This window comes from Parasutterella secunda (assembly GCF_016901835.1).
GTDB lineage: Bacteria > Pseudomonadota > Gammaproteobacteria > Burkholderiales > Burkholderiaceae_F > Aphodousia > Aphodousia faecavium.
The window spans coordinates 1-57,671 of record NZ_JACJKX010000006.1 but is presented as its reverse complement, the minus strand read 5'-3'; the positions used below and the strand labels follow the sequence as shown (position 1 = coordinate 57,671).

53 protein-coding genes, 1 tRNA gene and 1 pseudogene (1 of these 55 running past the window's edge) are annotated in these 57,671 nt (G+C 45.3%); 20 read left to right on the top strand and 35 right to left on the bottom strand.

Annotated elements, in window-relative coordinates; all coding sequences use genetic code 11:
• A protein-coding gene (locus H5985_RS04435) for an AAA family ATPase (RefSeq protein WP_205050113.1) crosses the window boundary here: on the top strand, positions 1-804 show its 3' portion. It extends 273 nt beyond the left edge of the window; 804 of the gene's 1,077 nt are visible here — the last part of the coding sequence; the start codon falls outside the window, past its left edge; the stop codon is at positions 802-804.
• Positions 805-1,063: 259 nt separating this feature from the next.
• On the opposite strand, the gene H5985_RS04430 is transcribed toward H5985_RS04435, so the two are convergent.
• Both H5985_RS04430 and H5985_RS04425 read right to left on the bottom strand, forming a co-directional pair.
• Positions 1,064-1,429, bottom strand: a complete 366-nt coding sequence (locus tag H5985_RS04430) for an HNH endonuclease signature motif containing protein (protein WP_205050112.1) — start codon at positions 1,427-1,429, stop codon at positions 1,064-1,066.
• 85 nt (positions 1,430-1,514) lie between these two features.
• Positions 1,515-1,718, bottom strand: coding sequence for a hypothetical protein (locus tag H5985_RS04425; RefSeq protein ID WP_205050111.1), 204 nt, complete (start codon positions 1,716-1,718; stop codon positions 1,515-1,517).
• Positions 1,719-2,148: 430 nt separating this feature from the next.
• On the opposite strand from H5985_RS04425, the gene H5985_RS04420 reads away from it, so the two are divergent.
• Positions 2,149-3,207: an isoaspartyl peptidase/L-asparaginase family protein gene (locus tag H5985_RS04420; protein ID WP_205050110.1), complete on the top strand. Its 1,059-nt coding sequence runs from the start codon at positions 2,149-2,151 to the stop codon at positions 3,205-3,207.
• Positions 3,208-3,466: 259 nt separating this feature from the next.
• Positions 3,467-3,967: a hypothetical protein gene (locus tag H5985_RS04415; protein ID WP_205050109.1), complete on the top strand. Its 501-nt coding sequence runs from the start codon at positions 3,467-3,469 to the stop codon at positions 3,965-3,967.
• Positions 3,968-4,072: 105 nt separating this feature from the next.
• Here the strand turns inward: H5985_RS04415 and H5985_RS04410 are convergent, their stop codons facing one another.
• Together H5985_RS04410 and H5985_RS04405 are read right to left on the bottom strand one after the other, a co-directional pair.
• Positions 4,073-4,657 carry a hypothetical protein gene (locus H5985_RS04410; protein ID WP_205050108.1) on the bottom strand — a complete coding sequence of 195 codons (585 nt, stop codon included), beginning with the start codon at positions 4,655-4,657 and terminating at the stop codon, positions 4,073-4,075.
• A gap of 36 nt (positions 4,658-4,693) precedes the next feature.
• On the bottom strand, positions 4,694-5,278 hold the full coding sequence (locus H5985_RS04405) for a hypothetical protein (RefSeq protein ID WP_205050107.1): 585 nt from the start codon (positions 5,276-5,278) through the stop codon (positions 4,694-4,696).
• Positions 5,279-5,642: 364 nt separating this feature from the next.
• On the opposite strand from H5985_RS04405, the gene H5985_RS04400 reads away from it, so the two are divergent.
• Together H5985_RS04400 and H5985_RS04395 are read left to right on the top strand one after the other, a co-directional pair.
• Complete coding sequence (locus H5985_RS04400) at positions 5,643-11,078, top strand: DUF4011 domain-containing protein (protein ID WP_205050106.1); 5,436 nt, start codon at positions 5,643-5,645, stop codon at positions 11,076-11,078.
• A gap of 97 nt (positions 11,079-11,175) precedes the next feature.
• On the top strand, positions 11,176-11,385 hold the full coding sequence (locus tag H5985_RS04395) for a hypothetical protein (protein WP_205050105.1): 210 nt from the start codon (positions 11,176-11,178) through the stop codon (positions 11,383-11,385).
• On the opposite strand, the gene H5985_RS04390 is transcribed toward H5985_RS04395, so the two are convergent.
• The 3 genes from H5985_RS04390 to H5985_RS04380 all read right to left on the bottom strand — a co-directional run bounded on the left by H5985_RS04390 (position 11,372) and on the right by H5985_RS04380 (position 13,383).
• Positions 11,372-11,755, bottom strand: a complete 384-nt coding sequence (locus tag H5985_RS04390) for a helix-turn-helix domain-containing protein (RefSeq protein ID WP_205050104.1) — start codon at positions 11,753-11,755, stop codon at positions 11,372-11,374. The two genes, H5985_RS04395 and H5985_RS04390, sit on opposite strands and share 14 nt — an antisense overlap.
• 288 nt (positions 11,756-12,043) lie before the next feature.
• Entirely contained in the window at positions 12,044-12,517 is a 474-nt protein-coding gene (locus H5985_RS04385) for a hypothetical protein (RefSeq protein WP_205050103.1), read from the bottom strand.
• A 110-nt stretch (positions 12,518-12,627) separates the two neighbouring features.
• The gene (locus H5985_RS04380; RefSeq protein ID WP_205050102.1) at positions 12,628-13,383 is read right to left on the bottom strand and encodes a competence protein CoiA family protein; all 756 of its coding nucleotides are present in this window, start codon (positions 13,381-13,383) and stop codon (positions 12,628-12,630) included.
• 462 nt (positions 13,384-13,845) lie between these two features.
• Here H5985_RS04380 and H5985_RS04375 point away from each other — a divergent pair, with 462 nt between their 5' ends.
• The 7 genes and pseudogenes from H5985_RS04375 (at position 13,846) to H5985_RS04345 (ending at position 19,957) form a co-directional block, all read left to right on the top strand.
• The gene (locus H5985_RS04375) at positions 13,846-14,151 is read left to right on the top strand and encodes a hypothetical protein (protein ID WP_205050101.1); all 306 of its coding nucleotides are present in this window, start codon (positions 13,846-13,848) and stop codon (positions 14,149-14,151) included.
• A 431-nt stretch (positions 14,152-14,582) separates the two neighbouring features.
• Positions 14,583-14,939: pseudogene (locus H5985_RS09430) on the top strand (ABC transporter permease subunit); the annotation flags it as partial.
• Positions 14,940-15,165: 226 nt separating this feature from the next.
• Complete coding sequence (locus H5985_RS04365; RefSeq protein ID WP_205050099.1) at positions 15,166-15,495, top strand: DMT family transporter; 330 nt, start codon at positions 15,166-15,168, stop codon at positions 15,493-15,495.
• A gap of 651 nt (positions 15,496-16,146) precedes the next feature.
• On the top strand, positions 16,147-16,593 hold the full coding sequence (locus H5985_RS04360; RefSeq protein ID WP_205050098.1) for a GNAT family N-acetyltransferase: 447 nt from the start codon (positions 16,147-16,149) through the stop codon (positions 16,591-16,593).
• A gap of 125 nt (positions 16,594-16,718) precedes the next feature.
• On the top strand, positions 16,719-18,404 hold the full coding sequence (locus H5985_RS04355) for a putative transporter (RefSeq protein ID WP_205050097.1): 1,686 nt from the start codon (positions 16,719-16,721) through the stop codon (positions 18,402-18,404).
• 7 nt (positions 18,405-18,411) lie between these two features.
• Positions 18,412-19,092, top strand: a complete 681-nt coding sequence (locus tag H5985_RS04350; protein WP_205050096.1) for a CpXC domain-containing protein — start codon at positions 18,412-18,414, stop codon at positions 19,090-19,092.
• A 109-nt stretch (positions 19,093-19,201) separates the two neighbouring features.
• Positions 19,202-19,957 (top strand): 4Fe-4S binding protein, encoded by a 756-nt coding sequence (locus tag H5985_RS04345; RefSeq protein WP_205050095.1) that lies wholly within the window; start codon positions 19,202-19,204, stop codon positions 19,955-19,957.
• Positions 19,958-19,971: 14 nt separating this feature from the next.
• Here H5985_RS04345 and phnX read toward each other — a convergent pair whose 3' ends face one another.
• The 17 genes from phnX to hemA form a co-directional block, all read right to left on the bottom strand.
• Positions 19,972-20,766 carry a phosphonoacetaldehyde hydrolase gene (gene phnX, locus H5985_RS04340; protein WP_205050094.1) on the bottom strand — a complete coding sequence of 265 codons (795 nt, stop codon included), beginning with the start codon at positions 20,764-20,766 and terminating at the stop codon, positions 19,972-19,974.
• Positions 20,759-21,877 (bottom strand): 2-aminoethylphosphonate--pyruvate transaminase, encoded by a 1,119-nt coding sequence (gene phnW / locus H5985_RS04335; protein WP_205050093.1) that lies wholly within the window; start codon positions 21,875-21,877, stop codon positions 20,759-20,761. Before phnW ends, phnX begins: the two co-directional genes overlap by 8 nt.
• 72 nt (positions 21,878-21,949) lie before the next feature.
• Entirely contained in the window at positions 21,950-22,969 is a 1,020-nt protein-coding gene (locus H5985_RS04330) for an extracellular solute-binding protein (protein ID WP_205050092.1), read from the bottom strand.
• Positions 22,970-22,987: 18 nt separating this feature from the next.
• Positions 22,988-24,703, bottom strand: a complete 1,716-nt coding sequence (locus H5985_RS04325; RefSeq protein ID WP_205050091.1) for an ABC transporter permease subunit — start codon at positions 24,701-24,703, stop codon at positions 22,988-22,990.
• A 13-nt stretch (positions 24,704-24,716) separates the two neighbouring features.
• Positions 24,717-25,538 (bottom strand): ABC transporter ATP-binding protein, encoded by an 822-nt coding sequence (locus H5985_RS04320; RefSeq protein WP_205050090.1) that lies wholly within the window; start codon positions 25,536-25,538, stop codon positions 24,717-24,719.
• Between the two features lie 276 nt (positions 25,539-25,814).
• Entirely contained in the window at positions 25,815-26,198 is a 384-nt protein-coding gene (locus H5985_RS04315; RefSeq protein ID WP_205050089.1) for a RidA family protein, read from the bottom strand.
• Between the two features lie 56 nt (positions 26,199-26,254).
• Complete coding sequence (locus H5985_RS04310; protein ID WP_205050088.1) at positions 26,255-27,451, bottom strand: M20 metallopeptidase family protein; 1,197 nt, start codon at positions 27,449-27,451, stop codon at positions 26,255-26,257.
• Positions 27,452-27,518: 67 nt separating this feature from the next.
• Complete coding sequence (locus tag H5985_RS04305; protein ID WP_205050087.1) at positions 27,519-28,277, bottom strand: basic amino acid ABC transporter substrate-binding protein; 759 nt, start codon at positions 28,275-28,277, stop codon at positions 27,519-27,521.
• 465 nt (positions 28,278-28,742) lie between these two features.
• Complete coding sequence (gene serB / locus H5985_RS04300; RefSeq protein WP_205050086.1) at positions 28,743-29,597, bottom strand: phosphoserine phosphatase SerB; 855 nt, start codon at positions 29,595-29,597, stop codon at positions 28,743-28,745.
• A 6-nt stretch (positions 29,598-29,603) separates the two neighbouring features.
• Positions 29,604-31,139: an alkaline phosphatase family protein gene (locus H5985_RS04295; RefSeq protein ID WP_205050085.1), complete on the bottom strand. Its 1,536-nt coding sequence runs from the start codon at positions 31,137-31,139 to the stop codon at positions 29,604-29,606.
• Between the two features lie 4 nt (positions 31,140-31,143).
• Entirely contained in the window at positions 31,144-31,983 is an 840-nt protein-coding gene (locus tag H5985_RS04290; RefSeq protein ID WP_205050084.1) for an ABC transporter permease, read from the bottom strand.
• Positions 31,984-31,998: 15 nt separating this feature from the next.
• Positions 31,999-32,922: an ABC transporter permease gene (locus H5985_RS04285; protein WP_205050083.1), complete on the bottom strand. Its 924-nt coding sequence runs from the start codon at positions 32,920-32,922 to the stop codon at positions 31,999-32,001.
• A complete protein-coding gene (locus tag H5985_RS04280; protein WP_205050082.1) occupies positions 32,922-34,991 on the bottom strand; it encodes a dipeptide ABC transporter ATP-binding protein in 2,070 nt (689 codons plus the stop codon). The genes H5985_RS04285 and H5985_RS04280 overlap by 1 nt, the downstream gene beginning before the upstream one ends.
• 68 nt (positions 34,992-35,059) lie before the next feature.
• On the bottom strand, positions 35,060-36,613 hold the full coding sequence (locus H5985_RS04275; RefSeq protein ID WP_205050081.1) for an ABC transporter substrate-binding protein: 1,554 nt from the start codon (positions 36,611-36,613) through the stop codon (positions 35,060-35,062).
• 149 nt (positions 36,614-36,762) lie between these two features.
• Positions 36,763-37,581: a peptide chain release factor N(5)-glutamine methyltransferase gene (prmC, locus tag H5985_RS04270; protein WP_205050080.1), complete on the bottom strand. Its 819-nt coding sequence runs from the start codon at positions 37,579-37,581 to the stop codon at positions 36,763-36,765.
• 3 nt (positions 37,582-37,584) lie between these two features.
• Positions 37,585-38,661, bottom strand: a complete 1,077-nt coding sequence (gene prfA, locus H5985_RS04265) for a peptide chain release factor 1 (RefSeq protein WP_205050079.1) — start codon at positions 38,659-38,661, stop codon at positions 37,585-37,587.
• A gap of 92 nt (positions 38,662-38,753) precedes the next feature.
• Positions 38,754-40,043, bottom strand: coding sequence for a glutamyl-tRNA reductase (hemA, locus tag H5985_RS04260; protein ID WP_205050078.1), 1,290 nt, complete (start codon positions 40,041-40,043; stop codon positions 38,754-38,756).
• Between the two features lie 77 nt (positions 40,044-40,120).
• Here hemA and H5985_RS04255 point away from each other — a divergent pair, with 77 nt between their 5' ends.
• From H5985_RS04255 to panF, 5 genes are all read left to right on the top strand, one after another.
• A complete protein-coding gene (locus H5985_RS04255) occupies positions 40,121-40,636 on the top strand; it encodes a hypothetical protein (protein WP_205050077.1) in 516 nt (171 codons plus the stop codon).
• Positions 40,637-40,784: 148 nt separating this feature from the next.
• Positions 40,785-42,050 carry a M20/M25/M40 family metallo-hydrolase gene (locus tag H5985_RS04250; RefSeq protein ID WP_205050076.1) on the top strand — a complete coding sequence of 422 codons (1,266 nt, stop codon included), beginning with the start codon at positions 40,785-40,787 and terminating at the stop codon, positions 42,048-42,050.
• A 94-nt stretch (positions 42,051-42,144) separates the two neighbouring features.
• Positions 42,145-42,864: a gamma-glutamyl-gamma-aminobutyrate hydrolase family protein gene (locus tag H5985_RS04245; RefSeq protein ID WP_205050075.1), complete on the top strand. Its 720-nt coding sequence runs from the start codon at positions 42,145-42,147 to the stop codon at positions 42,862-42,864.
• A 2-nt stretch (positions 42,865-42,866) separates the two neighbouring features.
• Entirely contained in the window at positions 42,867-43,139 is a 273-nt protein-coding gene (locus H5985_RS04240) for a DUF997 family protein (RefSeq protein ID WP_205050074.1), read from the top strand.
• The gene (gene panF / locus H5985_RS04235; RefSeq protein WP_205050073.1) at positions 43,136-44,605 is read left to right on the top strand and encodes a sodium/pantothenate symporter; all 1,470 of its coding nucleotides are present in this window, start codon (positions 43,136-43,138) and stop codon (positions 44,603-44,605) included. Before H5985_RS04240 ends, panF begins: the two co-directional genes overlap by 4 nt.
• Positions 44,606-44,659: 54 nt before the next feature.
• Here panF and H5985_RS04230 read toward each other — a convergent pair whose 3' ends face one another.
• The 3 genes from H5985_RS04230 to H5985_RS04220 all read right to left on the bottom strand — a co-directional run bounded on the left by H5985_RS04230 (position 44,660) and on the right by H5985_RS04220 (position 48,398).
• The gene (locus H5985_RS04230; RefSeq protein ID WP_205050072.1) at positions 44,660-46,084 is read right to left on the bottom strand and encodes an aldehyde dehydrogenase family protein; all 1,425 of its coding nucleotides are present in this window, start codon (positions 46,082-46,084) and stop codon (positions 44,660-44,662) included.
• Positions 46,085-46,205: 121 nt separating this feature from the next.
• Entirely contained in the window at positions 46,206-48,092 is a 1,887-nt protein-coding gene (locus H5985_RS04225; protein ID WP_205050071.1) for a heavy metal translocating P-type ATPase, read from the bottom strand.
• A gap of 87 nt (positions 48,093-48,179) precedes the next feature.
• Positions 48,180-48,398: a cation transporter gene (locus tag H5985_RS04220; RefSeq protein ID WP_205050070.1), complete on the bottom strand. Its 219-nt coding sequence runs from the start codon at positions 48,396-48,398 to the stop codon at positions 48,180-48,182.
• Positions 48,399-48,496: 98 nt separating this feature from the next.
• Between H5985_RS04220 and H5985_RS04215 the strand changes: the two genes are divergently transcribed.
• Complete coding sequence (locus H5985_RS04215; RefSeq protein WP_205050069.1) at positions 48,497-48,865, top strand: ArsR/SmtB family transcription factor; 369 nt, start codon at positions 48,497-48,499, stop codon at positions 48,863-48,865.
• Between the two features lie 38 nt (positions 48,866-48,903).
• On the opposite strand, the gene H5985_RS04210 is transcribed toward H5985_RS04215, so the two are convergent.
• The 5 genes from H5985_RS04210 to rpe all read right to left on the bottom strand — a co-directional run bounded on the left by H5985_RS04210 (position 48,904) and on the right by rpe (position 51,681).
• Positions 48,904-48,979 (bottom strand) — tRNA-Phe (locus H5985_RS04210).
• Positions 48,980-49,086: 107 nt separating this feature from the next.
• Positions 49,087-49,815 (bottom strand): uracil-DNA glycosylase, encoded by a 729-nt coding sequence (locus H5985_RS04205; protein WP_205050068.1) that lies wholly within the window; start codon positions 49,813-49,815, stop codon positions 49,087-49,089.
• A 10-nt stretch (positions 49,816-49,825) separates the two neighbouring features.
• A complete protein-coding gene (locus tag H5985_RS04200) occupies positions 49,826-50,230 on the bottom strand; it encodes a lysozyme inhibitor LprI family protein (RefSeq protein ID WP_205050067.1) in 405 nt (134 codons plus the stop codon).
• A gap of 1 nt (position 50,231) precedes the next feature.
• Positions 50,232-50,924, bottom strand: coding sequence for an HAD-IIIA family hydrolase (locus H5985_RS04195; protein ID WP_205050066.1), 693 nt, complete (start codon positions 50,922-50,924; stop codon positions 50,232-50,234).
• Positions 50,917-51,681: a ribulose-phosphate 3-epimerase gene (gene rpe, locus H5985_RS04190; protein ID WP_205050065.1), complete on the bottom strand. Its 765-nt coding sequence runs from the start codon at positions 51,679-51,681 to the stop codon at positions 50,917-50,919. The genes H5985_RS04195 and rpe overlap by 8 nt, the downstream gene beginning before the upstream one ends.
• Before the next feature lie 102 nt (positions 51,682-51,783).
• Here rpe and mltA point away from each other — a divergent pair, with 102 nt between their 5' ends.
• Positions 51,784-52,956, top strand: coding sequence for a murein transglycosylase A (gene mltA, locus H5985_RS04185; RefSeq protein WP_205050064.1), 1,173 nt, complete (start codon positions 51,784-51,786; stop codon positions 52,954-52,956).
• Here mltA and H5985_RS04180 read toward each other — a convergent pair.
• Both H5985_RS04180 and H5985_RS04175 read right to left on the bottom strand, forming a co-directional pair.
• Complete coding sequence (locus H5985_RS04180) at positions 52,953-53,747, bottom strand: sulfite exporter TauE/SafE family protein (RefSeq protein ID WP_205050063.1); 795 nt, start codon at positions 53,745-53,747, stop codon at positions 52,953-52,955. The genes mltA and H5985_RS04180 overlap by 4 nt on opposite strands.
• Positions 53,748-53,940: 193 nt before the next feature.
• Positions 53,941-54,732 carry a sulfite exporter TauE/SafE family protein gene (locus H5985_RS04175; protein ID WP_239481608.1) on the bottom strand — a complete coding sequence of 264 codons (792 nt, stop codon included), beginning with the start codon at positions 54,730-54,732 and terminating at the stop codon, positions 53,941-53,943.
• 539 nt (positions 54,733-55,271) lie between these two features.
• Between H5985_RS04175 and H5985_RS04170 the strand changes: the two genes are divergently transcribed.
• Positions 55,272-56,519: a sodium/glutamate symporter gene (locus H5985_RS04170; RefSeq protein WP_205050062.1), complete on the top strand. Its 1,248-nt coding sequence runs from the start codon at positions 55,272-55,274 to the stop codon at positions 56,517-56,519.
• 88 nt (positions 56,520-56,607) lie between these two features.
• Here H5985_RS04170 and H5985_RS04165 read toward each other — a convergent pair whose 3' ends face one another.
• Positions 56,608-57,303 (bottom strand): DsbC family protein, encoded by a 696-nt coding sequence (locus tag H5985_RS04165; protein WP_205050061.1) that lies wholly within the window; start codon positions 57,301-57,303, stop codon positions 56,608-56,610.
• Positions 57,304-57,671: the final 368 nt, after the last annotated feature.

Sequence of the window (57,671 nt, the reverse complement as noted above, 5' to 3'; positions counted from 1 at the left end):
CGAATCAAATCTTTTTTGAAGCACTTTCGAATTATTCCAACTATTTCAATCAACCCCATTACCAATGGGATAGACGTTACTTTTAATCCCGGGGTGGATTCAAACATCTTGCTTGAAGATGCCTTGGGTTTATTGGAGATGGTCAGTACGAAAAAAGAACGATTAATTGCCGTCTTTGATGAGTTTCAAGAGATTTTGACGCTCGAAAAGGGGATCGACAAAAAGCTGCGCGCCATCATGCAGGAACAAAGTTTGGTGAATTACGTTTTCTTGGGAAGCCAAGAAAGCATGATGACGAGCATTTTTGAGAAAGTGAAATCGCCTTTCTACCATTTCGGACAATTGATGCACCTGAAGAAAATCCCATTTGAAGATTTTCATCAGTATGTCCAAGAAGGACTGAGCGCGGTAACAACGGAATCAAACGATTTGGCCAAACGTATTTTGAACATTACCGGCTGCCATCCGGACTATATTCAGCAACTCGCCGCCAGCGTGTGGGATCTTTTGAACTATAAAAAGCTTGACAGGGAAGCGGATGCGGTTGACACCGCCATGACGCAACTAATCGCCGTTCACGACTTGGACTTTGAACGGTTATGGACTGGGTTTACTAAAAATGAACGTCGAATCTTGCGTGATCTCGCCACTCTCGGAAAATTGTCCAGCAAAGACGGCTATGCCACAAGCACAACCTACTCAACCGCATCGCGAATGCTGAAGGCCGGCTACCTCATTAAAACCGAAACGTATGAAATCGAAGATCCGTTTTTTAAAAATTGGTTGTTAACGCGATTGTCGTAGAAAATCGGGGCAGCCTCAAAAGAAGCGCCTCGGACTCGCATCTAACATTCCTTCAATTGATAATCTCACTTACCAAAGGTGATCTACCAAAGATTTGCCAGCTAAACTCCAAGTAATTGCTCTTGTTTATAGAATAGCTCCCGATGAACATTCATGTAATGTTTTTGCTCATCATTGAGATGAAGCTGAATTGGATTGTCAATTCCTAAAAAAGACAGCTGTTTTTCCGTTAACGTTTTCGAAGCTAGAAGGTTCCCGTTTACATCAAAGGTAATGAGATGACGATCGAATAAAGCGTCGATGTAGCACTCAACAATAGACCGTTATTAAGATCGTACTTTTCAACATCCGTACATTCTGCATAGGCTTTGATGTGACTGGCGCGCAGGAGCGGTTCGATATCAATACCCGTGACCATACATTTCCCAGCCCATTGCTTGATCAATTTCTTACGGAACTCACCTTGTTGTAACCTTGCTTCCACAGTTATTTCTTTATCTGTTGGTCGTCCAATCAAACTTGAGTCCAATGGTTCGGTTGATTGAGAAGAGGGACAAGCTGCTCCGAAAACAAGATTAAGAATTTCCTGTCCGTGTTTTCGTATTTCATCATCTGATGGAGGCATTTGAGTGCTTTTTCTATGACACTTATCCTTGATACTAATACCGTTAAGAATAACATCTTCTTGTTTGTAGGCAACAAGAGCATTGTTAGGACTTTTTTTGTCCTTTTATTCCGTATCTAACTTGTCCGCCTAAAACTACGTATCCTAATAAGAGCTCAACATCGGAAATGATTATGATTCTTTCTTTTTTCTCTAAATCTTTATTCCAATAAACATGGTATGTATCGTCAATTGTGTTGAGAACCCAAGTTTCTCCTTTACGAATAATAGATAAATCAATACGTTCCATTTTTTACTTCTCCTGAAAAATTCGTTTTTGATTTCGTTTTGATTTTTACTTACCGAGTTACATAAAGCCGTATTTTCTGGACTCTAGCTAGAATATCAGGTTCATTAAAGCCAATTGAAAAAGTGGACGGAACCCAAATATCACAGGACAGTCTCTATAACTTAAAATCGTTATAGAGGTTTTTTATCATTCTGTCCTAAAACCGCGTCACCTTAACAAAGGTTTTGCCGATAAGCACTTAAAGATTGAAGAGGGTATTGCTTACTTGCCGCTTTATGAGACGAGTTTGCTTTGATGGTGCATATTCCCATTGTTTTTCGTCATTCATTGACATGAACTAACGGCACAAAGCGACATTAACAAAGTGTTCAATGGCTGATTAGATATACTCAAAGTTCGTTTTAACGCATCTTTCAAAAAGGATACAACAATGCGCAAAACACTTGTTGCACTATCTCTTGGACTTGCGCTTAGCGGCACGGCTTTGGCTGCCGATGATTTCCGCTTAGTCATTCACGGCGGCGCCGGCAATATCGTCGAGGGCCGTTTTTCGCCTGAAGAAGAAAAGGCCTATCACGAAGGTCTGCAGGCGGCTTTGAAAGCAGGCTATGAAGTGCTCAATCGCGGTGGCACTTCCGTCGAAGCGGTAAAGGCTGCTATCAACCAAATGGAACTCAATCCCATTTTCAACGCCGGTCGCGGTGCCGTTTTCACCAATGAAGGGAAAAACGAGTTGGATGCCTCCATCATGGACGGCAAGACGTTGACAGCAGGCGCTGTTGCCGGCGTGACCAACGTCAAGCATCCAGTGAATTGCGCTGACTTGGTTCGCACCAAATCGCCCCATGTCATGATGGCTTCAAAAGGCGCAGAAAAATTCTGTGCGGCCAATGGTGCCGAAATCGTCGATCCCAAGTGGTTCTTCACCCAACATCGCTATGATCAGTTGAAAAAAGCTCAAGAAAAAGAACAAATCCTGTTGGATCACGACGGCGCCAAGAAAACTTCCAATGCCGAGCTCTACATCGATCCTTTGATGTACGACTACAAATTCGGAACGGTCGGCGCAGTTGCGCTGGATAAACACGGCAACCTCGCTGCTGCCACCTCCACAGGCGGCATGACCAACAAGCGTTTCGGTCGTATCGGCGATAGCCCCATCATCGGTGCCGGCACCTATGCCAACAACGACACGGTGGCTGTTTCCGCAACCGGTTCCGGTGAAATGTTTATCCGTACTTCTGCCGCTTACAACGTTTCCGTACACTACAAGTACGAGGGTCCTGATGTGCAAAAAGCCGGCGAAGCGGCCATTAAGGATGTCGGCGCCATCGGCGGCACCGGTGGCTTGATTATCTTGGATCGCAAGGGTCACTACGCCTTCCCGATGAATTCCGCCGGTATGCACCGCGGCACCATCGGTCCGGACGGGAAACCCATGACCGCGATGTACGGCAAGGAAAAATTGCGTGAGTACAAAGCAAAATAAGGCGCTCTAGACTCCTTTGAACCGCTCGAAACCCGAGCGGTTTTTTTCTGTCATTAGAAAACCCCCAGCTAAGTCATCAATAGACTTGCAGTTCAACAGCACGCTTTCAGACGGTGGCATTATTGCTTTTTGTTTCAAACTTTTAATGCGAAAGTTTTGCCGGCAAAACTTTTATCTCTTAAATTAAACCCATACTCGTAAAGTTCAAGAGTTTGGATCGTAAAATAGAGGAAGGTTATAGTTTGAAATCGGTTGCACTATGAATCGTTCGATTTTCATTCCATTACTCTGTGTTTTGAGTTTTCTCTCTTTTAGTGCGTTCAGCACGCAGACGCTCATCACAAAAGATGAAGCCCTAGATATTGCTATAAACAATGCTGGTGTCCCGATGCGGGATGTTTTTAACATCAAAGTTCAGTCAGATAGTGAGGGTCAAATTTCAGTATTCCAAGTTGAGTTTGAAACAAATTATGGTGACTTTGATTATTCAGTAACCAAAAACACAGGTCTGATAATTGATGCAGACTGTGAAGTGGACGAGAAGTGGATAGGTAAACAAACTTCCGTCTCTGACTCAATGAATGGGTTAATAAAAGAAATTAGTCGCCGGGTTCCAGGCTTCGAAGTAAAAGCGCTTCGTTTGCGCTCTGAGGGATCCCGTTGGGAAGGGGAATTTTGGGTTAATAGCATGAAGTATGAATTTGAAGCTGATAAACGGACAGGAATTATTTCTGATTGGAATGCAGAACAAAGACAATAATTCTCAAAAGATCGATACAAACCAAAAAAGAAAAAGGGGAGGGGAGTGAAGTCTCCTTTTTTACGATGTGAAAGTTTTGCCGGCAAAACTTTTTTCGCGGACTATTTAAGAACTGGAGTGCGAATTAATTTTTGCTCCGTCATCCACAATAATTCTTTCCGGTTCCATATTCCAATCTTCTTCAAATACGCGATCGCCGTACCAACCCCAGCCGCCCTGCTTCCCGAAGTCACAATAAGTTTTCATTAAGAGTGAAATAAAAGCATCCCGGTCAACTACAAGGTCGTAGTGATAATCCAGCTGATCTCTTGTGGCCTCAATTTGAAGTTGTAAAAGCTTACAAGAGAGCGTCCATACTTTAAAAACTGTTATTCGGCCCTCTTCGTTAACTTCCCAGATTTTGACGTTATCATCGCCACCGTTCGTTAACAGTGCACGGGAAAACCAATGTAATTCTGGTATCGGATCAAAGGCCTCGCTGCAATGCAGTTGGAATTGGAATTGACGTCTTGAGCGCTGTTTCTTTCTCCATGGAACAACTTTATGGTTTTCGTAAAGTTCTTCATTGATAGATATGAGCCACTTCCACCAGCCGGCCTCGATTTTTTGTGTTGATATTTCTAATGAAGCGGGCATTAAAGGGATATAGGGGGGCTCTTCTCTTTTTGCAAAGTTAAAACTATCGCACATAACTTGCTTCCTCATCTAACTTTCTAATCTTTTGGATTATTGATTGACTTTATTCCTGCTATCCAAAATGATTTTAGATGGGTCAACCTCGCCATCTTGTTCAAAAATGGAATTGCAATGCCATCCCCAACCACCTTGTGTCCCAAAGTCACCGAAGGTTTTCATAAAAAGCTCGATAAAAGATTGCCTGTCAACGAGAAGATCATATCGATAGAAAATCTCCTCACGTCCGTGTTCACTTTTGGCTTCAATTTCAAGTTGTAAAACCCTATAAGAAAGGGTCCAGACTTTAAATGTTGTTATTCGACCTTCTTCGTTCACTCGCCAAACCTCGGGGGACTCGTCAGTACAGTTGTCTATGAGCCTCCTTATAAAACAGTGCAGCTCTGGAATTGGATCGTAGACTTCGCTGCAATAGAGTTTAATGTTGAAATGCCGACGTATGCTTTCATCGTTCTTCCATGCGGCAATTCCGTTGTTTTCAAAGATTTCTTCATTAATACGAATATTCCAATCCCACCAGCCGGCGTCAATTTCTCTAGTTTCTATTTCGAGTGAAGCGGGCATCACAGGAACATGGGGAGGATCTTCTCTTTTGGGAGGATCGTAGCAGTTACACATAGCAAATTTCCTCCATTGACTCTTTTAATCATTAGATCAAAGTCTGCTTCAGAATGAGATGTATGAAGTTATTCATTCTTTGTACCTCACAAATTGATGGAAGATCTAGTATTTTGGAAAAAAGTTCTGAACAAATTAAAAAGTTAGAGTTTGATCGGTAAAACGGATTTTTATTTCTTTCTGAAGATCTTTATGTCTGACCAAGAAAACAGTAATCTTTGCTTGAAACCCTCTGATGTCTTAATAAATAAGCTGAAAGGGTTCGACGAGAGTCATCGTCAACTCAATGCTCAAACTGTTACAATTCTTACCATTGTTACATTCAGAACAAATCATCAGTTCATAAGATCCCATCAGGTGTGCCATGAATGAAGATGTAATTGATCTAAAGAAGTATTTGGAAGGAATTCGTGGAAGGCTCTTAGATCTTGGGCTTAGAAACCGGCTTCTTAATTTCAAACCTAGTAAAGGCAAGGTTATTTCTTTAACTACTGCACATCCTGACGAGCTTTATAAAGAATTGAGTGTTGGGAACAAAATCGTATTTAGGTCCTTATTTTTTCCTAGAAAATCAGATCTAATTCAAAATAAACTATTACCGCAAGAACTTTTGGAGCAAATAGAAGAACTTGAGCCAATTGATTACAGAAAACATATTGATCTAAAAAAGTGGGCGGAAGTTTGTGGGTTAAATACAGAAGAAGATATTCCAGACGGAATGCGATCGGCTCTTCAAGGGCATTCTTTAACAACAACGTTTATTCCAGAAGACTATGAGCTGTACTTCAACAAACTTTACTTGAATCGACAAAGCATTATTCAAGAAATTGGTACAAATGCACTTTACTTGGTTTTAGGTTTTTTGGAATGGTTCGATCAGACATGGGAAGAGCAAAAGAGAACAAAGAAAAAGTGTTTAGCTCCACTGCTAGTTGCACCATTACGTTTAGATCGCTCAGCGGGTTCTCATGGGAATAGGTATGAATTTAGCATTGTTGCAGAGGATGAATTTGTTCTTAACGAAACACTTAGAAAGAAGTTATTGAATGATTTCGCGATTGAGTTGCCGGAATTCAACGGAAATTACAATCCAAGCGAATATTTCAAGTTAGTTTCTGAGGAATTGGCTGATGCAGGTTATTACTGGCGTGTAAGAAATAGAGCCTGCATAAGTATTCTGGATTTTACGAAACTAGCAATGTATGAGGATTTAGATCCAAGTAAATGGAGCGAAAACTCATTATTGGAAAATCCAAATATAAAGACATTGATTTTAGGTTCAGATAGAGAACAATCATCAATTCAAGCTTCCAATATTGATGAAATTCAAGATTTTGAAAGATCTGTTCCTTTGGTTCTCGATGCTGATAATTCCCAATCAACTGCCATCTATGAAGCTCTCTTTGGACGGAATTTAGTTATCGAAGGCCCTCCTGGTACTGGTAAATCACAGACGATTACGAATTTAATAGCTGCTCTTCTATATCAGGGAAAAAGCGTTTTATTCGCATCGGAAAAACTTGCGGCTTTAAAGGTAGTTAAGAATAAATTAGACGGGCTGGGTCTTGGTAATTTTTGTTTGGAGCTGCATAGCGATCAAATAAACAAACAGAGCCTGCGCGAAAGCTTAAAAAAACGCATAGAAATGAGGCCAGAGCGTCTAGATGAAGTAAACAGAGAAAACTTATACAACGAGCATGAACATTACAAGGAAAAATTGAATGACTATATAAGGGCTGTAAGTTCAAATTTTGAGGATTCTAATGTCAAAAAGGGGCAGATTTTATTGTCTGCAGCTCGTTACAAGCGATATTTCCCCAATCCTGAAAGAATTCGACCGGATGCATTTGACCTAGGAAATTGCTCTCAACTTTTGTCCTTTTCTCGCTTAACGGCGGTTAAGGACTTAACATCTGTCGCGCAAGAACTTTTATCGAATGCACATATTAAGAAGATAAATGAACATCCCTGGTATGGTGTGGGGTTAGCTGGGATAATAGTACCAAGTGAAGCACCAGTATTAGAGGCCCTTAGTAAATGGAATACTGATTTATTGAAATCAAAAGAGATTACAGAGGACTTGTGTAATAAGTTTCAATTAAATCAAAGATCTCAATTGGACTGGGATGATCTGATTAAAACATTTTCAGAATTGCCTACTTTGTCGGACAATTCGGTAAGTGCAGATTTGTCATTGCTCCTTACGGTCGGTTCGCATGACATAAAGAAATGTGTAACCCAATTTGAAAAAATTTATAAGGAATTTAATGCGATCAAGAGAAAAGTTCCGTACAGCAACATTGATAGAGAGAATTTACGTCAATTAAAGTTGAAACTTAATTGCTTAGGGGAATATTTAAAACACGCAACTACTATTTCCGAATTGGTTTCAATTTTGGAAGACAATCAGAAGTTTGGTAGCCAATTGACGGAAATTGAGACTAATGTTCGTCATTTACTTAAGAAATTATCATTGAATCGTCTCGAGGATAACCTTGGTAATAAGGCTTTCCTAAGATTTCTTGCTAACTTAGTTGATCAAGCTCCAGAAATGGAAAAGCTGGTCAATAAATTAAATATAAGAAATACATGTAAGGAACTTGCTAATTTTGATTTCGAAGAATTTAAGACGGAATTGTTAAATTTAAAAGACCAGAGAAGTAAGTTAAATGATATTTTTAATCTATCAGATGTCCCTCAGCGTGACGAATTAGAAAAGTGTTTTAATTTACTTAAGGATAGTTCTATATTTTCGTGGCTTAAATCAGATTGGCGTAAGGCACGTACAAAAGTAAAAAGTGTACTTAAGCAAGATAAAAGTCTAGATATTGGAATAAAAAGTCTGCCTCTATGGATTGAGTACTTAGATGGCGAAGGTAAATTTATAAATAACCCCATATATAGAGAATTATTTGATAAGTTAATTAATGGGGTTGATACTAACCTTGACCAAATCCAAAGGGTGATAAATTGGTGCCAAACAATAACAGACTATCAAAGAGAAGTTCTTTCTTTAGAAGAAAGAATAAACATCCAACATGTAATGTCTTTAAGTGACACAGAATTGGAGATATTTAGCAATCTTGGTCAACTAAGTTTTGGGGATCAAATAAGAAGTACTTTAGAACAGGCTGATGACGTTTCGAAGTTTTTAAAAGATAAATGCAAACGAGAAATTTCGAAAGATCTTTTTAAACTACCAAAAGTACTGTCTGAAGTGACTGAAAGTTTTAAACAGTGTGAAGAGCTCTTCAAATGTTTACCAGATGCATCAATCAGTGAATTTGTTGACTGGATTGATACTATGGAACGTTACTATCAAAAATATCAGGATTGGAATTATTCGGAACTATCTAAAAAATTGCCTCGAGATCATTGGGGACTCTCATTGGATCAAGTTCAAGAGATAGTCGATAAGAAGCTTCAGGATATAAAAGAATTAGTCCAAACAAGTTCTTTGATAAAACAACCGAAATTGTCAGATGTAGAGTCTTTTTTGGTTCACAACCCTGAAGACTATTCAAAGCTATTGCAAGCTATTCAATTGTGTGAAGCTCCTCTCAAATTGTCCTATGGAGAAGGTATCAATTTTTACAATGAGAGTAAGACCAATAATAAAATTTGGGAGGGTCAGCTAAAGATTGATGAATTGATTTTGCGAAATAATAAAGCCTTAGAAAGAAAAGAAACACTTTACGAGTGGTTAAATTTTGCTTCTGAATTTTTAGATGCCAAAAAACTAAGATTGGGCAAAGTTGTTACTAAGATCCAAGATGGTGAAATTGACCTAGATAATTTTGAAAATGCCTATAAAGCAATGGCTTATGATTTTTCAGCAGAAAAAATTCTTACAGAGGAGCCGGCTATTAGCAAGATTCGCAATATTAAACACGATCAGTTGCAGAATAAATTTGCTAAATTAGACCGAGAGTTACAGGAACAGCATATTAAAGAAATTAGGGCGGTTTTAACTAATAAAAATGTGCCGGTTGGATGCGCTGGCGTTCGAGTTAGCGAATATACCGACCTAAGACTGATTGAACACGAAATTCAGAAAAAGAAAAAACTCATTTCTAATAGAGAATTAATCTCGAGAGCTTCCGGTGCAATAACAGCGCTGAAGCCCTGCTTCATGATGAGTCCTTTAACTGCAGCTCAATATCTTCAACCAAAAGGAGCTCTGTTTGATGTTGTGGTAATGGATGAAGCCTCTCAAATTAAACCAGAAGATGCAATCGGTTTAATAGCCCGAGGGAAACAGATAATTGTTGTTGGCGACCCTCAGCAATTACCTCCTACAAACTTCTTCCAAAATGCTATCAATAACGATGATGACGACGAACGTACCATTATTGACGAATCAGAAAGTATTCTTGATACGGCGTGGAATCGTTTTGATAGATGTACTTTAAATTGGCATTATCGCTCTCGTCATCAGAGTTTAATAGAATTTTCTAATCAGTATTTCTATAACGGGAAACTGACAGTCTTCCCATCGCCATATACTGAAAACGATGAGTTTGGTATACAGCTTCATTATGTTCAAGGAACTTTTGATGGTCACAGTACTAATAAAAAGGAAGCAAAGGAAATTGCAAAGGCAGTTATTATTCAGTTATTAAAGAACCCAGAAGAGTCCGTTGGTGTTGTGGCTATGAACGCACCACAGAGTGAGTGTATAAGAAATGAAATAGAGGTACTCGCTGCTAATAATGTGAAAATACAGAGGGCGTTAGATGAAAACGCACAAACCGAGATGCCTTGGTTTGTTAAAAATCTAGAGAATGTTCAAGGTGATGAAAGAGATGTTATTTTCATTTCATTAACCTATGGTCCAGCAAGCATTGGTGGTAAAGTTCCGCAAAGGTTTGGTCCTATTACCCAGGAAAAGGGTGGTAGACGTTTAAATGTTTTGTTCAGTCGTGCAAAGAAAAGAATGGAAGTTTTCACCTCCATGCACGCAAGTGATGTGTTGGCAACTGAGGGGCGAGGAACAAAGATTCTTCATGATTTCTTGGAATACTGTAATACAAAACAGATTCCTGAATCTGTTATTTACAACACAAATAGAGCACCAGATAGTGATTTCGAAATAGCCGTTGCTGAAGCAATGAGAGCTCAAGGGTTTGAATGTGTTCCGCAAGTTGGCGTTAGAGGATATTTTATTGATATCGGGGTTGTTGATCCTAGAGATAAAAATAAATTTATTGTTGGCATTGAGTGTGACGGTGCCGCCTATCACTCAAGCGCATCGGCTCGAGAGCGAGATCGATTAAGGCAAGAAATTCTCGAAAAACTAGGTTGGAAAATCTTACGAGTTTGGTCTACAGATTGGTATCAAAACTCTAACGCTATTATTCGATACTTAGTTGAAGAGATTAATCACATTTGCCAAACGGAAGTTAGTTGTTCTGACCAAGATGAATCGATGAATGAGACAGATAACTATCATCAATCTGTTGAAAAAGAAATCATCAAATATTTTGCTGAAAAAAGTTCAACTGAAACAGAACAGGATGAAGAAAAAGTTGAAAAATCATATCAAGAATTGTTCCGATTTGATGATATAGAAAGTTCGCTAAAGCATATTGCTCAAGAAATAGCCAAGAAATATCCAGATACAGATCCGGATAAGAGACTGTTGCGTCCAAATATGATGAACTATTTCTTAGTTAATAGGCCTATCAATACTGAGGAATTCTTGAGCACATGTCCACAAAGTCTTCGTTCCGGTACTTCAGTTGATGAGGCAAAAGATTATTTAAGTACAGTATTCCAGACCTTAGCAAAATGGAATTAATCAATTTAAAGTAAAAACCTTTATTGAAATTTGAACGGAGTTTTGCCGGCAAAACTTAGAGCATTCTTTCAGTCAAAGGTAAAGAGGTACGGTTGCATTGTTTGTACTTGAACAAAACCATTACGAAGACTTTTATCGCGGAACCAAAGAAGAGTGTTGGCAAGAAGCTAAAAGAAATCCCCCTTATGACGCCATTTTAGAATTCGCCATTTACCAGGGGCGAACAAATTTAAAAACGATCTACTATCTTAATGACAACTATGACATTGCTCTGGTTGAAAGAGCAGAAGAAGTCACAATCCTTTGAGATTGTTAAACGATATATCCTTTTTAAGCCAATTATTTAGGGTGGCAACTGAAATGCCATTTGATATGCAAAAGGCTTTCTTGGAAAGCGTCGTTATGGCGTAATCATTCAATATTTTTATTCTTTCTTCGACTGGGATGTGTTTTGAGGCTTTTTTAGTGCCATCAAAGAAAGCTAGCTGTTCATGACGGTACTGCAAATACCAATATTTAATCTTGGATGGTGGCATCTTTAATTTAGCAGCGACTTTTTTATATCCCAGTCCTTCCCTAAACATCATCAATGCTTCTTGCCGAAGCTTGAATTCATCATCGTCAAATGAAGCCCAGGAGTTGTCATGCTTAAAATAAAGGGCACGCCAATTTTTCACTGTTTGGGAAGCCTAATTTTGTTGAGACTGCGGTGGCGCTTAACCCTGCTCGAAAACAGGCTAAGACAATTTGCTTTTCTTGCTTGGTGTAAATACTTTTAGTGCCCATTCACGTCTCGATTATTCAACACAAGCGAATTAACTTGCTTGATTTATCTGAGAATCAAGCCTTCATTTTTATTTTAGGTCGGCTTTGTTATTTAGTCGACAATTGAATTTAAGAGGTCTACTTAGATATGACTAGTGAATAATTGGGTAATGTCAAAATCCTAATTAGAACTAGGCGACTTAATGTTTATATTGTTTTGCCCACTGTTGAAGTTTTCTGATTTCGGCGTCGTAAGCGTTGCGTTCGAAGTGAAATTCAAGACCACCGTAAGTGTATGACATATGCTCATGCTCAAAGTCGTGCCAGACTACTTCATGTTCGCTCTTACGTACTTTTACTCTTATGCCCCAGCATCCTTCTTCGCCGCAACCGGCACAGCAACAGACCGAAGCGCCATATGAATCAGCATAATCTGATTCCAGTTGGTCGACTATGTAAACTCCATTGTGACCGTACTCGTTTGCTGGATTTGTAGGAGTGAGGACTCCTTTTTCTTTATCTTCTAGTTCGACTAAAAGAGCATTAAGTTCATTATCGTTAACAAAGATTTTGACTGAATGCCAGTTGCGTTTATCAAACTCTACAGCCCAAGTTTCTTTTGCTTCATAGGGATCGAAGATCTCAAAGCGAAGTGTATCGTAATGTTTTTCCATAGAGTCGAATAGATCGAATAGTCGGTAATGGTTATTTATTTAATTTGTACATAATGTGTTTTGAACACTTAAAGTGTACCCTATTCAGCCTTTTTTACTGGAAGTCTCTTTTAAAGGTTGAAAAGTCTCTTTTCGAAAAATGCCTTTAATTTCCAGATCTGTTCTTTAGTTTTTCCTTTCCTGCGCATTAATTTAGCAATGACTTCCTCCTTCTCATAACGCAGTAAGACTCGATAGCCGTTTACTTTGAGGGGGAAAAGACACCAAACATAGTCCACAATATAGGTATATTTGCCGCCCGTTGTTATTTTTGAAGTGGAATAGTCCAAAAGCATTGGAAATCTTGCAACAAGCCACTCTTTGCGAAAAATTTTCTCTGCATCTTTTGCTTTGACTATATATGGTCGAAAGGTTTCATTTTTTGAGGCAGCTACTAGTTTTACGATGGTTCGTTTACGAAAAGCTTGAATTAATCTGCTACTGTCGTGTTTATGTCGACCCGCATTCACAATCCAAACAAGAGTCTGGAAAAACTTTTCCTGTTCTTCGATAATTTTTGGGGTTAACCTTTGTCGAATCTGAACAATCGTATTGTTTTTCGTTTTAATGCTGGCAAAGTGTGTTTCTTGTCCTCGTGTGATGACTGGCTCCTGCAGCTCAACTTCGAATTTCTCTTGCCATGAAAGACTCCAGTCACTGTGCGGTTCCCACCAATTATCACACTGAGACTTATTTTTGTGAGCCCAGTGATGCGCCACTTTCTTTCCACACCTCGGAATAACTTCCGTCTTACAGCAAGGACAAGTAGCACCAATAAAGCCAGGAGATGCTGCGATTCGTTTACCGCGATATTCAGCGAATTTCATTTTGAGCAACCTAGTCCAATAACTAATAAAACCAGTGTACTATCGCTGAAAACTCACTCCCCGGAGTTTGACGAGGATTTTTCGGTGCAAAAAATTATCTCTATTATTCAAATAGATAAAGACGACAAAATCCCAAAATGTGTATGTTAGATCTCGAGATTGGTGTAAAAACTTTGGCTATTTGGATAAATATCAGGTGTGGGTTGCCAGGTCTGAAGATGCTTTCTAATTAGGTATGCAGAGACAAATAGTCAGTCTGTGGTCAGGAGAAACGTTATCTTGTTTAATGCTTAAACAAATAAGTTTAACACCTCTTAATATTCACTCTCTGGCATTTGTCTAGAAATTTTCTCCCTAGATTTTTGATATTTTTTTGCACCAAAAAATCCTCGTCAAATGAGGTCGGGGTCATTTTTGACTCATGTATGGTTGTTTCATAGAAATTCTTTTGAAGGAGATCTCATGAACCGACCACAAAGCAAAGCGAATGCGAAAAAGTCACCAGTAAAGCGTAAGAAAAATCTGCTGGCGGAGGAAATTCACGAGCGTATTGATCAGGCTCACGTTCCAGAAGATTGGTACAAAAACTTTTATCATCTGGATAAATATCAGGTGTGTAAGATCTGTGGGTTACGAAATCCGAAGACGCTTTCTAATTGGGTGATGCAGGGGAAGTTACCCAAGCCTGTTATTGCAGTTGGTAAAAGAAGATGGCAAAGTTTGAGTTTGTTTGAAGCTCTGCAGTCTACAGAAGGCTCTTCAATATAATTGGGCTACCTGTTCGAGTCCGAAAAACGAATTCGAATAGGGACAAAATGGTTGGTTAGCAGCAATCTTGTTTCAAATTGCAACATCAAGCCAAACTACACAGAACTACACAATTTAGACAAAAATTGCGCTAACCATATGATTTTTATTGAGAAGTTCATCGGTCAACGGGCACCATCAACGCAAAAAGCACACAAATTATGTTGTGTGCTTTTTTCGTCTCTGTGCCCGAAATTAAAGACTTTCAGGCGATCCCCGCCAAAATTGAACGTACGTCAAAATCTACATATTGTGTCTCAATTTTTTCCACCTGATGACCAAACTTCACGACGGGTGATGACCTAGCGCTTAATAGAACCCCTTGGCACCATGACGCTTGCGTGGCATTGTTGTGTCATGTGATGACCAAGTGGTGTGTCTGGTGATGGTAAGGCAGAAATGGTCTGATCGGATCGGCGACACAAACTTTAAGCATGGGCAAATTGGTTTTTGCCTACGGCATGATTGGACTTTTCTTGGGTTACCTTTACTTCTCTATTCCCCGCGTGGTGACTACGGTGATGGCGGCCACTAAGAAAATGGATCCGATGTATGAAGAAGCAGCCCGAACATTGGGTGCTTCGTCATTTCGGATTCTTAAAGACGTCACCATTCCTGCCTTGACGCCGGGCTATGCGATGCATACCTTCTTGGAAGATGGTTGGGTGACTCATTTCGGTCAACTGCCTTTCCAGCGTGACTTCAGCGGCCCCTGGCCGTTTGTCAACACCATTAATCCAGACGAGTAATCGGATTAAAGTGCAATTTATTAAGGCGAAATAAAAATAATTAACAAACTACCACTTAAGAATAAAACAGAAGTGATGATCAAGCGGTCAAACTTCAAGCAGAGATTTGTTAAAATGAGCACGCCTGATGGGAGTTCGTAACCGTCTCGCTTCTGCCTGCATCTGTGGGTTTCCATGCAGACAGAAGGGATATTTCATCATGAGCCCAAAATAAAGGAAATTCAAGATGCTTTCAACTTGGGCTCTGTTGATGGTCGCTGTTGTGACTGAAATCGCTTGGGGATGCAGCCTCAAAGCATTATCCTACTTTTCACTTAGTCGATTTTTTGCACTTATACCTATAGCTCTCACTTGTGCGAACATGTATCTTTTAGCGCGTGTGATGAGGACTCTGCCTTCAGGACTCACATATGCCATTTGGACAACGCTTGGTGCTGTTGGTGTACTCGTAGCAGGTGCTTTACTCTTCAATGAAAGCCTTACTAAGGGACAAATTTTTTTTATTGGAGTATGTATCGTTGGTGTTGTCGGCCTGCACCTTTGCTCTAAAGGATAATTATTGATAAGTTAAAGGCACCTAAGGAGCAATATAAAAAAAGATGGCGCGTAGCACTCGCCGTCTCAAACTAATTTTTGAAACTCAGCAAGTTTGCTACGCGACAGTTTGTTAACTATTTTTACTTCACGTTAATAGTACGGTATCTGTAATTAAATCAATTATGGGTACCGTGTGGTGCACATCTTAGAAAAAAAAAGATCAGGCACACGTTCCAGAGGATTGGTATAAAAACTTCTATCATCTGGATAAATACCAAGCCTGTAAAATCTGTGGGTTCGAAACCCGAAGACGCTTTCTAATTGGGTAGTGCAGGGGAAGTTGCCCAAGCCTCTTATTGCAGTAGGTAAATGAAGATGGCAAAGTTTGAGCTTGTTTGAAGCTTTGCAATTGACAGGAAGTTCTTCAATGTGATTGGTCACTGTTCGAGTCCATGGATTCAAAAAAGCAATTCGAACAGCGGGCAGAATGATTAATTAGCAGCAATCTTGTTTCAAATTGCAACATCAAGCCAAACCACAGCAATCGACATAATTTGGCCTAAAATTGCGATAACTATGTGATTTTTATTGACAAATTCCTCGGTCAACGGGCGCCATATAGTAATCCGTACGTGTTCTATACCGTGCGGATTTTTTATATGTGTACCCCATGAAAATTAAAGAGCTCAAACGTCAGGAAAGAAGTGACGAACTTGTAGCAGAGCTTGTAGAGCTCTGGGAAGGTTCCGTCAAAGCCACTCATTTGTTTTTAAAACCTGAAGAGATCGAGACGATTAAGCAATACGTTCCCCAAGCGCTCAAACACGTACCGACCTTACTTGTTTCTTCGGATGATCAGGAATGTTTAACAGGTTTTATCGGTCTGAGCGGACAGAAAATTGAAATGCTTTTTGTTTTGTCGAAAGCCCGAGGCCAAGGAATCGGAAAGACCCTAATTTCTGAGGCGAGCAGTCTCTATCAAGTCAATGAGGTTGTGGTCAACGAACAGAATCCTCAAGCCAGAGGCTTTTATGAGCACATGGGTTTTAAAGTTTACGCTCGATCCGAGACCGATGAACAAGGCGCTCCATACCCTATTTTGTTTATGAAAAAATAGAGACAAAAATTCCTAAATTGTTATAAGGGAATGTCTGAATCGAGATTTTCGTTGGCGATGAATAAACTTACGCCAACGATTTTTTTAATCATTTCGAAGTTCCTGACAATTGAGGTAAAAGCACTATGGGGTGGTTTTATTCGCTTTTGACCGATACGAATTCAATTGCTCATTCCGCTTTAATTTATGGAGCCATTATTACGCTTGGTTTGGCTCTTGGGCGCATTAAGGTTAAAGGTATTTCGTTAGGGGTAATCGGTGTATTGTTTGTGGGCTTGTTCTTTGCGCACTTCGGGGCAAAAATTGATCCTGAGGTATTGGGTTTTACCCGTGATTTCGGTTTAGTTATTTTTATTTTCTTTGTCGGCCTTCAAGTGGGGCCGTCTTTTTTCTCATCCTTCAAAAGTGTCGGTCTCGTATTAAACGGCCTGATGTTGTTGACCGTTTTTTCAGGTATCGCCATTACCATTATTTTATTTTTGATCTTCCAGGATCAAATTTCACTTGCTCAGATTTTGGGTGTGCACTATGGCTCCATCACCTGTACCCCGGGTTTGGGTGCCACCAAAGAAGCTCTGGCCGGTATGGGCTATCACGGTGAAGATATTGCAATCGGTTATGCCTGTGCTTATCCGTTAGGCTTAGTGACGATCATTGGAGTGGCCATTCTTTTACGTGTTGTTTTTAAAGTTGATTTGGCTGAGGAAGATAAACACTGGGAAGACGAAGAGAAAGAAATCAACCAAGCGCCGACGGTTTTTCACGTTTATATCACCAATCATATGCTCGATGGTTTGACAATTCGAGAATGCCGTCGCCGTATTCCGCGCCCCTTTGTGTGTTCACGCCTGTTGCATCGGGGGGAAATTTCCAGCCCCTTTGCGGATACCGTTTTGCATTACGGTGACACGATCCGAGTGGTGGCGACACCTGATCAGAAGATGGATATTGTTGCGGCTTTCGGTAAGGAAGATGAACGCATTGACTTGGCAGTCAAACAATCTCCGATTGAACGGCAAAGAATCATTGTTACCCGTGACGAGATGAACGGAAGAACCGTCTCGGATCTGGAATTTGCCGATAAGGAAGGCGTTCATATCACCCGTATTTGGCGTGCCGGTATGGAGCTTTTCCCTTACGCAAAAATGCATCTTCAGGTTGGAGATATTTTGCAATGTGTCGGCCCGATTGATGGGATCAAACGCTTGGCCGGTATTGTCGGTAATCGCCCGAAGGTGTTGGAACAACCCAATCTGGCGGCGATTTTCTTAGGCATTACTTGCGGCGTGTTGGTCGGTTCGATTCCGCTTCTGGTTCCGGGGATGCCTACTCCTATCAAATTAGGTTTGGCAGGCGGTCCTTTGGTAATTTCCATTTTATTGGGTCGTTTCGGGGCGTCGCTTCATTTAGCGACCTACACGACTAACTCAGCCAATTTGGCTGTACGTGAAATCGGGATTTCGCTGTTTTTGGCCAGTGTAGGTTTAACTGCTGGCGGGACTTTCGTGGAAAGTCTGGTGGCCGGAAACGGGCTTTTGTATGCAGGCATCGGCTTTGCCATTACGTTTATTCCGCAAATCTTAACCGGCATTGTTTCCCGAGTGTTCTTTAAACTGAATTACCACTCGATTTTAGGTTTATTGATCGGAGCTTGTACCAATTCACCGATTTTGGCTTATGCAGCTTCGTTATCAGATAAGAGTGCGACGGCAGTAGCTTACTCAACGGTTTATCCTTTGGCAATGTTTTTGCGCGTGGTGACCGGTCAGATTATTTTGGTGGCCATGTGGTCTTATGTTACGTTGGTATGAGGAAATTATGAGTTTGAAAGAAAAAACTTCCTTCAGGTGTGGCCACTGTGGCAAAGATTTTGAGGCAGAAATCTGGAGTAGCGTGAACTCAGAAATCAATCCTGAAATGCGGGACTCGGTTAGGAGCCTTGACGTTTTCAAGGTGAAGTGCCCGCATTGCGGGGACACGGAGTTGGTTGAGCGTCCGTTCGTTTATAACGAAATGCAAAAAGGTTTCATGATTCAGTTGATACCGAATGGCAGTGAGGCCGAAGTCAAACAGATGCTGAACTTTTTCTCAGGTAAGGGTGGCGAGGGCAGCGATGTTCTGGCTACCTTATTAAGACGAACATCCGATCTGCAAATCCGTCTGGTTACAACTATTCCTCGCTTTAAGGAAAAAATTGCCATTCTCGACGAACAAATGGACGATCGCTTAGTCGAAATCGCTAAGGTACTATGTAAAACCATTGCCTCCAAGGGTGAGGATGTCGATGCTTATTTTTTCAGAAACCCTGAGATCGATAAGTTGTGTATCGGTTTTTATAGCCCGAAAAACCAAGACAGTTTCTATATGGAATTAAATCCAGAAATCTACGATCTGATGAAGCAGAGTTATTCAGCGGACATCGAGAAATTGTCAGAACCGACAATCGTGGTAGACGAAAAATGGGCCAGACAATTTATCGCTGAGCATCCGAAAGAATAATCGATAGCGACGATTTGTTTTTAGGGTACTTTTTGGTTTTAAACTCAGTTTAAATCCCTATTATTGCAAACATTTTTCTGAGCTATGATCAGAAGAAAAAAGGTGCCCTATGCGATTTTCAATTGTTTATTTCAGTGCGGCGGGTCATACCCTCAAGGTTATTCGTCATATTGCCGAACAAATGGGTGGTATCGATCGAGCCGTGGATCTGTCCGATCCGTTTTTAAAACAAACCTCTTTTGCAAAAGATGATCGGGTGATTGTTGCCTGCCCGGTTTACGGAGGAAGAATCCCTTCTTTGGTTGCGGAAAGACTTCAAAAGATCACTTTTGATGGTACTCGAGTGGTAACCGTTGTGACTTATGGGAACAGGGCTTATGAGGATGCCTTGTTGGAATTAAATGACACAGTCTTAGCCAGAGGGGCAATACCGGTTGCCAGTGCTGCGGTCGTTGCCCAGCATACCATGGTGCCGTCTGTAGCGGCTGATCGACCGACAGCGATTGATTTTCAGAATTTGTCTGTATTTGCCCGATTTGCTCTACAAAAATTCGATGATGTGCATGCTGTTCCTGTTGAGGTTCCGGGGAATCGCCCCTACAGACAGTGGAGCAAAATGCCCGTCACCCCTGTAGTGAGCAACGCATGTGTGCGCTGTGGGTCATGTGTTCGTCAATGTCCGACGATGGCTATATGGATTACCGATCCGAAGAAAACGGATCCGTCAAAGTGCATTTTGTGTATGCGCTGCGTTGCACTGTGTCCCCAAGGGGCAAGGAGTCTGCCTGAGCCCGCTCAGCAAGCTATAGAGAAAAAACTCGCTCCCGTGGCGAAATTGACACGGGAAAACGAGTTTTTCTTCTAAAAGAAACGAACTAATTAGGCCTGTTCGCCTTGTTCGATCGCTTCAATTAACTTCGGCAATTCTGCCATGGTGTCGATCACAAAATCGGCACCATTGGCAAAGAACGTTTCACGAGCCTTTTTACGCAGTGAGAAGCGTTCCATGTCCGTGAGTTTATCCCAGGACTCCTTATTTAAACCGATGACGGAACTGCCTTCGGTAACACCGACAGTGATTAAGCCGGCATTCTTACCTTCGCGCATGTCAGAGACCGTATCGCCGACTTTAACAATGCGGCGGACATCAGCTAAGCCAAGGCGGCGCATGTTTTCAAAAACCATGTAGGGCCAGGGACGACCGAAACCGCCCGTATCGTCAGCGGTCACAAACGTGTCGGGACTGTAGCCCGCTTTGGCAGCCTCAGGAACCACCACTTCCATCATCGAGGTGGTAAAGCCCGTGGTGGAGCCGATCTTGATGCCTTTTTCTCTTAAAGTGTGGACAGCGTCCAAAACAAAGGGTTTGATATCGCAGTGCTTAGGCAAGACGGCCATAAGAGCGGGTTCAAAATCCGCATAAAGCGCTTCCACATCATCAGCATTAGGAGTGCGACCGTAGTGTTCGCTCCAAGCCTTTTCAATGCGAGGCATACGAAGCATGGTACGGATATGGTCACGCTTTAACAATCCCATCGGAGCACGAGTTTCTTCATCAGTGACATCTACACCTGCGCGACGGAATGCTTCCATGAAAGCGCTCACGGGACTCGTGGAGCCGAAGTCGACGGTGGTACCGGCCCAGTCAAAAATAACAGCCTCAATCTTAGGCATGGTTTACCTCATTTAAATAGTCTTTGAAAATAGCTAAAACGCGTTCGACATCACTTTCATAAATTTCGCCGATGTTGCCTAAACGGAATGTGTCACGTTCGGTCAGCTTACCCGGATAGATAACATAGCCGTGCGTCTTTAAATAGTCATACATGCCGGCGAAGGTAAAGTTGGCATTTTCCGGATAGAAGAACGTTGTGATGATGGGGCCTTGGTGAGAGGCATCGATATAGGCTTCAAAGCCGAGTTCTTTCATGCCGTCTCGGAGCATTTGGTTGCACTTAGCGTAACGGGCATTACGCACGGCGATGCCGCCTTCTTCTTTTAATTCCGAGATGGCGCGATGAAATGCTGCGACAACATGTGTGGGAGAAGTAAAGCGCCACTTACCGCCGTCTTTTTCCATGACTCGCCATTGATCATAAAGATCGAGAGACAAGGAACGGGCATTGCCTTTGCTGGCCATTAATTTTTCAATACGGGCGATGATGAAAGAAAAGCCCGGTACACCCTGGATACATTTGTTGGCAGAGGAAACAAGAAAATCAATACCGATTTCAGGAACATTAATATCGACACCGCCAAAGGAGCTCATGGCATCAACGATGAAGGTCTTACCGGCGGCTTTAACTACGGCGCCCACGGCGGCGATGTCGTTCAAAATACCCGTAGTGGTTTCACTATGCACCATGGCTACCATCGTGACATCCGGATTGACTTTGAGGAATTCTTCAACTTCCTTGGCATCGGGGATACTGTCCCAGGCAAAGTCCAAGCGTTTGAAGTGAATACGGTGATAAGTCAGAATTTGGCACATGCGTTCCGTGTATGCACCGTTTACAAGAACCAGTACGCAATCGTTTTCCCCGGGAATGGAAGACAAAACGGATTCCACACCGAAAGTTCCGCTGCCTTGCATCAAAACAGTGGTGTACTCTTTCGGATCAGCGTGAGCCAGTTCAAGCAAAGAAGAACGAACTTCCTGCGTCATGTCTTTATAGTCTTTATCCCACGTACAGCGGTCGACAAGCATTTCAGTACGAACCGTCAAAGAAGTGGTCAAAGGACCGGGAGTCAGCAATTTGTAAGTATTAGGATCTTGCATAGTCATTTTGGTTCTTTTAAAAAAAAGTATTGCGGGACGACCGTCATTCGTCCCGCGGTTTATTAAATTAACTAGAAATTACTTGTTTTGGCCCTTAACCAATTTTTGATGGGCTTCAAGCAATTCAACCGTCAACGGTTCCTTGTAGAGTTGAGGATTAGCAGGTTTGTTTTCTGCAGAAACGGTTTCACCCTTGTACAAAGCGACCGGGTAGAACTTCAACAGTTCGGCACGGCCATGAGTAATGATGGTTTGAGCCATCTTTTGAGCATTGGGGTTGGTCTTGTCACCCTTATCGACAACAGCCACGGCTTCTTGCAATTGGAAGTTACCTTCGACCGGGTCGATGTAGTCAATCGGCAATCCCTTGGCCTTGTCAGCCACGGCTTGGTGACGCAGACCGAAACCGACAGCCACTTCACCGGCACGCAACTTCTTCAGAGGAGCAGAACCGGATTTTTCCAAGTGAGCACCGGCGTTCTTTTCAATAGCAGCAATGGTCTTGGCACCTTGTTCTTCGCCTTCGGCAGAAAGAACGGCTTGAGTCATCAACCAGGAAGTAGAAGAACCCGTGATGTCAGGCACAGAGATGTGGCCAGCGTATTCCGGTTTGGCCAAATCAGCGATTGCCTTCGGAGCGGCAAGACCGGAGGTCTTGAGGACTTCAGTGTTCACAAACAAAGCGCCGGTGTTACCCAAAATCGGAGCGTAGTAAGACGGAGTCGGATTAATCGGTTCGGTCTTGAACGTCAGGTCCTGGAACATCTTGTTCTTCTTTTGGAAGCTGTCCAAATAGTAGGTGCTGATCGTGACGAGGTCAGCTTCGATGTTCTTACCTTCAGCAGCGATCTTGCCACCCAACTCGGAAGTACCGAAAGATTGCATCAGGTATGCGCCCTTGAAACCATTGTTGTCGAGCGCGTTTTTCATGGCTTGTTGGGCTTCTTCGTCAGCGTTGGTGTAAATCACAACTTGCTTGGCGGGCTCACTGGCTGCGGCAGTCTTTTGGTTTTGCGTGGCGCTGTCGTCGCTGCAGGCACTCAGACCCAACACGGCAGCGGTCAAAACGGAAATAGACAGGGCAGAGATGCGTTTCATACGATTAACTCCTTGATATCAGATAGATTGGCTCGCTTTTCGGGCCGTAAAAGATTGCAAAAAATTATTTAATTTGGTCAGTAAACCTTGACCGTTGTTGTTTTGAGCGTAGTGGCTCAAAGCATCGAAAATCAGCTTGGCGGCGACATTAGTCAGGAAAACCAAGAGGGACAGAACGAAGATTTCTTCAAATTTTTCGAAGTATTGAAGTTCTTTGATCTTGGTTGTCAACAACATGGTTCTTGCACCGGTCAAGAACACAACCGCACTGATGGTGACCATGGCGCTCACAAAGAAGTATTGGAACATCTGCAAAAGCGTCGGCAGAGAATTGGGCACGATCACTCGAGAAACAGTTTTAATCCAAGTGTCGCCCATCAAGGCACCCGTGGTTTCCCAACCGGCGTTCATCTTCGATAAGGCCGACGTTGCCATCATGTATGGCGTAGTAAAGAAGTGCACGAGGTTAGCCAGTACCAGAATTGTGAAGGTATTGGCCAGAGGCGTTCCGCTCATAGCAAAGAGGAAACCGATACCAAGTACCATACCCGGGACAGTATTGGTGATCATGGCAAACGAATCCATTGTCGTTTGACACCAGGCGGGTAAGGTCGAGCGAGCCTTCACTAATGCGGCGGCATAGCAGAAGATCGTGCCGACGGCGGCCGAAACCAAAGCCACGGCAACAGAGTGTTCGTACACTTGCCAGATGGAGCTGTCACCGATGATACGAGTGATCACATCGAGCGTGAAGAACGGTTGATAGGGCCATTGTTTGACAAACGGTACGACAAACATCACCAGGAACACCGACAACAGCGCAAGCGAAATGAGCAGGTAATACACGAGATACAAGGCATCTCTGAGAGGATTAACGGCCACTTCAGCTTTAGAAATTTTGTTGTAGCGGAAGTTGAAGCGATCCACCCAACGAAGCATCAGGACAGAGGCAACAGAGGGGACCAACATTGCCATGGCAATGACTGCGCCTTCTCCGAAATTTGGAATGGCACCCATCATCGTGGTGTAGAGCTGCGTAGCAATCACTTCATATTCGCCGGCAATGGAGACCGGGATACCGAAGTCGGTAAACGAGAGGAAAAAGCTCAGAATAAATGCCGACATGAGTGATCCGACCACCGGGCGAACAGCCGTGATGTAGAAGGTCTGGGAAGGACTGTCTCCCATCAACTTCGAGACGGTGATGAAGTTGCGATCAACGTAGAAAAAGGCGTTGTAAAGAATCAGGAAAGCGGGCGGTAACGTATAGATTACGTCTGCAATCAACAGGCCCCAGAATCCATAAATGGAAAAGGGCGGCGGAGCGATTAATTGACTCACCAGACCCAAACGGCCGAACGAGTAAATGACTGCAAAACCGTAAGTAATCGAGGGTAAAAAGAGCGGCAGCAGAACGATGATCTGAATGATCTTTTTCAGCCCCGGACGAATGCGGGAAAAGTGCAACCCGTAGGCACAGAAAAAGGCCATAACCGTTGCAATGGCAGCAGAGATGCCCGAGACGGTGAAACTATTGCCGAGTGCAGTCCAGAATGTCCCTTGAGACAGCAGAGAAAAATAGTTGGCAAAACCTAACGATCCGTCACGCGTCAGAATGGATTGGAAAAGAACACAACCCAAGGGATAAAGCAAGATAGCGGCAAGCGTCAGGGTAATCAAAACATAAAGAATCTTCAGTTCTTTTTGCCCTTTACCGAATAATGCAGAAAGCATGACCGACTCCTACTTATGCGACAGCGTGGCCGAATTCCTGGAAGGGTTGCGGTTTGGCAATTCGGCTTGAAGCGGGCGTGGTTTGGGGCAGACTCTCACTGAAAAGCTTCAGAATATTCGAGCGCTTAATATTTAACTGGGACAGAATGAACTGACGGATGAAATCATTGGCCGGATTGCTGATGATTGTTTGCGGTTCAGCAAATTGAGCAATCTTACCTTCATTGATAATGAGTACGCGATCGGAAAGCGTCAACGCTTCTTCCGGGTCATGCGTCACAATCAACGTGGTCAGTTGGTACTGACGGGCAACCGTACGAATACGTTCTTTAATGGACTCTTTGATAATGCCGTCCAAAGCAGAAAGCGGTTCGTCAAGCAGCAATAAACGGGGTTTTAAAACCAAAGTACGGGCAATGGCCACGCGTTGCTTCTGACCGCCGGAGAGTTCATCGATGCGTTGATCCAAGTGTTTTCTCAAACCCAACAAATCAATCAGATCTTCAACTTCTTGAGGGGTCGAAGCATTGGGATTGTTGCGCAAACCGTAGAGAATATTTTCACGGGCATTGAGGTTGGGGAAAAGCGCGAAATCCTGGAATACGATGTTAAAACCGCGGTCTTTCATCGAAACATGACTGAGATCTTCACCATCCAAAACCAATTGACCTTCAGTGAGTTCAGTGAGGCCGAGAATCAAATTTAAAAGCGTTGTTTTCCCACAGCCGGACGGGCCGAGGATGGAAACGATTTCCCCTTTATTAATGCTCAGAGAAATATCAGACAGAACTTGTCGATCACCGAAACTTTTGGAAATATGACGCAATTCAAGCATGAAAACAGAACTCCTATCGAGAATGGGGGAAATTATTGAAAAGCTATGTGAATTAATTTCTCTGTTTCGGTGAAGATTTAATGACAAATCGAAACATGGAAATGAAAAAAGAGGTTCTAATAATTGTTAAAAATCAAAGAGATGAGAGGATTTCTTAGAGAACTGATATGTCATATAAGTGTCATTTTTTTTCATTTTTATAACAACTATGAAATAAAAATGATAATAAAAAACCGGGCAAGGCCCGGTTGGTAATTTGTCTTTTTGCTCAATCAGTTAAGACTCGTCGACTTCTGCGATCGCTTCAATTTCAACAAGACAACCGAAATGCAAATCGGTTGTGGAAACGACGACTCGACCGGGTTTGTGCGAGCCAAAAAACTCGGCATACACCTCATTAATCGGTCTCCAATATTCGACACTCGGGGTATAGACGCGGCAAAACACAACCTGGTCCCGTCTGACTCCCGCTTCTTTTAAAACACGGTCAACGTTGTCGAGCGCTAAACGAGTATGGGCCTTGATGTCTCCCTGGCAGACCTGACGAGTATCGGGATCGATTGAAAGCTGCCCCGAGACGTAGAGCATTCCTTTGGAAATGACACCAGCACTGTAATGACCTTTATTTTCACCTTTAAACGGCGGACAAACCAATTTCATTTTTGCCTCCATGGTTTTTCTTTTGATTTTAATCGAAGCTCGGCATTTCCAAATGCTTAATTTTTAGTGTTTGACAGGTAATTTTCTACTACCGTGACAAATAAACCGGCGCCGATCGGCAAGATGGCATCATTGAAATCGTAAGAGGGGTTGTGCAGTGAACAGGGGCCCTCACCGTGCCCGGCGACTCTGTGGGATCCTTCTCCATTGCCGATGAAAAACAGAGCGCCCGGTCGATGTTTCAAATAAACACCGAAATCTTCAGATGGCATGACAGGAGCCTGAGAAACAACAGAGGTTGAACCGAAAAGTTCAATCGCAGCGTTTTCTATTGCACTGACAATTTCCGAACGATTGCTCACGGGAGGGACCTGTCGGACAAAATGAACCTCACATTGTGCACCGAATGCTAAAGCCACTTGATGAGCGATTTTTTCCATGTTTTCGGCTATGAGGGTGGTTACTGCTTCTGAAAATGTTCTGACCGTTCCTTCTATTTCGGCACTATCGGGAATCACATTGTAGGTTTTTCCGGCGCAAAGCTTGCAAATGGACAGGACTGCCGCATCAAGAGGATTTTTTTGACGAGTGATGATTGCCTGAAGACAGTTGACGATTTGCACGGCAACAAAGACCGGATCAATGGATTCGTTGGGCATCGCCCCATGAGAACCTCGGCCTTTAACCGTGATTTTGAAAGCATTGCAGCTGGCCATAATCGTTTGGTAATTTATGCCGATTTTTCCTTCAGGGATATCCGGCCAATTGTGGCAGGCAATGATACAGTCGGTTGGGAAACGCTCAAAAAGTCCATCATTGACCATGTCAGAGGCTCCACCGTCTTGTTCTTCACTGGGTTGGAAAACAAATTGAACTTTACCGTCGAACCTTTTTGTTTCTGCCAGATATCGGGCAGTCAAGAGAGCCATCGCCATGTGCCCGTCATGACCGCAGGCATGCATCACTCCCGGAGTGGTCGATGCATGGGCAAAGAGGTTTGCTTCTGTAACAGGCAAGGCGTCCATATCAGCCCGAATGGAGATACATTTGTTTGAAGTTCCGTTTCGGATAATGCCGACAACTCCGGCTCCGCCGATTCCGCAGTGAACCTCATAACCCCAGAGCTTTAAAAAATCGGCAATTTTTTCAGCCGTTTTCCATTCATGATGACTTAATTCCGGGTGACGATGGAAGTCTCTGCGAATGGCCGTAAATTCTGTAGTGAGTTCGTTGATTCGTTCAATGCTTTTCATGAAAATTGTTTGATATTAGTGAAAATAAGCCTCAAAAGAGGGGAGTTTGAGGCTTATTGAATTAAAGTTACTTTTGTTGGGCGTCAGGTTTCTTACCGAGCCACTTTTCGTAAATTTTGTCGTACTCGCCGTTTTCCTTAATAATCTTTAGTCCCTTATTGAGTTTGTCCAATAAAGCCTTGTTGTTTTTGGCTACAGCAAAACCGTTTTGTTTCGGGTTATAGACATGAGGGACCATTAAAATATCTTTATCGTTATGCTTGGTCAAGTAGTAAAGTGTGACCGTCTTGTCGACCATGACGGAATCGCAACCATTCATTTTCAGTTCCATGAAGGCTTCACCGATTTGGTCAAAATTGGCAACCGTGGCACCCTTGACTGTGGAGGCCAAAATAGAACCGGTTGAACCGATCTGAGCACAAATGCGTTTGCCTTCCATGTCTTTGAGCGTCTTGAATTTATCTTCGTTTTTCTTTTGAATGACCATCACAAGACCCACATCGTAGTAAGGATCGGTAAAAAGGACTTGCTTTTGACGCTCAGGGGTAATGGTTATGGCAGCGGCTCCGACATCGACCATATTGCTTTGCAGTGCAGGGATTAAACCGGCAAATTGCATATTCTGGATTTTGGCTTCATCTCCCACGGCTTTGGCAATGGCTGTGATGAGATCAATATCAAAACCGACAATTTCATTCGTTTTGGGATCTTTGAATTCAAAAGGGGCAAGTCCCGCATCAGTACCGACCAGGATGGTCGCGGCAGAGGCGGCAGAACTTGCAGCGATCGCCGATCCCAAAAGCACACTCAAGAGCAATTTTTTCATTTGGTTCTCCGAAAAATAAGCGTTGATTTCTCGCCAGTTTATGGATCCGAAGCGTTGTGAACAAGTCGCTAATGCACTGAAAAATCGAGATAATTTTCAAAATTTAGCCGAACGATGGCGACAAAAAGCCGACAATAAGAAAATGTCTTATTTTTCATTGAGATAGTTTTGAAAAACCATAAATTTGAGACGAGACAGTTAGGCAATTTTCTCTAAATATTTTTAAGTAAACCTAAGCAGAAGCGGATAGAGCGGTCTGCACAAAATGAGAGCAGGTAACAATAAGATGAAATAATTAGATAAGAAAAAAGATTCAATAAAACAGTGGGTTATGAGGCGCCTGGTTGAATTGTCGAAATAAAGCACACTCGGTCGACAAAAATAAATTTTGATGGCAATCAAAAGAAAAGGACTTTCTTAAATTTCGAAAGTCCTTTTCGTGACGGGTATGCGGGAAGTTAATGGTTAGTCTTTTTTCGCTTCGTCCCAAGCTTCAACAAAGAAATTCATCACAACATCCAGTCCTCCGTGATTGACGCGGTAAGGAGCGCTGGCTGCGACAATAGGTTTGCCGTGGTAGGCAAAGCCGACACCCGCCGCCTTGATCATTTCCAGGTCATTGGCTCCGTCACCGCCGGCGATGGCCTGATCATGGAGAATACCGTGAAGCATGCAAAGCATATCAAGTGCACGGCGCTTACCTGCGGCATCGAGAATTTCGCCTCCACCGGGGCCGGTGACTTCACCGGTAAGCTTGCCGTCTTCAATAATGAGACGGTTGCAGAGGTAACCGCTCATACCCAGCATTTCACAGACATGTTTGGCAATGGTGTCAAAGCCGCCCGAGAGAATATAAGTTTTGAGTTCATGTTTTTTCGCAAAATCAATAAATTCGCGAGCGCCGGGCATCAGTTTGGCGTGCGAAGCTGTGACGTCAACAAAGTGAGCCGGAGCGTCCTTAAACAAGGCCACGCGCTCGCGGAGGTATTCCGCAAAAGGCATATGACCTTGCATGGCGATTTCAGTCATACGAGCGACTTCTTCGCCGACTCCGTACTGCCAGGCAATGTCATCAATGCATTCAAGCTCGATTAAAGTGCTATCCATGTCGAGGGTGACAATGCCAAAATCTTTGATGCTGAGTCCGTCAGGTAAACAGTTGACATCTAACCCTAACTTGGTGGCTTCTTCGATTAATTGCTGCGAAATAACGTCATCAACGCCATTGACACGAATAGCGTCGGGTTTAACCCAGATGTTTTTGAGCGTGAGTTTTTGAGCAAGGGTTTGTGCTTCTTTTCCTTGAATAACAATATCCATGTTTTGTTACTCCGATTGATTTAATGCAGTGATTGTACAGTCCCCGGCACGTGCGCCTTCGGTGACGTAGATGCGGTTGGCAAAGTGAACCCGATGAATATATTGTTCGAAATTTCCTTCCTTCAGACAAAGCACTTCTTCCCGAGCGGGTTGTATTTCCGTCTCTTCGATGGCCTCTGAGAGCATCCGAGCTTGAGGAATCGGTTCTAAGGCTTGATCGGTATTCATTAATCCCATTAAAGTCATGACCGTGAGCGCAAAATCATCATGACCGGCAGGCTCTTCATGAACCAATGTCGAGGCTTTAAAACAGCTCCCTTGCATTGCTAAGACACTGTTGATTTCCTGCGGCAGCAGTCCGCCATGATTGCCGGTTCCGATCTCAAGTGACGGTCCCATAATCAGTTTGCCCGTCTGAGGATTGTTTCTCATCGTCACACGGATATCGGGTCCGCGTTCGTGATCGGAGAAAATGAGTGACTCAGAGAAGGTTCCCGGCACTTTACCTTCGACTTCATCGGCAGTTGCCTGGGGTTTCGGTTGGGAGAAAAGCATTCCCACTTCGTCGATTGCCATTAATTCATCGCGTAGACGAATGAGGTTTTTTTCGTTGGCTGTTGTCAGCCACAGTCCCAAAGTGTAATCACCGACGATAACGAGATCACAGTCGCTCACAGGTTTCCCGGCTTGCAGATCGGTGCGAGAGAAGACCTTCCAACCGTTCGAAATCAGTTTTTCTTTGAGATCATAGTGCGAAGCCACAACCCCATGTCCGTGGTCGGAGATGACAGCCAATTGAACATTGTTGTCTTTCCCTTCGGCCTTCCACCAATTAAGAATTCTCTCAAAAGCTTGATCGGCGTGACGGCGGGCTTGACAAGTACGTTCATCCAAGATTCCGAATTCGTGACTGGAATGATCCGGCTCACCGATCCACAGGATGGTGACGTCGCCCAAGCCGCGCGGCAATTCGTACTCAAAGAAAATATCCGTGAGTAACTGTGTACCGTCATAATCGGGGAACTTCAAAGCCACTCCGTTACCCCAACGTTTTTGTAACGATTCACGTTCACAGAGCGGAAGCGTGGCGCTGATATTGTGTACACAACAATTCAAATGCCCTTCATAATGATCGGCATGAATGTGTTGCAAGCGGGTACTGCCTTCGGAATTCGCGCACAGAACACGTAAAGTCTTACCGGCCGCTCCCAGGCGATCACCTAAGGTCGGGATTTCGATGACGTTACTGACGGCATCGTGCGTTTCAATGCTCGGTACGCTGTTACCCATGAAAACCGCATCTTTGGATTGAACTTTGCGGTTAAAGTAGGCATTAGCGATCACGCCGTGCCGATTGGGACGAAAACCGGAAAAAATTGTCGGATGATTGACATACGTTTCCGTCGGGAACGTTGCCAAGTAGTGATTCCATCGATGAGATTCATCAATGAAAGCACTCAAAGTTGGCATATCGTCTCGGATGCAATCCGGACGCAAGCCATCAAATCCGACAATAATGAAGCGGGTTTTATTCTCAGCCATATTTTTATCTGCCTTGAGGTTCTAATTTTTGTTGTACAAAGTCGCCTAAAATGGACATGGATAGGGTAGCTAAAACAATGACCACACCGGGAATCACAGCAATCCACCAGGCCGTCGTCAGGTAGTCACGTCCGAAACCAAGCATGGTACCCAATGAGCTCATGGGGGGTTGAACGCCGACACCAAGGAAAGACAGCGAGGTTTCCAACAGGATCATGCCCGGAAAATTCAACGTCATGTTAACAACCAGAGCGGAAGCGATGTTGGGCAGAATATGCTTGATTGCGATGCGCCAAGTCGGAATGCCCAAGCCTTCAAGCGCATTGGCATAACCTTCGGTGTAGGCCGAACGGGCAAGGTTTCTCGTTAATCGAGCGTAACGATCCCAACCGTAGACAGCCATGATGACCACAATCACTGTGACGTTCGTACCCAAAAAGGCCAAAATCGTCAGGGCCAGAATGATAAACGGAAGTGAAGCGGTGAAGTCCACTGCGGCATTGAGAGTATCATCGACCAGACCGCCGAAACGGGCAGCTAAAAAGCCCAAGCTCGTTCCGATGATGGCCCCTAAAACGGTACCGGCGATGGCTAACAGAAACGATAGTCTTAAGGAATAAACCAGGCGTGAAAATACATCTCGTCCAAGTTCATCGGTTCCTAAAATGTGAGCAAAACTGGAAAAGGGCATCGCCAGGCGCGAGGCCAAGTCCATCTGCTCGAGATCATAAGGGGCAATCCATGGGGCAAAAATACCGCACAGGAAGAAAATCAGAAGCAGGCCAGCACTACAGTACACCAGGATGTCCGAGCCTTTCTTTTGTACATTGATAAATTGAGCCATTTGTCTCGTACTCCGTTAATTGTTGCTCTTGCGCAGGCGAGGATTAACAATGAGTGCCAACAGGTCCATCGCAAGGTTGGCAAGAATGAGTGAAGCACCGGTAGCTAGCACAATCAGTTGTACGACCGGAATGTCACGGTTGGCGACGGACTGAACGAGGAGCTTACCCACGCCGGGCCAGGAGAATACGTTTTCCGTGATCACCGCACCGGCAACCAACGTACCCAGGAAAAAGCCCATAATCGTCAAAATAGAGAGCATGGCGTTGGGCAGGGCATGCAGCCAAATGATGCGGCGTCTGGGCAGACCTCTCATTTGGGCTGCCTTCACGCACGGCAATCGCATGGCTTCAATCATCGCGCTTCGAGCGTAGCGCGAGAAGATAGCTGCTTCCGAGGTTGCCATGGTGATAATCGGCATGATGTAGTGCCAACCCGTTGTATTACCGTAAGAGGGAAGCCAACCGAGCCAAATCGAGAAGATCAAAAGAAGCAAAACGCCCATGAAGAAGTTCGGTACGGCATATCCGAAAACAGAGATGAACATCAAGCCTTTATCCAGATTGGTATTGCGATGAAGGGCTGCTAGGACACCGGCCGGGATACCGAATAAGAGTGTCACAATCGCAGTCGGAATCATCAGATCAAGCGTAGGCCAGAAAGCATTCAAAAATACCTCTTTAACAGGCAATCCGGTGAGGTAGCTTCTACCCATATCCAAAGTGATGAACTTTTGCAGATACACGAGAAACTGTTCCCACAGAGGTTTATCCAACCCCCATTGAGCACGGAAGGCGGCCAGAGCCGTAGCGTCGGCTCCGTCCCCCAACATGATACGGGCAGGGTCGCCCGTTAAGTGCAAAGCAAAAAAGACGCAGGCCGTGAGCAAGAACAGCGTCACGAGCGAACGAAAAACAATACGCAGAACAAGCGCAACCATTACGCTTCTCCTTCGGTGGCCTGCAATGCTTCGAAAGCTTTCTGTTCAAAACACGCACAGGCATGGTTATCGGAAAGTTTGGTCAGTGTCGGAACTTGCTCGTGGCAACGGGCACTTGCCACTGGGCAGCGATTGGCAAACACACAGCCTTTGGGTCGATCAATAGGACTTGGCATGGAGCCCTTCGGATAGAACCGAATGACGCTTGCATCAGCCCCGGGAGTGCTGGCCATTAACAGTTTGGTGTAGGGATGTTTGGGTCGTTTGAAGATTTCATCAACATCGCCCATTTCGACGATTCGGCCCAAATACATGACCACTACTCGGTCACAGATGTAACGCACGACATTGAGGTTATGCGAAACAAAAAGCATGGACATATGGCTGGCGTTTCTGAGCTTGTATAAAAGCTCGAGTACCTGGGCCTGAATGGAGACGTCAAGTGAAGCCACCGGTTCGTCGCACACCAAAAGAGCCGGTTCAAGAGCCACGGCGCGGGCAATGGCGGCGCGTTGCAATTGGCCGCCGGACATCACAACAGGTAAGCGACTCATGTGATGTTCGGGCATACCGACAGCCTTTAAAACGGCTGCCGCTCTTTTGAGTGCCGCCTCTTTGGTCATGTTTTTGTGAACCATCAACGGTTCGGCCACTTGCTCGATAATCGGCATGCGGGCATCAAAGCAACCGTAAGGATCCTGATAGATCATTTGCATGGCCGCTCGTTGTGCACGCCAGAGCTTGCTGCGGGGCTCGGGAATCGGTTGATTTTGGAAAAGCACCACCCCTTGAGTCGGTTTTTGATGACCGAGTAAAAGTCTGGCAAGCGTAGATTTACCGCAGCCGGATTCGCCCACCAATCCTAAAATTTCACCGTGTTCGATTTGAACTTCAATATCTTGCAAAACGTCCCACGGTTTTTTACGCCCTAAAATGCCTTGACGCGTGTAGTAGCAGTGGCGTTGAATGTGCGCATCGACCAAGGTCGGGAAATCGGTTTGCTCCATGTTGACAAGCGACTTCATCATGTCGGAGACGTGATCGAGTCCTGCTTGTTGTTCCGTCACATTGGCCTCGTGAGCTTTAGTACAACGTGAGCGCCAATGAACGATGCTGTCAACATCGGTAAGCGGAGAAAGTGTTTGTCGACATGCGTCACAAACCTTTTCACAGCGGCTGGCAAATGGGCAGCCGTTACCGAGCTTGTCGGGAGGCGGAATTTCACCGGGAATCGGTTTAAGCGTGCCCTTAACGCTTGTCATGTCAGGCATCGCATCCAAAAGTCCTTCTGTGTAGGGATGAGAAGGGTTGGGCAACACTTTGGCAACCGGTCCTTCTTCGAGGAGGTAGCCCGCATACATAACCGACACTTTATCGGCGATGTCATGAGCTAAATGTAAGTCGTGAGTGACCAAGAGCATTGACATGTTGAGTTTGCGAATGGTTTCGCGCAACTCCTGAAGCAGCTCTCTTTGCACAACAACGTCAAGAGCGGTGGTCGGTTCATCGGCCAAAAGTAATTTCGGAGAGCCGACCAATGCCAGAGCAATCATAATGCGCTGACGCATACCGCCCGAGAGTTGGTGAGCGTAAGACGTCATGCGCTTTTCCGGAGCGGTGATGCCGACCGTCTTTAAAAGCTCAAGGGCAATATCATGCAGATCGTGCTTGCAGGTGGCAAGTACCTTAGCCGTATTTTGATCACGGAAATTCGGGTGACGGCAGGCAATGGTTTCCATCAATTGGTAACCGATCGTGCGCATAGGATTTAAAGCGCTCATGGCGTCTTGAACAACCATGGCGATTTCGGCACCGCGCAATTTTCTGTATTCCTGCGCAGAAAGCGTCAGCAGTTCTTGACCTTGAAATTTGATGCTGCCGTTGATACGGCAGTTATTGCCCGCCAAACCCAAAATGGAGCGAGCCAGCACACTTTTACCGGAACCGGACTCGCCGATCAGGGCATGGATAACACCTTGTTCGATATCGAGGTCAATGCCGTGGAGGACTTCCACAGGACCGAATGAAACATGAAGGTCTCGGATACTGATCAGAGGATCGTTTTGCATGTGAATGTTGAAATGCGAAACCCGCCCCTGTATCTCGAAGGATAAGGAGCGGGGAAGTTAAAGGAAAATTACTTAAACGACAGGTTGTCGGCGTTTAAGTACAAGCGGCCTTCCGTACCGGGCGTCCACTGAACGTTCTTTTGTTTGCCGTAAATCATCGGCAAAGCGTAAAGCGGGCAAGCTTGAGGATCGTTGGCAAACGCTTCAAGCATCTTCATCCAAGCAGCCTTACGTTGGGCCGGATCGATAGACGTTTCCAAAATCTTGCCGTTTTCAGCAAAGACTTTGTACTCTTCGCTCGTTGTGGAGATGAAGCCCATCGTGTCCCAAGATGTGCCCGGCTTCATACGGCGCCACAATTGAGAGGCGGGATCCGGGAAGTAGGCCGAGAAGCTGGCGTTGTTGATCATGCGATCGACACCGGCGGCTTCGACCTGTGTCCAGTTTTCCTTCACTTGAATTTCAACGTTCAGACCGACAGCCTTGAGCATGGAGGCAATGGCTTGAGACACCGTCATTTCAAGCGTGTAGTAACCGGCTTGAATACGCCAGACAATGGGTTCGCCCTTGTAGCCCGAGGCCTTAATCAAAGCCTTGGCCTTTTCCGGGTCATAGAGTTTCTTGTTTAACTCAGGAATGTAAAGATCGCCGAAAGTCTTCGACTGGAAACTGTCGGCAGTCGTGGTCTTACCGGCAAACAAAGCGTTGACCAACAATTCACGGTCGATGGCGTGCAGGATTGCTTGACGGATTTCCTTGCTTTGCATGACCTTGGAGGAGCGAGAGTCAAACACTAAACCGTAAATGTTATCGATCGGACCACCGACCACGTCGACCTTACCGTCAGAAGACAAGGGTTTGATTTGATCGGGCGGTACTTCGGTGATGAGATCGAATTCACCGGAACGCAGACCGGCAACACGGGCAGACAATTCCGGAACTTCAACAAAGCTTAATTTGGCAGCCGGAGCTTTCTTGTTCCAGTAGCCGTCAAAACGCACGAGGTCTAAGCGGTTACCCGTCTTGAAAGAGACAATCTGATAGGGACCGGTACCGATCGGATGCTTAACCCAGTTTTCCCAAGAGCCGGCCTTCTTGAAACCGTCTTCGGAAATAATTTCAGACATACGGGCAGAGAAGCGGCGTTCGATCAACGGATCGGCGCTCTTCATGGTGATGCGGACGGTGTAGTCATCGACTTTTTTCACTTCCTTGACACCACCTAAGAACTCCCAGGCAGCAGGACGACCCGGAGCCTTTTCTCCGGAGAAGCGTACAGGGCCGAAGCTAAAGACTACGTCATCGGCCGTGAAGTCCGTACCGTCATGGAATTTCACACCCTTGCGCAACTTGAATTCAACCGTTTCAGGAGAAATGCGTTTCCAGGATTCGGCCAAACCGGGCTTCATTTCGCCGGTGTGCGTATCCGCATAAATCAATGTTTCGTAAATAGAGGGCATCACACGGTCAATGGCGTTGTTGTTGATGCCTTGGGGTTCGACAGTGGGAGGCAATTGCTGAACAGCAACCACCATGTGTTCGGCACTTGCCAGAGCGGCTTGAGACAGAAGACCGCAGGAAATCATCACGGAGGCAAGAACGGTTTGACGAAGCAATGTCATGAAATACTCCACACAAGTAATTGATAAAAATCCGGCCTAACAACAGTGCCGGAAAAATTAAGGACAGCTATCTTGGTTGGATATTTTGAGGAGGGAATGTGTCAGGATTGCGATAAAAAGATGACGATTTGATGACAAAAAGCTCAACGTTAGGCTAAACGGGCAACGGTGACACGGTCATTGCCTGCTAAATCTTTGATCGTGGAGATGTCTTGCCAGAGTTGGGTTTGAGCAAATAAATCTTGAACGGCCATGGCCTGGTCCCAGCCGTGTTCAAAGGCTAAAAGTCCGTGTCGGTTTAAATGTCGGGGAGCGTTTTTAATGATTGTTGCAATGTGGCTTAAACCATCTGAACCATCGGTTAAGGCGCCGATCGGTTCATACTTTAAATTTTTCAGGTGTTGATCTTCTTTGTGAATGTAAGGGGGATTGCTGACAATCACATCGAAATGAGATTCTGACAGAAGTGCATCGAACCAGTTGCCTTCATAAAACTGCACGTTGGCATGAAGCGTTCGGGCATTTTCGCGGGCAACGGTAAGTGCCCGGGCGCTGAGGTCAGTGGCACTGACGGATAAAAGAGGATTTTCAAGCGCTAAAGTGATGGCAATGCAACCCGATCCGGTGCCCAGATCCAATAGCGAGTGTGGGCGCTTATCGGACGTTGCCTGAAGAACAAAATCAACCAACGTTTCAGTATCGGGCCGAGGGATTAAAACATCGGGCGTAACCTTAAAGGGGCGCCCGTAAAATTCTTGAGTGCCACAAATATATGGAACAGGCATGCCTGCGACTCTTTGCGTCACACAACGGTCGTACTGTTGTAAGACCGAAGGCGGCAACTCGTCGCGATCATGAGTGATGAGATAGGTTCGATTGACCCCCAGACAATGAGCCAGCAAAAGCTTAGCCTCAAATCGATCGATATCGTTTGAGGCCTGCTGAAGTGCCTGCTTAATCGTGGTCATGCATTATTCACCGAGGCTAGCTAATTGTTCGATTTGGTGCTCGGTAGTCAACGCCGTGATGATTTCATCGAGGTCTCCGTCCATGATGAAGTCCAACTTGTAGAGCGTCAGATTGATGCGGTGATCCGTTACACGGCCTTGCGGGTAGTTATAGGTACGGATTCGTTCGCTACGGTCACCCGAGCCCACCAAACTTTTGCGAGTGCTTGCTTCCTGCGCTTGTTGTTTAGCAATTTCATTGGCGGTGATGCGCGAAATGAGCACACTCATGGCGCGTGCTTTGTTTTCGTGTTGACTGCGCTCGTCCTGACACTCCACCACGGTCCCCGTCGGGATGTGCGTGATGCGCACGGCTGAGTTGGTTTTTTGGACGTGCTGGCCGCCGGCTCCCGAAGCACGATAAACGTCAATTCTTAAATCGGCCGGATTGATCTGCACTTCACCGATTTCATCCAATTCGGGCAAAACGGCTACGGTACAGGCAGAAGTGTGAACACGTCCCTGACTTTCTGTTTCCGGAACGCGTTGCACACGGTGGCCGCCGCTTTCAAATTTCAGTTTTGAATAAGCACCATCTCCGATGACACGAACGATGACTTCTTTGTAGCCGCCGAGATCGCTTTCAGAGGCCGAGACAATCTCGGTGTTCCAGCCCTGACGTTCGGCATAGCGCGTGTACATACGCAAAAGATCGCCGGCAAAAAGGGCGGATTCATCACCACCGGTTCCGGCACGAATTTCCAGATAGATGTTCTTGCTGTCATTGGGATCGCGCGGCAACAACATGATCTGCAGATCTTTTTCCAAAACCTCAAGATGTTTCTTGCCGTTATCGATTTCTTCCTGAGCAAAATCGGCAGACTCCGGATCATCGAGCATTTCACGGGCGGTTTCGATATCGGACTCCGTGGATTCGTATTCTTTGAGCTTCATGACGACGGGTTCGATTTCAGCCCGTTCACGGGAAAGATCACGAAAACGGTTCATGTCGTTGGTGACGTCCGGGGAAGCCAGCATGGCATCGATTTCTTCCAGGCGTCTGGCAATTTGTTTGAGTTTGCTGCGCATCGACTCTTTCACAGGGAGTCTCCTAAAAAGAATTCAATTCAAATAAAAAGTTTTGCCCAATATTAAGGCAGTACGACAAAAAGAGGCAAAGTGTACGAACGACGCTAACGCTTGCGCTCAAGATAAAAACGTCTGAAGCACGTTTCAAGATGCTGCCGCTCTGTTGTGGACAGATGCTCGGTATCTTTCAGTAAGGCTAAATTGTCATGGATGAGTTTTCGAGTGATGTCATGAGCCATACGATTTAAGGCTTCATCAATATCATCACCGCTTTTAATACTGTGCCGTGCACGTTGAATACAAGAGATTGATAATTCACTTGCACGTTCAATCATTTTTTCGATGGTCGGAACGCTGTCACGCCATTGCAACCAATCGGAAAAATCTTTAACTCGCTGAGCAATAATGCGTCGGCTCTCTTCCACAGCGGCCATTCGTTCCGCTTTGCCGCTTTGTACGACTTTACCCAAGTCGTCGACCGTGTAAACGTACACGTCATCGAGTCGAGAGACTTCTTCTTCCACATCTCGAGGAACAGCCAGGTCGACAATGAATATCGGTTTGTGATGGCGCTCACGAATAGCGCGTTCAATCATGCCTAACCCGATAATTGGGAGGGCACTGGCCGTGCAGGAGACGATGATGTCAAATTCTGCGATATGTTGCGGCAGATCAGCCAGCTTCATGGACTTGGCGTCATAACGGGCAGCCAGTGCTTCTCCTCGATCGAGCGATCGGTTGGCAATAGTCATGGAGTGTGGTGCCTGACCGTTAAAGTGTGCGGCACACAGCTCAATCATTTCTCCGGCACCCACAAAGAGCACATTTAAGTCATGGAGCTCACCAAACAGGCGGTTGGCGAGGCGAACGGCAGCAGCAGACATCGAAACGGTATGAGCGCCGATTTCGGTTGCAGTTCGAACTTCTTTGGCCACCGTAAAGGTTTTTTGAAAAAGGGCGTTAAGCATTAAGCCCAGACTATTGGCTTTTCTTGCGGTTTTTTCTGCCTTTTTCATCTGACCCACAATTTGAGTTTCCCCCAAAACCATGGAATCCAAGCCGCTGGCAACACAGAATGCGTGCTCGACAACTTCAAGGTCTGTGAGTGCATAGGTGTGGGGGGTGAGCTCTGAGAGGGAAAGATTTTTCTCTTCAGCTAAAAAAGCTTCCAGGGCGCCGATGGCTAAATCGGCATCTTCTGCCGCACAGTAAATTTCAGTGCGGTTACATGTTGAAAGAATCAACGCTTCGGTAATACAGCCGGATTCTTCACCGGACAGGCGCGACAAAACCCTGCCGATGGTTTCGGCAGTGTCTTCAGGACCGAATGCCACACGCTCACGGATAGCAAGCGGAGCGGTCGTGTGATTTAAACCCAGAGCCAGTAAGTGCATGAAAAGAAAAAGGGAAAAACTTCCCCTAAAATCCAAACAAAAGCGTAAGTGTATAGCGTAACGATTAAATTTGCCTTATGAATGTACCACTACCGGTTATTCCGACCGATGAAGATAAGATCCAGGCCGCCGTTTGGCGTGCTAAACGCCACGTGGATCGTCAGGCACTGATGAGTGCGGGGGCAACTTTTGTACCGATTCCCGGAGTTGATATGTTGGTTGACGTCTCCGTCATGATCAAAATGATTGACCATATCAATCGGGAGTTCGGTTTAACCCCTGAACAAATCGAGCGATTGCCCAGCCAAAAACGAATCATTGCCTATCAGGCGATCAGTTGGGCGGGGACTGTTTTGGCAGGCAAAGTGATTACCGCTCAGGTTGCGATTTCCGTGCTAAAAACCGTCGGTATTAAGTTGGGAGGCAAGCAAGCAGCCCGTTGGGTACCGGTGGTCGGACAGCTTAGTGCGGCAGCGTTAGGCTATACGGCTTTGCGTTATTTGGGAAGGCAACACATTGAGGATTGTGAAAAGATCGCCCGCGAGGTGATTTTGCGACTCGGTCACTCAGAAACCGAACGCTCTTCTGATTAATTGACAAAATTCCGATCTCCTTAACACACGTAAGTCCTTAAAATATCAGGTAACCGCAAGGCATCATAGGGCCTTGGATGGGTTTATTTTGTCATCTCCTCCAGGAGGAGGGGAAGATGGGTGTTTTTCGTCTATTTAGGAGAAATTTATGGCTAAGGAACTTCCCGCTTTGAGTGAATCTGTATTAGCTCAGGTTCAGAAAGTTGCCAAGTTGGAAAAGGTACAGAAAGCTTTGGAAATTGCCAAGCGAGACGTACAACGCGCAATGGATGAACAGGTCGAATTGTGTGAAATTCCGGCTCCGACTTTCATGGAAGAAAAGCGTGCACGCTCTGTGATGGAACGTATGAAGGCCTACGGCCTCACCGATGTGAAAATGGATGAAATCGGTAACGTCATCGGCGTGCGCAAGGGCACGGTCGAAGGCGGTCCGATTTTGGTCCTTGGTGCTCACATGGACTCCGTGTTCTCGATTGACACGGACGTAAAGGTGAAAAAGGACGGCATTCGCTATTCCGCTCCCGGTATCGGTGACAATTGCTCCGGTTTACGCGCTATTTTGCAAGTTCTCAGAGGCTTGGAAGAGGCCGATATCAAAACCAAGGGTGATATCTGGTTTGTGGGAACAGTAGGCGAAGAAGGCAATGGCGACATTCGCGGATCCAAGCACCTGTGCAATAACAATAAGATCGACGGCTTTATCGCCGTGGATTCGACCGATGTCGGTCGTGTTCTCTACGGTGCTACCGGTTCTCACCGTTGGCGCATCAGCATCGATGGTTTGGGCGGTCACAGCTTTGCCGAATACGGTAAGACTCCGAGTGCGATTCACGCAATGGCCCGTGCCATTCAAAAATTTGCCGACTTGCGTCCTGCCGCGGATCCCAAGACCACTTGGACGGTCGGTACCATCAAAGGCGGCACAACGGTGAACTCCATCGCCGCTCACTGCGAAGTGGAAATCGATATGCGCAGCTTCGACAACAAGTGCCTCTTGGCTTTGGAAGCTGAAATTCTTTCGAAGTTTGATGAGGCCGTTGCCGAAGAAAATGCTTCTTGGACCATTACGGATCCGGAACGTCTCTTGAAGGTAACGAAGACCGCAATCGGTGATCGTCCCGCCGGTACCCGTCCGCATGACTGCCCGGTGCTTCAAGTCGCCCGCAGCGCTCAGAAAGTATTGGGTATTGAGTTGACGCAGTATGTCCGCTCTTCGACCGATGCCAACGCTCCGATGAGCCATGACATTCCGTCAACATGCCTGTGCTCCGGCGGCCATGCCGAAAACGCTCATAATGTGAAGGAATTCTTCGAAATGATCGACACGCACCTCGGTCCGCAGTTAATTACATTGGCTGCTTTGAGCTTGGTCGGCGTGGAAGACGAAGAAGCCTTGTTGCCTAAGAAGGCATAATCTGATTGACTGACAACCGGATAGGTTATCGTTGACTGAACTTCCTTCGGATTTTCGGATCCGGGGGAAGTTGCGTCTTTATGGATAGATAAACATGAGACCATTGATCGGAGTGACTTCTCTTTGGGATGATGTGAAGTCTTGCGGCTGGATGTGGCAAAACTACATGGAGCTTATTTGGGATGCGGGCGGCATGCCCGTGGTACTTCCCCTGAATGCAGCTCCCGAGGCCGTACAAGAAGCGGTTGACCGTTGTGACGGCTTTTTATTTACCGGCGGACAGGATATCGCTCCGAGTTATTTTGACAGTCAATATCCCCAATATTGTCAAAAACCTGCGGTGGCGCGCGACGCGTTGGAATTTGAGCTGTTTGATGCGGCGAGATCAGTGCATCGACCGATCTTCGGTATTTGTCGAGGACTGCAGTTAATCAACGTTGCCATGGGCGGAACGCTTCTTGAGGATATTGCCTATCGGGTTGGCAGCAAAACTGAACATCGCTATGTGACCCCGGGAACCCCTTCCATGCACGAGGTGGATATTTTGGGTGAATCCTATTTATCCAAGGCGTATGACGGGAAAGTTCTGACGGTGAACAGTTTCCACCATCAGGCCATTGATCGTGTAGCACCCTCTTTAAAAGTCATCGCCCGAAGTTCCTCAGACCAAATTGTTGAAGCCGTACAGGGCGAGGGTGAAGATTTTCTTGTTGCGGTGCAGTGGCATCCGGAACGAATTTATCAAGGTCGTCCGGAAAACTTACGATTGGTAGAATTCTTTATCGAAGTTGCAAAGAATCAACACGTTAAATAACCATGAACACTGCCCCTGATCACTACAAAGAAGCCATCAGACAAAGTCATCGGGAGGCTATCTATACCCTTGTGGCGGCTGTTTTTCTTTTTGTCTTTTTCTGGGGTTCAATTTACCTGAGTGCCGACAGTGACGAGTTCTTTTGGGGATTACCTCTTTGGTTTTGGCTCTCATGTGTCGGCGGCTACATATTATCCGTCGTTGTTGTGGCGGTACTGGTGAAATTTTTCACCCGCAATTTCAGCCTGAACCATCAAAAGGACACTGAGCCATGAGTTCTTCGTGGGTAATCTTTGTCCCTCTGTTTGTCTTTCTTATTGTTTTACTCGTTCTTGGGCGAATGGATTCGCAAAAGAATGCGGGAGAGTTTTTAAAAAATTATTTTCTGGGAGACAGAACGCTAAAAGGTTTTGTTCTCGCCATGACTTTGGTGGCCACTTACGGTTCGGTGAGCTCTTTTGTATCCGGGCCGGGTCTGGCGTGGCGCTACGGGCTGGGGTGGGTCGTGTTTGCCGCTCCTCAAATTATTACCGGTTTTCTGGTTTTGGGAGTTTTAGGGAAAAAACTCTCGTTGGTAAGCCGAAGAATTGAAGCGATTACCGTTATCGATGTCATCGTTGAGCGGTTTAAAAGCCCGCTTTTGGGAGCTTTTTTATCCGTAGCGCTGCTTTTTTTCTTTGTGGCCATGATGGTCGGACAATTTATCGGCGGCGCACAGCTTATCTCACAAGCGGCCGATATTTCTTATGTATTCGGTCTTTTATTATTCGGCATTGTCGTGGTGTTTTACACCACCGTGGGTGGGTTTAAAGCGGTAGCGATCACGGATACAGTCTGTGCGATTTTGATGTTAACCGGTATGGGATTGTTAGCCGCTGATATCGTTGCTCAAGCCGGTGGAATGTCGCAGCTGATGCAAACGATTACTCAGCAAGCCGACGCTCAAGAGGCACAAGCCTTTTTTAGTCCGACCTCATCCGGAGCCCTTCCTTGGACATTATTGTTTTCTTCTTGGATCTTGGTGGGGTTTGCAACAGTAGCTTTGCCTCAATCAGCGGTTCGTTGTATGGCTTATCGATCTACGCAGGATTTGCACCTGGCGATGGTGGTGAGCACGGTGGTCTGCGGAGCGCTCATGATCGGTATGACACTGCTTGGTTTTTTGGCAAGAGGCCTCGTTTCTGATGCCCAGGCATTCGGAGGCAATACCGATGCCATGATTCCATACATAATTGCTCACCATATGAATCCATGGGTGGCAGGCATCACGCTTGTAGCACCGATTGCGGCGACCATGTCTACGGTAAGTTCACTTCTTATCGCTGCCTCGTCAGCCATTATCAAAGATTTGATGTTAAGACGTTATACACGTATGCCTGATCGCGCACAGACAGTGAAGCGTTATGCAAAACTCTGTACATTTTTAATCGGCCTGGTTGCGCTAATTTTTGCCGCAGATCCCATAGATATCATCGTTTGGATCAATATGTTTGCGTTCGGTGGCCTTGAGATTGCCTTTCTTTGTCCTTTGGTCGGAGGACTTTTTTGGTCTCGTGCGACCCGGGCCGGGGCTTGGGGATCCGTTTTAATCGGGTTATCGGTTTACGTCTGGGCTTGTTTGGCAAAACCGGATCTGGGCGGTTGGCACATCGTGACACCGGCCATCATGGTTTCTGTTGCTGCTTTTATTGTTTTGAGCCTATTGACGAAACGAGAGGAAAGAAAAGATTTCTTCCCATAGCGAAAAGGCCTTGAAGTCGTGATTGTGACCCCAAGGCCCTGTACTCATGCAGTTCTAAAAGGTACTGTGATCAAAAATGGCTTTGGCCTGAGTAAATTCCAAGAGCCCCGCATAACCACCTTCACGGCCGATTCCGCTTTGTTTGTATCCTCCGAATGGAGCGGTGACATCTCGAGGACCGTCGTTGATGTAAACATTGCCCGCCTTGATGCGTTTAGCCACTGAAATGGCTAACGCCTTATCACCGAATACGGCGGCATTTAACCCGTATGGGGTGTCATTGGCGATGCAGATCGCTTCTTCAATGTCTTTGTAGGTGATGACACAGAGTACCGGTCCGAAAATTTCTTCCCGAGCAATACGCATGGAATTTTTTACATCGGTGAATATGACAGGCTTTACGTAGTAGCCTTTAGAGCAGTCAGACGGAATTTCACCGGCTAACATCCGTGCACCTTCTTCAAATCCCAGTTTTATGTAGGAAGTCACTTTTTCAAACTGTGCCTTGGATGAAAGCGGACCAATCTTAATTTGTGGATCGGTCGGGTCTCCCACCGGATAGTCGGGCAGATGCTTAAGCAGTAACTCTTCGATGAGTTGTTTATCAGCTTCAGGAATAAGCAGGCGGGAGAACGCCGTGCAGGTTTGTCCGCTATTTAAGAAAATCGAATCGAAAAGTTTCCCTACCGCTTTGTCGTAGTCGGCATCAGGGAGCCAAATAAAGGGAGACTTACCGCCCAATTCCAAACTGATCCGTTTAATACTTTCCAGAGCGCGTTGGCTTAATTTGGCGCCAACCTTAGTTGAACCGGTAAAGGAGACCATGTCAACAAGCGGGTGAGAAGTCAAGGCATCGCCCACAGCACTGCCGCGACCGGTGACTAAATTGATAACGCCGGCAGGAAATCCCGCACGATCGAAGGCGTCAACGAGTAGATAAGCTGTCAGAGGTGTATGTTGACTGGGTTTGAGCACAACAGTATTGCCCATCAAGATGGCCGGAATAACTTTTTGTACAACTTGTCCCAATGGGTAATTCCACGGTGTAATGCAAGCAACGACACCGATCGGTTCGCGATAAACACTCGAGGCCTTCAAGCTATATTCCAAAGGCAGCTCTGTCGCACATTCGATATAAGAGCGGGTGCGAGTGTATTGATAGACACAATGCGACTGAACGGAAAAGCTTACCGGAGCGCCCAACTCTTTAACCTCTAGCTCGATGATTTTATCTTTGTAGCTTTCAAAGATTTCGAGCATTTTTTTCATCAGCCCTATGCGTTGTCCGATTTCTGTGGTGCTCCAGGACTCAAAGGCACAGTGAGCGGCTTGCACAGCTGCATCAATATCTTTTTCATTACCCTCAGGCACTCGTGCGAAATGCTCAAGTGTTGCCGGGTTTTCGACTTCAATGAAATGGCCGCTCGAGGAGTCACACCATTGACCGTTGATATAGAGTTTTTCAAAATCGTAAGCCATAAAACCTCCCGATCATGCACTTTCTTTCAGTATAGGACTGAGCAGAGAAAACGGCGCAAAAAAAGGGGGCGTTAGCATTGTCCGACTGGACTTTTGCAACACCCCCGTTCGGAAATATCTCTTAGAGATTTTTGACAAAAAGGGCACGAATGGCGTTTAGAACCGCAAGGATCATCACACCGACGTCAGCGAAAATAGCCATCCACATGTTGGCCAGACCGATGGCGCCCAACAGTAAGCAAAGCACCTTGATGCCGATGGCAAACCAAATATTTTCTTTGACAATCGCCAGGCACTTGCGGGAAATCTTGATACCTTTGGCAATTTTTAAGGGATCATCGTCCATTAAAACCACGTCGGCAGCTTCAATAGCAGCGTCTGACCCCATAGCGCCCATTGCGATACCGATATCGGCTCTGGAAAGAACCGGAGCGTCATTGATGCCGTCACCCACAAAACCCAATTTGCCGCGGGTTTTGTTGTTTTGGATTAAGTCTTCGACGATGCGAACTTTATCGGCCGGTAGCAGTTCACTGTGAACTTCATCAATTCCTAACTCATTGGCGACATGTTCGGCCACCTTTCGGCTATCTCCCGTGAGCATGACGTTTTTTTGAATGCCGGCCTTTTTAATGGCGGCAATGGCAGCTTTGGCATTGGCTTTAATTCGGTCAGCAATAAGGATGTGTCCGTGGTATTCACGATTGATGGCAACGTGAACGATCGTACCTACACTGCGGCAGGCAATTGGCGTGACGCCGACCGTTTTCATCAACTTGTCATTTCCGACCGCGATTTTCAAGTCATCAATTTGAGCAATGACACCTTGACCGCTGATTTCATGAATGTCTCGAATTCGGCTGCGGTTGATCGGTAAACCGTAGGCTTTCTGCAGACTGACACTGATGGGGTGAGAGGAGGCACTCTCGGCCATGGCAGCCAATTCCAAAAGCTTCTTTTCTTCAAGTTTATTGTGGTGTACACCGATGACTTCAAAGACACCTTCGGTGAGTGTGCCGGTTTTATCAAAAACCAATACTTTGGTCTCGGATAACGCTTCCAAGTAGTTTGAGCCTTTGACCAAAATACCTTGATTGCTGGCCCCGCCGATACCGGCAAAGAAACTCAACGGAATACTGATCACTAAAGCGCAGGGGCAGCTGATGACCAGAAAAACGAGAGCACGATAAATCCAATCATTCCATTGGGCATCAGTGTTTAATAAAAAGAGTTGAACTAATGGCGGAATGGTGGCTAAAGCCAATGCACCAAAAAACACAATGGGTGTATAGACTCTGGCAAATCTTGAAATAAACGCCTCGGAACGGGATTTGCGGGAACTCGCATTTTCAACCAATTCCAGGATTTGAGAAACCGTGGATTCGCCGAAAAGCTTAGTGGTACGAATCTTTAAAAGCCCAGACAAATTAATGCAGCCACTGATGATTTCATTGTTAACGCTGACATTGCGAGGCAAACTTTCTCCCGTTAATGCACTGGTGTTCAAAGTGGATTCACCTTCAACCACAACACCATCAATAGGCACTTTCTCACCGGGTTGAACCACAATAACCGAACCGATTTCAATTTCATCGGGATCGACTTGTTCGAGTTTGCCGTCTTTTTCAATGTTGGCGTAATCAGGGCGGATATCCATCAACTGGCTGATGTTTTTGCGACTCCTACCGACAGCGTAGGCTTGAAACCATTCACCGATCTGATAAAACAACATCACCGCGACCGCTTCGGTGTAGTCACCGGTATTGTCATACAGTGCAATGGCAATGGCACCGATGGTGGCAACGGTCATCAGGAGATTTTCATCAAAAATCCGGCCATTGGAAATGCCTTTGGCAGCCTTTAAAAGGATGTCGTAGCCGACAATGAAATAGGGGATTAAAAATAAAACAAGCCGTAAGGGACCGGTGACCGGCGAGAAAGCGACCGCAATCAATAAAACAGACGCGATCAGGATGCGAAAGAGCATCTTTTTTTGTTTGGCCGTCATTTATATTCTCTCAAACGATTAAACAAATGTTTAATTGATAAAGGTAAAAAAGCACCATCTACCTTGATGATGCTTCAAAACCTTAAATTAAAGTTCAATTTCGCAATCGGGTTCGACTTTTTTGCATTCAGCCAACACGGTCTTCATAACAGCTTTGGGATCGGCACCTTCAGCGAAAGTAACGATCATTTTTTGTGTCATGAAATTGACGACTACAGAGGCTACGCCTTCCACTTTAGCAGTCGTTTCTTCCATTAAACGGGCGCAGTTGGCACAATCAACTTCAATGGCGTAACTCTTTTTCATAATAAACTCCTTATTTAATCAATTAAGTAATCTTTTAATTGTTGACAACAATATAATCCTGATGGAAAATATTGTCAAGATTAAACGGTTATTTAATTATGAATCAAGAATTTTCATTTCCTCACCGCCATGCCAATCATCATGATGAGGCCTTTGCGGCATTACCTCAAACAGCTAATTTTGAAATGGTTGCCAGTACATTCAAACAACTTAGTGATCCGGTTCGCTGCCGTATTTTTTTGCTTTTGTGCCACTCAGAAGAATGTGTCATCAATATTGCAGCATTTATGAATATGAGCAGTCCGGCAGTGGCCCACCACTTGAAATTATTAAAAGTCAGTGGATTGGTGCAGACACGCCGAGAAGGCAAGGAAGTGTTTTATCGTGCGGCTCAGTCGAATCTGGCGCAGGAATTGCACCGCATGATTGAGAAAGTAATGAACTTGTCTTGCTGCAACGAGAAATAAAAAATCCCATTGAGCTTAATGCTTAATGGGACAATTTATGGTGGCTGGGGACGGGATCGAACCGCCCACACGCGGATTTTCAATCCGCTGCTCTACCAACTGAGCTACCCAGCCGCCGTAAGAGACACGCATTTTATCCGAAAAAAATATGCTTTGCAAGTTTGGAACGGAAAATTTTTGTCGCTTTCCTGTGAAATGGGTTATAGAGCCTCCAAACATCATTAAAAATTCAAAGATTGCTGTGCCGGTTCGGACAAAGAAAACTGGGCCCAATCAATAGGTTGTTCCCGATGTTCACAAAGCCATTGGTTGGCTTTTGAGAAGTGTCCGCAACCAATAAAGGGAACAGGGGGCCTTAACGCGGATAAGGGAGAAGGGTGGTTCGCCTTCAAAATCAAATGGTTGTTCCCAACGGATTGAATCAGCTTTTCCTTTGTTTGAGCGTAGTTCCCCCAAAGCATGAAAACTTTGGGAGTCGGATCTTCGGCTACTGCGCTCAAAATGGAGTCGGTGAGTACCTCCCATCCCTTTTTTGCATGGCTGGCCGGTTTCCCATCCTCTACGGTCAGCACTGCGTTTAATAGTAAAACGCCCTGCTTAGCCCATCCGGAAAGCTCTCCGCTTGAGGGAGGCACAATGGATAAATCTCGAGCCAACTCTTTGTGAATATTTTTTAAGCTCGGGGGAATTTTGCAAGATGGGGCAACATGAAATGCCAAACCTTGTGCTTGACCGGGACCATGGTAGGGGTCTTGGCCGACAATGACCACTCGGGTTTGTGCCAGAGATGTCAGCTCCAATGCCAGGAAGGGTCTTGGAGGATAAATCACTGCACCGTAGCTAAAACGTGTTTGCAGAAATTCTTTAAGGGAACAACCGACTGAGCTTTTAAAAAAGACCGAGAGCAAGGGCTCCCAGTCTTTTTGAACTGAAGAATAGTCTAAGTACATTTGTGTTCAATTATTGGGCACCAAGATGCGATTCGATAGCCCCCATGCGCACATGCAATAAATTAATCTGGCAGGCAAGATTGGCGGCACCGGATCCTGTTCCGCCTCCCATCATTCTCTCTTCAAATCGGCACTGTTCGCTCACGTAGCGGTCAAAAGCAGTGTTGGCTTTTTCTAATGCAGGCAGAGCTTCGTTTCTGCCGGTTACCCGATCGAGTTCACCGGCTTGCTGCGTTAACTTTTCCATCGCTTCACGGTATTCGTCCCGAGACTGTTGTAATTCTTTTTTCAGACACTCGCGAACAGCCGACGTAGTCGTTGCGGATTTGTAGCACTGCTCGATACTGTCTTGCGCATAAGACACACAAGGCAGACTCAGAGCAAAGAGGGAACTGAGCAAGAGAAGTTTTTTCATTTTAATTCCTTCGTTCAGTGGCAATGAGGAAGTCGGACAGCTCTATCATAGTATCAAAAACGAGATCACTCGGTGCATTCGCTTTTGCCCATTCATCGATAGCAATGCCTTCGTTATAACCTGTTTTTAATAAAAGTGCAGGAATCCCTGCATTTTTTGCTGCTAAAGAATCGTTCATGGAGTCGCCGATCATGACACAACTTTGCAAAGACAATCCCATTCTATGGGCCGCTTCAGCAAGCATTTGCGGGTGCGGTTTTACGTTAGGAGTGTCTCCCGCACCGACGATTGTTTCAAAATATCCGATTAAATGAAATTGGGCGACAAGGCGCCTGGCAATCGCAGCCGGTTTATTGGTCACGATAGCCATTTTATAGCCATGTTTTTGCAGTCTCTGTAATGCCGACGGCACGCCCGGTAACTGTTTAGTCCGAGTGCCTTCTGCCAACTTCATTTCTTTCAAATAACGGGGAAGAACTTCATCAATAAGTGATTCATCAGGTTGCTGCCCCAGAACTTTTTCAAGGGCGCGTGCAACTAAAACTCGAGCGCCTTTCCCGATGAAAAGACAGACATCCGATCTTGTGATCGGAGGCAATTGCCTTGATGCAAGCGTCCTGTTGATGGCGACAGTTAAATCGTCAACGGAATCGAGTAAAGTCCCGTCTAAATCGAATAAAAGAGCTTTAGCCACGATCTCTATTCATCTCCCTGAATTCTTTGCGACGAACAATTTCTACGTCATGATCAATCGCTTCTCGCATTTGAGCGATGACTTCTTTGTAGCCTGAAGGTGTCTTCTTTCCGAAAATGGCACTGCCTGCAACAAAAGTATCCGCTCCGGCAGCAGCTAAAGCGCCGATATTTTCAACTTTGACGCCTCCGTCGATTTCTAAGAACACTTGGTGTCCGGTTGCTTGAGTGTGGCGGTCAATAATGTTGCGTGCAGCGACGATCTTATTCATGACAGAAGGAATAAAAGACTGTCCGCCGAACCCGGGGTTAACGCTCATTAAGAGAATCAGGTCCACTTTATCGAGGACATACTCTAAGTAATTCAACGGCGTGGAAGGATTGAAAACCAAGCCGGCCTTGCAACCGCAGTCGTGAATCAAAGACAAGGTTCGATCAATGTGGCGCGAAGCTTCGCAGTGAAACGTAATGTAATCGGCGCCAGCCTTGGCAAACATAGGGATAATGCTGTCAACGGGTTCTACCATTAAATGCACGTCAATGGGAACCTGCACGTGCGGGCGGATCGCTTCGCATACCAAAGGACCAACGGTGAGATTGGGAACATAGTGATTGTCCATCACGTCAAAGTGAATCCAATCGGCTCCAGCCTCAACGACATTTCGAACTTCTTCGCCGAGTCTGGCGAAGTCGGCAGACAGAATGGACGGAGCAATGCGGCATTGAGACGAGGGTTTTGGGCGACCGAAAATAGACATAGCAGTATCCCGAGATGAAATAAAGATGCTCCAATTGTAACTGAGCACCAAACAATAAAGCGCTATTTTGTACAATGACCGAGTCATTTTTGGGAAATAATTATGCGAATAAGTCGAATTTGTGCTTTAGTGGGGATGGCAGCAATTGTGGCTGCTTGTACGACAACCCCGCCGGAAAAACCGGTTAAGCCCGGTGAAATGAAACTGACTTTCAAGCAGATCGAATACGCTCAGTTACCGCCGATGCCTGAAGAAAATTGGCAGCCGGCTCTGGTCGCTTTTAAAGAGTCATGTAAGAAAATGATGACCAAGCCCGGTTGGGAGGACGTTTGCGCTAAAGCTCAAAATATACCCCTTGCTCAGGCAAGAACTTTCTTTGCTGCTTATTTCACCCCCTATCAGGCCATTGCGCAAAGTGCAGATCAAAAAGGTCAGGTCACAGAAACCTATACGGGCAAAATGACCGGATACTACGAACCTATTCTGTATGGCAGCAGGACGAAAAAGGCTCCCTATATTTATCCGCTGCATACGATGCCGTCGGACCTGATTACCGTAGATCTTGAAGAGTTGTATCCGCAGCTTAAAGGTTTGAGATTGAGAGGACAAGTGCAGGGAAATCGCCTGGTACCCTACAATTCTCGTGCCGAAATGACCAAACGTAATCTGGATAAATACGCAATTGCTTGGGTCGAAGATCCGGTAGCGGCTTTTTTCCTTCAGATTCAGGGATCGGGTCGTATTGTTTTACCCGACGGAAGCTATATGCGAGTGGGTTACGGTGATGTTAACGGTCATCCGTACCGCGGTATCGGGAATTATCTGGTTCGTCAGGGGTATCTAAAGAGCCACGAATTGTCGATGCAAAGTATTCAGGCTTGGGCTCGAAAAAATCCGAAGAAAGTTCAAAGCGTTTTAAATCAAAATCCCAGTTATGTCTTTTTTGTGGAACGCAAAGATCAGGATCCGAGACAAGGCCCTATTGGTGCTCAAGGAGTTCCTTTGACAGATTTAGGTTCCGTAGCAGTGGATAGGCGCTTTTATCAGTTGGGATGGCCTATTGTGGTCGATGTTGAGCAAACAAATCCTGACATGAAGTTTACTCGAGCGGTTGTGGCTCAGGATACCGGAGGTGCCATCCGAGGCCCAATTCGTTTTGATTTTTATTGGGGAAGCGGTGATGACGCTGCATTGAGTGCAGGCAGACAAAACAGTCAGGTAAAGGCCTGGGTGTTGCTGCCTAATGGGATGCAACCGCCAAGCCGACCCGATTAAAAAATACCGCGATAAATAAATTGACCGCCCAGTACGAACATCACGCAGGATAAAAGCACGATGATGATACGCGGGCGGCTTCTCTTAGAAAGAAGAGCACCGATCTGAGCACCGACCATGGCTCCGCACCCAACTGCAATAGCAGGAATCCAGACGATGTGGTTGAGAGCTGCGTGGCCGATCACGCCGACCGCAGAACTGATCATAAGGATGAAGGTGGAGGTAGCGACCGCAATGTGAGCAGGAAAGCCGAGGATGAAAACCATCATCGGTACATGGATCACACCGCCCCCGATGCCAAGAATGGACGATAGGAAACCGACGATGAAAGAAAGTGCAACGCCCAACACAACGTTGAACTGAGCGGTTTGAACCGAGAAATTAGCAGCGGAGATATTGACTTTTTTAGAGCGGGATTTGCTGTACATGATGATGGAGAGGATGCACAGCGCAGTACCGAAAATCAAAGAAAAACTTGCACCGGTGAAAAAGTCTGTTATATAGCTGCCCATGAAGGCACCGGGAACTGTTGCCAGTGCAAAGGGGATGCCGGCTCGAAACATGACTTTATGCTGTCTGATGTAAGCCCATGTGCCGGACAGAGCATTCAGTAGAACCCCAAATAAACTGGTGCCGATAACCTGCTGAACATTTTCAAATGTCGAGCCGTTAGGAACCATCATGGTCAACATAAAAAGCGGCACCATAATCATGCCGCCACCGATACCGACAAGCGCCCCGAAAGCACCCACACCTATACCTACAGCGAAGAGTTCAAGAAATTCGATCATGACAGCAAATAGAAAAACGCTTTAGCGAAAGTAATCGCTAAGTGCAATAGGTTAATACGACATAGGCCAGTATATTACTTCGGTCTACCCTGAGGCCAACTTCACATAGGTTGTTAGATGTAGAAAAGTGGCAGCTGCCCTAACAAGAGAAAATCAGTCAAACAAAAATAACTGTTAAGACAGCTCACCGGAATCAGAAACCGCGCAGCACAAGGTTAATACCCATCAGAACCATTGTGACCGAGAGGATGATCACAAGAACCCTGGGCTTACTCTTCTTTGCAATACGCGCTCCAATCTGAGCGCCGATCACACAACCGCAGCCGATACAAACCGCAGGCACCCAAATAACATGTCCCATCGTCGCATGGCTGATGGTTCCGACAAGAGAACTCACCATCAGAATAAAGGTGGAAGATGCTGTAGCGATTTGAGCAGGAAAACCAAGAATAAAGACCATCATCGGCACATCAATGATGCCACCGCCGATTCCAAAAATCGTCGATATGAAGCCGACACCAAAAGTTAAAATCACACCGAGCCAAAGATTGAAATCAGCCGTAGCCGGATCAAAGTCTTCAGGACGTGCCGTTGCACGCTTGGAATTGGACTTCCAATACATAAAACAACCGAGAACAGCCAGCAGGCACCCGAAAGCTATAGAAAAACTTGCACCGGTAAAGTACTTGGAAACAAAACTGCCGCAGAAAGCCCCGGGTATAGTACTGAGTGCAAAGGGAATCGCGGCGCGAAACATGATTCGTCGTTGCTTCATATAGGCGTAAGCGCCGGAGACCGCATTACAAGTCACGGCAAAAAGACTTGTACCGACAATTTGCTGAACCGTACTGAATGTTGCCGAGCCATCAGGGTTATACATGGTGTACATAAAGAGCGGAACAAGAATCAGGCCTCCGCCAAGTCCTATCAATGTTCCGAACGTACCGACACAAATACCGACAATCAGAAAGAAGATAAATTCCATGATGCAGACCAATCAAAGTTTCCTTGTATGATATCCCTGCAACAATCTTGTTTGTCAAAGAGAAACCACACCGACAGATCTATGGCTTGAATGCGAAATCAAAAGTCGTCTAGAAATATCCACTTCTGTTCAAAATGGGATTTGGCAAACAAGTCCATAGCTTCCAACGGGAAAAGACCACGATTTTTCTTAAAGTTTTTGCGTCAACAGAAAACAGTAGAAGCAATCATGAGCCAAAGATTGCGCTTTGTCTTTAGGTATTTTCCTGGGACCATTAATCTTGAGCTAAAGGCGTTGTTAAATTGCGTACTTATGACGGAGGTTGTCAGTGCAACAGTTAAGTTGAGTGCTAAAAGTCAAACATGATAAAAATCAGCACAAATGTTTAAGCGTATTACCTCATAGTTTTAGAAAATAACTCAGTTCTTTTCAGTTTTGTTAGGTAGAACCTCTCAATTCTCCGCTTCTCATCCCAACCTTATCGCTTTATCGTCATAAATCAAAGATTCTCCGTTGGATTTTCAAAAAAGGAGATTGATATGGATTTAGCGTTAGAAAACGGTATTTGGGTACTCAATATCAATATGATCCAAAGCCTGGCTTTGGCCGTGGTCACTTACTATTTGGGTGTTTGGGTAAAGTCCAAAGTTGCCATTTTGGAGCGTCTTTCTATGCCAAGCCCGGTAGTTGGAGGCATGATTTTGGCGATTATTCTGTCGCTTCTGCAGGGACTAGGCATCCTGTTGGTTCACTTTGATTCGACTTTGCAAACACTGCTTATGCTGGCTTTCTTTACCACGATCGGCATGATGGCTAGCATTAAAGTAGTCAAGCAAGGAGGAAGACTCTTGGTTGGTTTTTTGATAGCTGTATCCGTTTTGGCGGTCTTACAAAACGTTCTCGGGATGTCTTTGGCCTCATTTATGGGATTGGACAAACACTACGGGATTCTTACCGGTGCGGTATCCATGATGGGCGGATTGGGAACGTCTGCAGCTTTTGGCCCTTATTTTGAGCAAACCTACGGTATTACGGGTGCAACGGCTGTTGCTATTACATCAGCAACCTTTGGGATGGCGGCCGCTTTGATTTTGGGCGGTCCGTTTGGAGAATGGCTCATTCGTCGCTATAAGATTCACACGCCCCAACCGGTTGCCGAACCAGAGCCGCCTCTTCATATTCCGAGTGATCTTGAAGCGGATATCGTAGACGAAAAGGCCGGTCAAAAACCTTCATTTACAGACGAGTTGATGAAAGCGGGCGGTGTGGTGGCCATTTGTATGGCTCTGGGCGGTATTGTTTCGGACTACCTTGGAGAAATCATTACGTTACCCGCCTACATCGGTTCGATGATTGTGGCGGCAATTGTGCGAAATATCATCGACTGCACGAAGTCCGTGCGCATCGACGGAGTCGGATTAAATGCTGTCGCAGATATCAGTTTGGTACTGTTTGTAACGATGGCTGTCAATAGTTTGAAATTGGCCGAGCTTGTCAATCTGGCTATTCCGATGCTCGTGATTTTGTTGGCTCAGGCAGTACTGGTATTGGTGTTCTCATGGTTTTTTATTTTCCTGCTTTTCGGCAAGAACTACGACACGGTGATGTTGAGCGTAGGCGGAATTGGTTTTTCTATGGGATCGACAGCAAACGGATTAGCAGTCATGCAGGCGTTGGCTGAAAAATACGGCTCAAATGCACGCGCATGGTTGATTGTGAGTTTGGTTGGTGCATTCTTGATTGACTTGATCAATGCGGTGATCATCACTTACATGGGAACTCTTTGACCGGTGAAGCTCGTATAAGCAAAAAAAAAGAAGGCGCTGATTAAAGCAGCAACAGCCAACTTTATCAGCGCCCGTTTTTTGATAAGAATTACTTGAGTCGCTGCTCAATTTCTTCAAGACTGACTGCACCTTCCAATCGGTAACCGTCGTCAAAATACATAGTCGGTAATCCTTCAAGTCCAAATCGGTTAAAAAGGATCATATTTTTGTTACCGTTTTCAGGCTTACAGTTTTTAGGCAGTTGAGGAGGTTCTTTTTGGTTGATCATCCAATCTTCCCAAGCCTTTTCAGGATTCGGTGCACAAAGGATGCGATCAACCATAGCTGCGGAGTTCATCAAGGGGGTCACAAATGTATAGATTGTGACGTTATCGAGCTCTTTGAGTGTGTGTTCAAGTTTTTGGCAAAAACTGCAGTAGGGATCGGCAAAGAGATAAAGATTACGCTCGCCTTTGCCGTGTACGGTTTTTAGTGCTTGATTGAGAGGTAGTCCCTTAATGTCAATTCGCGATAAATCGTCAAGACGAGCTTGCGTCAGATCTTTTTGGTTGGCAATGTCATAAATGTGACCGGCAAAAAGGAATTTAACATCCTTATCAACATAGAGCAGATTTCGATCAGCGACGACTTCATATAATCCCATTGGCAATCGCTTGGCGGTTGTAGCTTCAATGTTCATTTTCTGTTTGACAAGAGCCTTAACCCGGTCCGTGTCGGAGGGGGCAGCGAATGCCACTGAGGCAATGGCGAGAAGAAGAGGTGTAATTAAGAGATTCTTTTTCATAACAGATGAGACCTAACTGCTGAAAGTAAAACTCCTGAAATGATAGAGTAGAGAGGAATTTTGAGGGAGAAAAACTTGTAAGAAAAATTTTGAGGAAAAAGTTTGACATCTCCAAAAAAAGTCTGCATAATACGCATCCTTGTCGCCGCGAGGCGATGTCAAGTGAAAAAAGAAAATAAAAAATATTTTCGAAAAGACTTGACAAGACGAATTTGAGTCTTATAATTCTCAAACTCGTCAGCTCGAAAGAGCAACGAAATGTTCTTTAAAAATTGATCAACGAACCGATAAGCGTGAGTATCCGGTTGATGCGAAGATGACTCAAGAAGCTTCGGCTTCTAGAAAACTTTGAAAACTGGGTACTCAAG

Coding starts and splice junctions, on each gene's coding strand:
- H5985_RS04430 (WP_205050112.1), bottom strand. CDS start 1,429: ATGCCTCCATCAGATGATGAAATACGAAAACACGGACAGGAAATTCTT.
- H5985_RS04425 (WP_205050111.1), bottom strand. CDS start 1,718: ATGGAACGTATTGATTTATCTATTATTCGTAAAGGAGAAACTTGGGTT.
- H5985_RS04420 (WP_205050110.1), top strand. CDS start 2,149: ATGCGCAAAACACTTGTTGCACTATCTCTTGGACTTGCGCTTAGCGGC.
- H5985_RS04415 (WP_205050109.1), top strand. CDS start 3,467: ATGAATCGTTCGATTTTCATTCCATTACTCTGTGTTTTGAGTTTTCTC.
- H5985_RS04410 (WP_205050108.1), bottom strand. CDS start 4,657: ATGTGCGATAGTTTTAACTTTGCAAAAAGAGAAGAGCCCCCCTATATC.
- H5985_RS04405 (WP_205050107.1), bottom strand. CDS start 5,278: ATGTGTAACTGCTACGATCCTCCCAAAAGAGAAGATCCTCCCCATGTT.
- H5985_RS04400 (WP_205050106.1), top strand. CDS start 5,643: ATGAATGAAGATGTAATTGATCTAAAGAAGTATTTGGAAGGAATTCGT.
- H5985_RS04385 (WP_205050103.1), bottom strand. CDS start 12,517: ATGGAAAAACATTACGATACACTTCGCTTTGAGATCTTCGATCCCTAT.
- H5985_RS04380 (WP_205050102.1), bottom strand. CDS start 13,383: ATGAAATTCGCTGAATATCGCGGTAAACGAATCGCAGCATCTCCTGGC.
- H5985_RS04375 (WP_205050101.1), top strand. CDS start 13,846: ATGAACCGACCACAAAGCAAAGCGAATGCGAAAAAGTCACCAGTAAAG.
- H5985_RS04365 (WP_205050099.1), top strand. CDS start 15,166: ATGCTTTCAACTTGGGCTCTGTTGATGGTCGCTGTTGTGACTGAAATC.
- H5985_RS04360 (WP_205050098.1), top strand. CDS start 16,147: ATGAAAATTAAAGAGCTCAAACGTCAGGAAAGAAGTGACGAACTTGTA.
- H5985_RS04355 (WP_205050097.1), top strand. CDS start 16,719: ATGGGGTGGTTTTATTCGCTTTTGACCGATACGAATTCAATTGCTCAT.
- H5985_RS04350 (WP_205050096.1), top strand. CDS start 18,412: ATGAGTTTGAAAGAAAAAACTTCCTTCAGGTGTGGCCACTGTGGCAAA.
- H5985_RS04345 (WP_205050095.1), top strand. CDS start 19,202: ATGCGATTTTCAATTGTTTATTTCAGTGCGGCGGGTCATACCCTCAAG.
- phnX (WP_205050094.1), bottom strand. CDS start 20,766: ATGCCTAAGATTGAGGCTGTTATTTTTGACTGGGCCGGTACCACCGTC.
- phnW (WP_205050093.1), bottom strand. CDS start 21,877: ATGACTATGCAAGATCCTAATACTTACAAATTGCTGACTCCCGGTCCT.
- H5985_RS04330 (WP_205050092.1), bottom strand. CDS start 22,969: ATGAAACGCATCTCTGCCCTGTCTATTTCCGTTTTGACCGCTGCCGTG.
- H5985_RS04325 (WP_205050091.1), bottom strand. CDS start 24,703: ATGCTTTCTGCATTATTCGGTAAAGGGCAAAAAGAACTGAAGATTCTT.
- H5985_RS04320 (WP_205050090.1), bottom strand. CDS start 25,538: ATGCTTGAATTGCGTCATATTTCCAAAAGTTTCGGTGATCGACAAGTT.
- H5985_RS04315 (WP_205050089.1), bottom strand. CDS start 26,198: ATGAAATTGGTTTGTCCGCCGTTTAAAGGTGAAAATAAAGGTCATTAC.
- H5985_RS04310 (WP_205050088.1), bottom strand. CDS start 27,451: ATGAAAAGCATTGAACGAATCAACGAACTCACTACAGAATTTACGGCC.
- H5985_RS04305 (WP_205050087.1), bottom strand. CDS start 28,277: ATGAAAAAATTGCTCTTGAGTGTGCTTTTGGGATCGGCGATCGCTGCA.
- serB (WP_205050086.1), bottom strand. CDS start 29,597: ATGGATATTGTTATTCAAGGAAAAGAAGCACAAACCCTTGCTCAAAAA.
- H5985_RS04295 (WP_205050085.1), bottom strand. CDS start 31,139: ATGGCTGAGAATAAAACCCGCTTCATTATTGTCGGATTTGATGGCTTG.
- H5985_RS04290 (WP_205050084.1), bottom strand. CDS start 31,983: ATGGCTCAATTTATCAATGTACAAAAGAAAGGCTCGGACATCCTGGTG.
- H5985_RS04285 (WP_205050083.1), bottom strand. CDS start 32,922: ATGGTTGCGCTTGTTCTGCGTATTGTTTTTCGTTCGCTCGTGACGCTG.
- H5985_RS04280 (WP_205050082.1), bottom strand. CDS start 34,991: ATGCAAAACGATCCTCTGATCAGTATCCGAGACCTTCATGTTTCATTC.
- H5985_RS04275 (WP_205050081.1), bottom strand. CDS start 36,613: ATGACATTGCTTCGTCAAACCGTTCTTGCCTCCGTGATGATTTCCTGC.
- prmC (WP_205050080.1), bottom strand. CDS start 37,581: ATGACCACGATTAAGCAGGCACTTCAGCAGGCCTCAAACGATATCGAT.
- hemA (WP_205050078.1), bottom strand. CDS start 40,043: ATGCACTTACTGGCTCTGGGTTTAAATCACACGACCGCTCCGCTTGCT.
- H5985_RS04255 (WP_205050077.1), top strand. CDS start 40,121: ATGAATGTACCACTACCGGTTATTCCGACCGATGAAGATAAGATCCAG.
- H5985_RS04250 (WP_205050076.1), top strand. CDS start 40,785: ATGGCTAAGGAACTTCCCGCTTTGAGTGAATCTGTATTAGCTCAGGTT.
- H5985_RS04245 (WP_205050075.1), top strand. CDS start 42,145: ATGAGACCATTGATCGGAGTGACTTCTCTTTGGGATGATGTGAAGTCT.
- H5985_RS04240 (WP_205050074.1), top strand. CDS start 42,867: ATGAACACTGCCCCTGATCACTACAAAGAAGCCATCAGACAAAGTCAT.
- panF (WP_205050073.1), top strand. CDS start 43,136: ATGAGTTCTTCGTGGGTAATCTTTGTCCCTCTGTTTGTCTTTCTTATT.
- H5985_RS04230 (WP_205050072.1), bottom strand. CDS start 46,084: ATGGCTTACGATTTTGAAAAACTCTATATCAACGGTCAATGGTGTGAC.
- H5985_RS04225 (WP_205050071.1), bottom strand. CDS start 48,092: ATGACGGCCAAACAAAAAAAGATGCTCTTTCGCATCCTGATCGCGTCT.
- H5985_RS04220 (WP_205050070.1), bottom strand. CDS start 48,398: ATGAAAAAGAGTTACGCCATTGAAGTTGATTGTGCCAACTGCGCCCGT.
- H5985_RS04215 (WP_205050069.1), top strand. CDS start 48,497: ATGAATCAAGAATTTTCATTTCCTCACCGCCATGCCAATCATCATGAT.
- H5985_RS04205 (WP_205050068.1), bottom strand. CDS start 49,815: ATGTACTTAGACTATTCTTCAGTTCAAAAAGACTGGGAGCCCTTGCTC.
- H5985_RS04200 (WP_205050067.1), bottom strand. CDS start 50,230: ATGAAAAAACTTCTCTTGCTCAGTTCCCTCTTTGCTCTGAGTCTGCCT.
- rpe (WP_205050065.1), bottom strand. CDS start 51,681: ATGTCTATTTTCGGTCGCCCAAAACCCTCGTCTCAATGCCGCATTGCT.
- mltA (WP_205050064.1), top strand. CDS start 51,784: ATGCGAATAAGTCGAATTTGTGCTTTAGTGGGGATGGCAGCAATTGTG.
- H5985_RS04180 (WP_205050063.1), bottom strand. CDS start 53,747: ATGATCGAATTTCTTGAACTCTTCGCTGTAGGTATAGGTGTGGGTGCT.
- H5985_RS04175 (WP_239481608.1), bottom strand. CDS start 54,732: ATGGAATTTATCTTCTTTCTGATTGTCGGTATTTGTGTCGGTACGTTC.
- H5985_RS04170 (WP_205050062.1), top strand. CDS start 55,272: ATGGATTTAGCGTTAGAAAACGGTATTTGGGTACTCAATATCAATATG.
- H5985_RS04165 (WP_205050061.1), bottom strand. CDS start 57,303: ATGAAAAAGAATCTCTTAATTACACCTCTTCTTCTCGCCATTGCCTCA.